This is a genomic window from Kribbella sp. NPDC049227, from assembly GCF_043197265.1.
Lineage (GTDB): Bacteria > Actinomycetota > Actinomycetes > Propionibacteriales > Kribbellaceae > Kribbella.
Map to the genome: position 1 here is coordinate 1,227,943 of NZ_JBICST010000001.1, position 57,671 is coordinate 1,285,613.

The following is a 57,671-nucleotide window of genomic DNA, read 5'->3' on the forward strand; positions in this document are numbered from 1 at the left end:
GTCCGCTGGATCCTCACCAAGGGAAAGTTGCCCACGGCATCGTGGATCGAGGTCATCACCACGGCCCACAAGGTCGGTCTGCCGTCGAGTTCGACGATGATGTACGGCCACGTCGACGCGCCGCACCACTGGATCCAGCACCTGCGCACGATCGCCGCGGTCCAGGATCAGACCGGCGGCTTCACGGAGTTCGTGCTGCTGCCGTTCATCCACCAGAACTCGCCGATCTACCTGGCCGGCGTCGCCCGGCCGGGTCCGACGTACGACGAGAACCGCGCGGTGCACGCGATGGCGCGCATCATGCTGCACGGGCGGATCGACAACATCCAGTGCTCGTGGGTCAAGCTCGGGGTGGACGGGTGCGTCGCGGTGCTGAACGGTGGCGTCAACGACATCGGCGGCACGCTGATGGAGGAGACCATCAGCCGGATGGCCGGCTCCAAGCACGGGTCGCGGAAGTCCATCGCCGAACTGACCGCGATGGCCACGGCCGCCGGCCGCCCGGCGCGGCAGCGTACGACGACATACGGCCAGGTGCCGGAGCGGCCCTCGCTCGAACTGGCCTGAGGATCACCGGGGCGGGGTCGAGGTCCACGGCTGTGGACCTCGACCGCCGGGTGCTCGCGGTCCTTCCCACCTGAATGGACGGACCTGGACTCGATGTCCCCCGACGATGGGTCCCTCACGTCGTGAGTGCGGCGCCGGTCGGACCGTGGGTGTTCTGGGTGCGATCGGGTGCACGGGAATTCTGACTATGCAGTGGCGTTCCCTGGTTGGTGTCTGGTCCCCAGCAGCACCAGACACCAACCAGGGAACGGAAACGCCGGCCATGCCCGATGTCGGTCGCCACCTCACTGGCGACCGGCACCGCCTGCGGCACGGCCGGCGTCCTGCTGTTGCCCCGAGAGGGCAGTCGGCCCGAAGGAGGGCGGGCCGGCGTCTCATTCCGTGACCGGCAGGGGAGGTACAGTCCGGTCGCGGACGGGAGTACGTCGGTACCACCTGGAGCCTGTTGTCAGCGACCCGTCCGTCGCCGACAACTGAACGTTGTCACGTCACCACAACCGCAGACCATCCCCGGGTTCAAACATTTGCATTGCCTTTGAACTGGGCAACCGTCAGTAAACAAACCCTCACTTTCCGTACCGCCGTTGCCTTCCGCAACAACAATCACCCGCGCCGGATCTCCACATACCGAGATCGCCGTACCGGTCCACACCAAATCAACAGCCCCACCAACCACCTGGCCCGCGATCGGCCGACAGAGCACGCACCTACTCGGCGAGTGCACCGACTCATCCGTCACACCCCGAACCCACTGGCGGCTTGTTGCTCCACTGGCGCGCAAACAACCCACCATCCAGCACACAACCCGCCACCCACCGGCAACCTGTACGGCGTCAGCGGCCAGGGCAGCGTGCCACCGCCGGTGCCCACCACATGCGGACGGCCCCAGAGGGATTGCGAGCTCCCGGTGGCAGGCGTGGCGGGGCCCGGACCCACTGGCGGGTTGTTTGTCCACTGGCGCGCAAACAACCCGCTGGCCAGCACACAACCCGCCACCCACCGGCAACCTGTACGGCGTCAGTGGCCAGGGCAGCGTGCCACCGCCGGTGCCCACCACATGCCGACGGCCCCAGAGGGATTGCGAGCTCCCGGTGGCAGGCATGGCGGGGCCCGGACCCACTGGCGGGTTGTTTCTCCACCGGCGCGCAAACAACCCGCCAGCCAGCACACAACCCGTCACCCGGCCCCTTGGCGCGGCACCCCGGTACGAGGTGCCGTGCGGACGCGGGGTGTGGATGGGGCGGGGTTAGTACGGGTAGGTGTCGTCGCGGCGGGTTGGGTCTAGGTCCCAGAGGGAGAAGTCGACGATCTTGTGGGACTCCTCGCCGCCGGCCGGCATCAGGCCGAAGGAGTCGTAGTCCTTCGACCCCATCCCGTCGAGGTAGCACAGCAGCTCGAACGCCGACTGGGCGTCCTCGATGTCGTCGATCACCTCGTCGTTCTGCGCCTCGTCCGCGCGGCTCCGGACGTACTCCACGAACGCGTCCGGATCCGTCACCACGTAGTCGTACCGCGCCTGGTAGCTGAGCCGGACCCCGTCCGCCGGCAGCAGCGGCTCCTCGAGTCCCTCGAGGTCGTCCAGGCCCGCGCCCTCGACCATCTCCCGGTAGTCCGCCGGGTCGTCGAAGTCGTCCGGCCCGAGCGGCAGGTCGTCGAGCTCGTCGGGGTCGTAGGAGTCGATCCCGAGGAAGATGTCGCCCCAGCCCCGCTCGTGCACGGCGTCCGCGAGCGCCCGGGCCTGGACCCGGACGTTCTCGATCGCGCCGGTGGCCCGCAGGTCGTGGAGATCCAGAGCGTCGGCCTGCTCCAGCAGCACCCGGGCGAGTTCGCGGGCGGCCTCGGCGGCCGACGCGGGTTCGATCGGCTCACTCATGCTGCGACGGTACAACCATCGGCACATCCACCGCCGAGCCCGGTACTCCGAACGCGTCGACGAGCTCGACCGCGACCGGCCGAACCGCGGCGCAGAGCTCGTTCACCAGCGCCGTGATCGCCTTCGACCGCCCCGGTGACAACCGCCCGTGCTCGAGGTACCAGGCACGCTCCGACTCGATCGTCGCGAGCGCATGCAGGTCGTAGACGTCCTTCAGCACCTCGCGGAGCTCCTCCGGGGCATCCTCGACCGCCGCATGGAACGCCTCCAGCACGACGCGGTCCACGTGCGCCCGCCCAGCCGCGATGACGTGGTCCTGGCACCGGTTGAACACCTCGAACGGCTCGTCCCCGGCATCGATCCCCGCCTTCAGCCGCCGCGCGACCCCGGACAGCATGTGCTCCTCCCGGAACCGCAGCAGCCCCGAGTGGTACGCGTCGTCCCGCAACCCCGCATCCGGATCGTTCGCGTCACTCCGATTCGGTACGACGTCCCGCAGCCGCTCGATGAGTGGTCGCAGGGCTGCCTTCTCGACCGCGATCTCGACCGCCTGAGCCGCGATGAACCGGGCCGTGCCGAGCGGGTCCAGCTTCCCGAACGACTCCCGGTAGTCCGTCAGCAGACCCTTCGCCACCAGTTGGAGCAGGACAGTGTTGTCCCCCTCGAAGGTGGTGAACACATCGGTGTCCGCCTTCAACGTGGCCAGCCGGTTCTCCGCCAGGTAGCCGGCACCGCCACACGCCTCACGGCACAGCTGGATCGTCTCGGTCGTATGCCATGTCCCGAGCGCCTTCGTCCCGGCCGCCTGCGCCTCCAGCGCTCTCCGGTCGTGCTCGTTGCTGCCGTCACCGAACACCCGCACGAACTCGTCGACCAGCTCGGCTTGTGCGAAGTGCAGTGCGTAGGTCCGCGCGAGCAACGGCAGCAGCCGGCGCTGGTGCATCCGGTAGTCCAGCAGCAACGCCTCCTCAGCACTCCCCGGAGCACCGAACTGCCGCCGCTGAGCGCCGTACCGGATCGCGATGGTCAGGGCGACCTTGCTGGCGTTGATCGCCGCGCCACCGACCGAGACGCGTCCCTGCACCAGCGTGCCGAGCATGGTGAAGAACCGGCGGTCCGGGTTCTCGATCTCGCTCTGGTAGTTGCCATCAGCATCGACCTGGGCGTAGCGGTCCAGCAGCGCCTCCCGCGGCACCCGGACCTGATCGAACACGATCCGCCCGTTGTCGACCCCGTTCAGCCCCAGCTTCGGGCCGCAGTCGGACAGCGTCACCCCGGGCATCGCTGTACCGCTCTCACCCCGGATCGGCACGAGCAGGCAGTGGACGCCCTGGCTCTCGCCGCCGACGACGAGTTGCGCGAACACCGCGGCCATCCGCCCGTGCCGCGCCGCGTTCCCGATGTAGTCCTTCCGCGCGGCCGCGGTCGGCGTGTGCACGACGAACTCCGCGGTCGAGGCGTCGTACGTCGCCGTCGTACCAAGGGCCTGCACGTTCGAACCGTGGCCCGTCTCGGTCATCGCGAAGCAGCCGAGCAGCCGGCCGCTCAGCGCGTCCGCCAGATAGCGCTCGTGGTGGCGCTCGGTGCCCAGGTGCAGAATCGCGCCGGCGAACAGGCCGAACTGCACGCCCGCCTTCACCATCAACGAGAGGTCCCCGAAGGCGAGCGTCTCGAACCCGGCGATGAATCCGCCGAGATCGCCCTCACCGCCGTACTCCTTCGGGAAACCGCGTGCCGGATGGCCCTCGGCCGAGACATCCAGCAACACGTCGAGCACCTTGTCGCGGTACTCGTCCCGCGGCAGCCGCAGCGACATGTCGAGCAGCTCGGCGTTCGCGCTCAGCCCAGCGCGCACGACGTCCCGCGCCGCCTTGTGCGGCCCGTCCAGATAGTCCCGCAGCCCCGTTGTCGTCATGCTCTTAACCTATGCGGATTCGCCCGCACTTTCCGTCACCATCGTGTGACTGTGGACAACTCTCGTCGCAATGCGCATCTGCGGCAGTATGCTGTCGTCCGTGCCGAACTTGCGGATCAGTGAGGCGGCCGCGCTCCTCGGAGTCAGCGACGACACGGTACGGCGCTGGATCGATCAGGGCAGGCTGCAGTCAGTCCAGGAAGGCGGCCGGATGGCCGTCGACGGTGGCGCGCTCGCCGCCTTCGCCCAGAGCTTGGCGGAGTCGCCCGAGCCGGGGGCCACCGCCGCGGCCTCGGCACGCAACCGCATGCGGGGGATCGTCACCCGGGTGGTCAAAGACGGCGTGATGGCCCAGGTCGAGATGCAGGCCGGGCCGTTCCGCGTCGTGTCGCTGATGAGTCGCGAGGCCGCCGACGAGCTCGGACTCGAGCCAGGTGTGGTTGCCGTCGCCTCGATCAAGTCGACCCATGTGGTCGTAGAGATCCCGGAGGCCTGATGTTCCGTCGCACAGTGCTCGCCGCGTTGGCCGCCACCGTCGCGCTCACCCTGGCCGGCTGCGGCGACGACACCCCTGCGGCGTCGTCGTCCTCGGACAGCCCGAGCGCCGCGCCGTCCCTGTCCGGGACTGTCAACGTGTTCGCCGCCGCGTCGCTCACCGAGTCGTTCACCCAGATCGGCAAGGACTTCGAGGCGGCTCATCCGGGGGTGAAGGTCACCTTCAACTTCGCCGGCAGTTCGGCGCTGGCGCAGCAGATCAACCAGGGTGCGCCCGCCGACGTGTTCGCCTCCGCCGCACCGAAGAACATGGACCAGGTGACCGACAAGAACAGCCCGACCACGTTCGTGACGAACACGCTGGAGATCGCTGTGCCGCCCGGCAACCCGGGGAAGATCACCGGTCTGAAGGACTTCGGGGACAAGAGCAAGAAGATCGCGCTGTGCGCGCCCCAGGTGCCGTGTGGCGCAGCTTCGGAAACGGTGTTCAAGGCGGCCGGGATCACTCCGCAGCCGGACAGCCTGGAGCAGGACGTCAAGGCCGCGCTGACCAAGGTCAGCCTCGGCGAGGTGGACGCCGCGCTGGTCTACAAGACCGACGTACAGGCGGCCAAGGGCAAGGTGGAGGGCATCGAGTTCCCCGAAGCCAGTGAGGCGGTCAACAAGTACCCGATCGCCACGCTGACCAAGGCCCCGAACGCTGACGGCGCCAAGGCGTTCGTCGACTACGTCCTGTCCGACAAGGGCAAGGCCGTCCTCACCGCAGCGGGCTTCGCTACACCGTGAGTCGTCGTAGCAGGAGCACGATCGGGCGGCTGCCCCTGGTGCTCCTGCTGCCTGCGCTACTCGGTCTGGCGTTCCTGCTCATCCCGCTGGTCGGTCTGCTGGCCAAGGCGCCGTGGTCGACGCTGCCGAGCCGTCTGTTCAGTGCTGATGTCTGGGACGCACTGAGGTTGTCTTTGCTCTGCGCAACAGCGGCCACTGCGGTGTGCATGGTCCTGGGGATCCCATTGGCGTGGTTGCTGGCCAGAGCACCGATACCCGGCCGCGGCGTCATCAGAGCGTTGGTGACTGTTCCACTGGTCCTGCCGCCGGTGGTGGGAGGTGTTGCGCTGCTCCTAGTGCTCGGACGGCGTGGACTGGTCGGTCAGCACCTGGACGCCTGGTTCGGCATCAGTCTGCCGTTCACCACGGCCGGAGTGATCGTGGCGGAAGCCTTTGTGGCCATGCCGTTCCTGGTCATCTCCGTGGAGGGTGCGCTGCGCGCTGCGGACCCCCGCTACGAGGAGGCCGCCGCGACGCTCGGCGCTGGTCGGTGGCTGACGTTCCGCCGCGTCACACTGCCTTCCATCGCACCAGGTGTCGTGGCGGGCGCCGTACTGTGCTGGGCTCGTGCACTGGGTGAGTTCGGCGCCACCATCACCTTCGCCGGCAACTTTCCCGGTCGTACGACGACGATGCCGCTGGCCGTCTATCTGGCATTGGAGACCGACCCGGAGGTGGCCGTCGTACTGAGTCTGGTGCTGCTGATCGTTTCTGTCGTCGTACTGGCGTCTCTGCGTGAGCGCTGGATCAGTGGGCTGCGATGACGCTGCATGCCGAGATTCGCGTGACCCGCGGCGAGTTCGACCTCTCACTCGACCTCGCCGTCGAACCAGGCGAGGTCGTCGCCCTCCTCGGACCCAACGGCGCCGGCAAGACCACCGCGCTCCGTGCGATCTCTGGGCTGCTGCCTCTGGGCGACGGCCGGATCGCGCTGGACGAGGAGGTGTGGGACGAGCCACCTCGGACCTTCCGTACGCCGGACCGTCGGCCGATCGGCGTGGTCTTCCAGGACTACCTGCTGTTCGACCACCTGAGCTGCCTGGAGAACGTTGCCTTCGGCCTCAGAGCCCGTGGTGTCGACAAACACGCGGCCCGTGCTGAAGCCACCCGGTGGCTCGACACCGTAGGCCTCTCGGCGTACGCCCGAAGCCGACCACGCTCGCTGTCCGGCGGCCAGGCCCAGCGGGTCGCTCTGGTCCGCGCGCTGGCAACCAGCCCCTCGCTGCTGCTGCTTGACGAGCCGCTGGCCGCGTTGGACGCCAGTACGACGCTCCACGTGCGCGCGGAGCTCGGTCAGCACCTGGACCGCTTCCCCGGGCACACGCTGCTCGTCACCCACGACCCCCTCGACGCCATGGTCCTCGCAGACCGCCTGGTGATCGTCGAACACGGCCGCGTGGTCCAGGAAGGCCGTCCCACCGAGATAGCCCACCGCCCTCGCACCGACTACGTAGCCCAACTGGTAGGTCTCAACCTCTACCGAGGTACCGCATCCGGCACCACCGTCGCGCTGTCCGAAGGCGGCACCATCACCCTCGCCGAGCCCGCGAGCGGCCCAGTCCACGTAGCATTCCCGCCCACCGCGGTAGGCCTCTACCTGCAGGCCCCGTCCGGCAGCCCCCGCAATACCTGGCGCGCCACAGTCACAGGCATAGAACAACACGCCCACACAGTCCGAGTCCGCCTTACCGCAAGCCCCACCGGCCCCAACACCCTCCTCGCCGACATCACCCCAGCCGCGGTAGCCGACCTCCACCTCTCCCCCGGCCAACCCCTCCACGCCGCCCTCAAAGCCACTGAGGTCACCACGTATCCGGTGTGACAGCAGTGCGAGATCAGTGCGTCTGAGGCGATATGCAGACAATCGTCTCTTCTCTGTTGATGGCAACGCTGGTCGGCGGCGTCGCGCAACCCGCACCGCTTGAGTGGGCGCCGACTCCGTTGGGGCCGGACAATGCTGTGCTGTACACGGCGGAGCAGGCCGGGGGGACGCTGTGGAGCGTGGGGATCAATCTCGAGCCGGGGAAGGAGGGGACGCTCAAGTTTCATCCGTTGGCGGAACGCTGGGACGGCGTGAGTTGGCAGCAGACCGTGCAGCCGATGGCCGACGGCCGGCTCGACGACGTACTGGCGAGGGCGGCGAACGACGCCTGGGCAGTCGGAGCGACGGAGCAGACCATCACGGAACCGATGCGGCCCGTCCTGCAGCACTGGACCGGCGATGCGTGGAGCCTGGTCGACGCTCCGGCCGGGGCGCCTGGTGAGAACGCTCAGTTCACCACGGTTGCCGCGCAGGGTGACGACCTGCTGATCGGACGGTACGGCGATCAGGCCAGCGTCCTGCGGTATGCCCACGGGCGTTGGCAGGAACTCCCGCGCGAAGGGCTCGAGCACATCGTCTACCTCGACGACCTCAAGGCCGTGTCCGGCAAGGAGATCTGGGCTGCCGGCATCGGAGGCGTCGCCCGGTACGACGGCACCCGGTGGACCAAGGTGGACCTGCCCGTGGACATGCCGGCCGACAGGCAGTTCGAGGTCGCCCAGCTGGTCGTCAAGTCGGCCGACGACATCTGGGCTGTCGGCGAGAAGCCCGACCTGACACTGTGGCGCCGGCCGCTGGCCCTGCACTACGACGGCAAGGCCTGGACCGAGATCTCCGCGCCCTCGGTCACCGGACAGTTCCACGACCTCGACTTCGTCGACGGCAAGGCGGTTGCCATCGGCGGCAACCCCGATACCGGGGCACCCTTGATCGCCGAACTCGGCGGCGACGGGTTCGTCCCGACCACCACCCCGCCGGGAGCCGGCTACCTCCACGGAAGCGTCCAGACCGGCCGATGCATCTGGACAGTGGGCGTCTCGACCGAGACGGTCAACAACTTCGAGAAGCCGTACGCCGCGGTCGGAAAGCACCGGCCGGACGCCGGCCACGGCGCGCTACCGACCTGTTAGATCCCAGCTCCGATCAGTCCAGGTTGTGGTGCACGGCCAGTCGGAGGAGGGCGGCACCGGCGGCCTGTAGGGGCTCGTGGTGGGTGAAGGTGTCGACGGTTTCGGAGGTGAGGGGCTGGGGAGCGATCAGGTGACCCTCGGTGTTGGTGGTGAGGGCATCGGGGAACAGCTGGTCGAAGACGGTGGAGTTCAGCGAGAGGACAGTCAGGAGATCGGTGGCGAAGGTCAGGGGGTCCACTCCCAGGCCAACACACCAGGCGCGGGCGTCGCCGGCCTCCAAGGCACCTGTCAGGTGACGGGCGAAAGGCCAGTCGCCATAGGTGATCGGGGCTGTGCGGCTGCCGTAGTCCTCCGAAGCGCCGGCGAGTTCTTCGGCGAGTTCTCGGGTGAGGTTGTGCCAGAGGGAGAAGTCGTTGCGTTCGTTCCAGGGGGCGGCCGCGCTCGGCTGGAAGATGCCGGAGGGGACTACCTGGTAGAGGCCGCCGGCGTGGCCGACTTTGACGGGGTCTCGCCAGTGGAGATAGAAGGTGGATTCGCTGGAGTCGACGTCGCGGCGGATGGTGAGAGTGCTGATCGCGATGTTGGTCGGGCGGTTCGCTGGGTTCCAGGGGGCGCCGATGGATGCGCGCAGCGGAGTGGGGGCGTTCGGATTGAGGCGTTGGGCGGTGAACTCGTGGGCGGAGGCTTCGCCGGTGTTGATGCTGTCGAAGTAGGAGCCTCGGCCTAGGCGGAGGAAGGGTTTGGAGCCGGTCAGGTCCGCGGTCAGGAGCCGGTAGGTGGGGCGGTCCTCGAAGATGGCTGGTGGGGCCAGGTCGGCGATGGTTTCGGCGTACGAGCCGTAGTGGGTGCCGTCGGGGCGGAGGGGTAGTTGTTGGCGGGCTGCGGGTTCGCGGCCGGTGACGCCGGTGAAGGTCGCGTCGGGATCGAACTCGAGGGCGATGGACATCATTGGGATGGGGGTCGTCGGCAGCCAGGACTCGGGAGCGAGCAGCGGAGTGCCGGCGACGTGACGGGCTCCGGGGAACTCGTCGGCTGCGTCCAGGCCGAGGCGATAGCGGTGCTCGACGAGGTGGCGGCGTACGGCGAACCAGTCCTGGCGACTCGCCTCGAATGTCGGCATGACCTGATTGCAGCAAGGTGCAAGGTCCCTCGACAACAGCGGGGGTCCCCGCCAGGTTGGGGGACTCGACCTACGGGGAGGCCGGAACGTGCTCGAAATCATTGTTGCTTCAGGCATCGTGCTGATGGCTGCTGTGAGATGTTTCGCGGCGGACGACTGGGACCGATGACCGGGGCGTCTGCCGGGAACGACTTGGAGGCCGCCCTCAGGCGGCTGGAGGACCTGGGCGGCTGAACTGCCCGGCGGCGTCAAGCTGGGATGGAACCGCGGTGCCGATGTCACAGCGGAGCCGGCGCCGTGGATCCTCAACGACGCACGGCCTCGGGTGACCCGGGCCGGGGCGGATCAGGATCTCATCGACGTGCTCGACCTGGTCCAGGACATCATGCACGAGTGAGCGCGGCCTGAGTTACGGGCTGTGACGTCACCGGGATGAATTGACATGGTGTAACGGCCGATTTCACGCTCAGAACGCGCAATGCGGTAACGAAGAGTGTTTAGTTACTCACTCGTAGTGTGTGGATTCTTCACATGAGAGTGATGACATCGTGCACTACGCCAGCCCCTGTCCGGGTGTCCAAGATGTGCGGGGCACCACGAGAGGGGGTCGGACAGTCATGCACGAGAGTTACGAGTTCTACTGCCTTGCGGACCGGACGTTCTACGAGACGCCGGCCAATCGTGGTGCCCAGCACCCGGACTTCGCCCTGGCCGGCAGGCCGGTTCCGGACGGGTGGCGGCGTGTGCCCGGGGAGACCTGGATGCACTACGCGCCCGACGAGCTGAAGCTTCCCGCGCAGGGCTGGAAGATCCACGTGTCGGCCCGGCTCGCGGATGTCGAACGGACGCTCGAGGCCGTCTGGGAGTACTGCGTCCCGCGCGGCATCGCGTTCAAGTTCCTCCGCAACGAGCCCGTCCTCGTGATGGTCAACTCGAAGGCCGCTCCGCGCGGATCGAGTGGCAAGCTCGTGACGATCTACCCGGCCGACGAAGCACAGCTCGAGCTCGTCCTCAAGGAGCTCGACGGGATCCTCCAGGGCGTCGAAGGCCCTTATATCCTGAGTGATCTGCGCTACGGCGAGGGTCCGCTCTTCGTCCGGTACGGCGCCTTCGTCAGCAGGTTCTGTCTGTCGCCGACCGGCGAGCGCGTGCTGGCGCTCGAGGACGACCAGGGCCGGCTCGTCCCGGACCATCGCGGCCCGACGTTCGCGGTGCCCTCGTGGGTGACGTTGCCGGACTTCCTGCAGCCGCATCTCGACGCGCGCAACGCCGTCACCACCAACGACCTCGCGTACACGATCGACGGCGTCATCCAGTTCTCCAACGGCGGCGGCGTGTACCTCGGTCACCACAACGAGACCGGTGACCGCGTCGTTCTCAAGGAAGGCCGTCCGTACGCCGGTCTGGACATGGCCGGCCGTGACGCGGTCGCCCGGATCGCCCACGAGAAGGACATCCTCGAGCAGCTCGACGGCCTGGACGTCGTACCGAAGCTGCACGACCACCTCCAGCTCGGTGAGCATCACTTCCTTGTGCAGGAGCACATCGACTCGGTGTCGCTGCAACGAGAGCTGGTACGGCGCTATCCGCTGACGCACCCGGATGCGACCGAGGCGGACAAGGCGGAGTACGCCGAGTGGGCCGCACAGATGGTCGGCAAGGTCGCGGAGGCGGTCGGTCAGCTGCATGAGCGCGGAGTCGTGTTCTGCGACCTGCATCCGGACAACGTCCTGCTCGACGTCAACGGCCGGCTCACGCTGATCGACTTCGAGGTCGCGACTCGCGCCGAGGACAAGGCCCGATCGACGCTCGCCCATCCTGGCTACGCAGCTCCCGGCGATCGCCAGGGGGTCGACGTCGACCGCTACGCGCTGGCCTGTATCGCGCTCGGCGTCTACGCGCCGCAGGCAACGATCCTGCTGAATCTCCATCCCGGCAAGGCATTCCAGCTCGCCGACATGATCACCGAGACGTTCCCGGTGCCCAGGGCAACCGTCGAGGAAGCCGTCCGCACCATTGTCGGACCGAAGGCCACGCACGACCCCGAGATGGTCGACCTGGCCCTCCCCGGCGAAGCCGACTGGCCCGAGGTCCGCGATGCACTGACCCGATCCATCGTCGCGAGCGCGACCCCCGAACGCACCGACCGGTTGTTCCCCGGCGACATCGCGCAGTTCCGCGACGGCGGCGGCATCGACCTCGCCACCGGCGCCGCGGGTGTCCTGTACGCACTCACCACGACCGGCGCCGGCCGCTTCCCGGAGTACGACGACTGGCTGCGCAAGCGGGCCGTGGACACCGAGACCGGTCCCGGCTTGTACGACGGTCTGCACGGTGTCGCACACGTCCTCGACGAGCTCGGGTACCGCCAGGACGCACTGGATCTGGTCGAGCGCACGCTCGCCGACGACTGGAGCTCCCGCGAGCTCGGGTTGCACTCCGGTCTGGCCGGCATCGGGCTCAATCTCCTGCACTTCGACAGCGAGCCGGCCCTTCGGGCGAAGGCGGTCCGGGTGCTCGACCTCGTCGCTGACCGGCTCGGCGACGTCACCGACGTACCCGAGGTCAGCGGCGGTCAGCACGCGCGGGCCGGGTTGATGCACGGATCGTCCGGCCCGGCGCTCTTGTTCCTGGAAGCGTTCGAGCAGCTGGGTGACACCGGGCTGCTCGACCTGGCCGAGATCGCGATCAGGCAGGACCTCCGGCGTACCACCCTGACCCCGGACGGGATGCGGCAGGTGGACCAGGGTTGGCGGACCCTGCCGTACCTCGAAGAAGGTTCGGCCGGCGTCGCCCTCGTCCTCGAGCGGTATCTGCGCCACCGTCCCTCGGAGGAGCTCGCGGCGACGCTCGCCGAGCTCCAGCGGGTGACGCACTGCTCCTACTACGTCCAGCCCGGTCTGTTCATGGGTCGCGCCGGTCTGCTCCTCACAGCCGCCTCACTCGGCGAGGAGCAGGCGACGGTCGACGACCTGGTGTACGGGCTCGGCTGGCACGCGATGCCGTACCAAGGCGGTCTCGCGTACCCCGGCAACCAGTTGCTCCGTCTGTCGATGGACCTGGCGACCGGATCGGCCGGCGTACTGCTGGCCCTGGGAACGGCGCTGCACGACGCGCCGGCGTCCCTCCCGTTCCTCGGACCTCCCCAGTGGTCCGAGTCACCATCTCAACGATCTGCACCGAAGGAGGTGTAAAACATGGCACTTCTCGACCTTCAGGGTCTGGAGACCCCGGGCTACGGCCACGGCGGCCACCACCACGGCGGCTCCACGCTGACCGTGCTGGGCTGCGCTTCGCAGACCCCGAGCAACCTGAGCCTTCTGCTCTGCCACTGATCGGTGGTTCGTAGGCCCTGGGTGGGCGGCATACCTCACCCAGGGCCGAACTGCCTTCGGCCGTGCCGCAGGGCACGGCCCGACCCGATCACCGGTGACCGACTCGCCTCGGTCGCCGGGCGGCTGGTGTTGTGCCGGACGGAAGGAGTGGAGTGTTGGGTACCTCCGTGCAGTCCTATCCATGCGCCGAGCGGACTCCGCTCGTGGAGCAGGTGCACGGCCGTTCCGTAGCGGATCCGTACCGCTGGCTCGAGGACTCCGAGTCCGGCGAGACCCAGCGGTGGCAGGCGGAGCAGGACCAGCTGTGGCTGAATCATGCCGCCACGCTGACGAACCGATTCCGGTTCCGCACCAGGGTGAAGGCCCTCTCGAACGTCGGCACGGTCTCCGTCCCCAGCTGGCGCGGCGACCGCTGCTTCACACTCCGCCGCAATCCTGGCCGACAGCACCCGATCCTGTACGTCGACGAGCGCGTCCTCCTCGATCCGCGGCTGCTCGACGCCAGCGGGGGCACCACTCTGGACGGCTGGCAGCCGTCGCCGGATGGCAGCCTCCTCGCCTTCCAGATCTCACAAGGCGGCACCGAGCAGTCCGTCCTGCACGTCCTCGACGTGACCACCGGTCAGCTCGTGGACGGCCCGATCGACGGTTGCCGGTACTCCCCGATCGCGTGGCTCCCGGACGGCAAGTCCTTCTACTACGTGCGTTTCCGCCAGGTGCGGCATCACCACCTGAATGACCCCGACGACACCACGATCCTCGCGACCGAAGCGTCGTACGGGCTCGAGCTCAGCCATGACGGTCGCTGGCTGACGATCTCCGCCTCCCGCGGGACCGTGAACGACCTCTGGCTCGCCGACCTCGCCACGGACGAATCACCCACCCCCGTGCAGCAGGACATCGACGCTCTCACGGTCATGACGGTGGGACCCGACGGTCGTCTGTACGTCGTCACCACCCGCGACGCACCGACCGGCCGCATCTGCATCGGCGACCCCAGGGACCCGTCGAGCTGGGACGACTTCATCGATCCCGGCGCACCACTGACCGGTCTTGCGATCCTCGATGAGCACATCCTCGTCAGCCACACCGACGAGATCACGATCCACGACCGCACGACAGGTACGCGAATCGGCTCCGTCGAACTCCCAGGGTCCGTAGGCTCCCTGACCACGCGACCGGACGGCGGCACCCAAGCCTGGTTCTCCTACACCGACAGCGTCACCCCGTCGGCCGTCTACTGCTACGACGGCACGACCGGCAGTACGACGCTCTGGTCGCAGGCACCTGGCGTGGTCGCGGACGCCGAGTCGCACCGCCTCACCTACACCTCGCCCGATGGCACCGAGCTCCGGCTCCTGGCGATCGCCAAGCCAGGGATCAAAGGACCGCGACCCACGATCCTCTACGGGTACGGCGGTTTCGGCCAGTCGCTCACCCCGACGTACTCCGCGTTCACGCTCGCCTGGGTCGAGGCCGGCGGTGTCTTCGTGACCGCCACCGTCCGCGGCGGCGGCGAGCGCGGCGAAGCGTCCCACCGGGCCGGGATCCTGGACCAGAAGCAGAAGGTCTTCGACGACTTCATCGCGGCCGCCGAGCACCTGATCGCGACCGGTTGGACCACCGCCGATCAGCTCGCGGCGTGTGGCGAGTCCAACGGCGGCCTGCTCGTCGCCGCAGCGCTCACCCAGCGCCCGGAGCTGTTCGCGGCCGCCGTCTGCTCGGCACCGCTGACAGACATGGCGAGGTACGAGTTGTCGGGTCTCGGCGAGCGCTGGGTGCCGGAGTTCGGGTCCGCGTCGGATCCCGGCCAGTTCAGGACGTTGCTGTCCTACTCGCCGTACCATCGCGTCGCCGAAGGCCAGCAGTACCCGGCCGTTCTCCTGACGGCTTTCGGGAACGACACACGCGTGGATCCCTTGCACGCAAGGAAGATGTGTGCGGCCCTCCAGCACGCGACCGTGGGCGAGCGACCGGTGTTGCTGCGCCTCGAAGCCGATGCGGGCCACGCCACCGGAGGCATCAGCCTGGCCGCCGACATGCTGGCGTTCGTCGCCGGCCACACCGGGCTGGCGTCATGATCACCTTCGCAGAGGTCGCCAAGCACAGCCGCGGCTGGCTGCCGGTGATCGGTCTGAACGCACTGATCGGCAGCGGCGTCACCCTCGCCCTGCCGACGATCCTCGGCCGCTCGGTCGACGCGATCGTGGCGGGAGACGCCTACACCCGTTGGCTGATCGCGGCCGCCGGAGTGATCGGCCTCGGGATCGCTGCCAGCATCGTCGACGCCTTCGTCGGCGCAGCCTGTGTCGCCGAGACGACCGCCTGGTTGCGGCATCGCCTGGTCAGGCAGATCGTGCACGGCGGCCCGGAAGGAACCCGCAGCTTCGAGACCGGCGACCTCGTCAGCCGCGTCTCCGCCAACGCCACCGACGCCGCGCAAGCCGGCCCCGCCACGGTGACCGCGATCGCCGCGATCGCTCCGCCGGTGGGCAGTCTGACCCTGCTCGCAGTGATCGACCCCTGGCTCGCCGCGGCGTTCTTCGGCGGCGTACTGCTCGTCATCCTCGTCCTGTGGACGTTTGCGAAGCGCACCGCCGACGTCAGCCTCGCCTACCAGGAGACCCAGGGCCGGATCGCCGCGCTGCTGTCCGAGTCGCTCACCGGCATCCGCACGATCGCCGCCGCCGGTACGACGGCCCGCGAGGAACGCCGCATCCTCGGTCTCCTGCCCGAGTTGCACAAGCACGGCGTCTTCACCTGGAGCATCCTGGCCCGCTCCGGTGCACAAGCCGCGATCGTGGGTCCGCTCGTACTCGTCGCCGTGCTGGCCGTTGGCGGGCTCCAGCTCGCAGCCGGCCGGATCACTGCGGGCGAGCTGTTCGCCGCGTCCCAGTACGCCGTACTCGGCGCCGGCCTCGGCAACCTGACCGGTGTGATCGGGGAGATCGCCCGTGCCAAGGCCGGTGTGCATCGGGCCGGCGAGGTGCTCGCGATCGAGTCGGTCCCGCACGGCACGCTCGCACTGCCGAAGGGGACCGGCCACCTGACGTTCAACGGCGTCAGCGTGATCGCAGGCGGCATTGTCCTGCTGCACGACGTGAATCTGGACCTTCCCGGCGGTGCGACCGTAGCCGTGGTCGGTCCGAGCGGCGCCGGCAAGTCGGTGCTGGCCGCGGTGGCCGCGAGGTTGCGCGACCCGTCGACCGGCCAGGTGTCGTTGGACGGCGTACCGCTGCAGGCCGTCAGCCGGCACGCTCTGCGCAGCGCGGTCGGTTGCGCCTTCGAACGTCCGCAACTGGTCGGCCGGACGATCGGCGACGCGATCGCGCCCGAGACGGTCAGCCCGGTCCGCACGCTGGCCGCGGCCCGCGCCACCCACGCGCACGACTTCGTCAGCCGGCTGCCCGACGGGTACTTCACGTCGTTGCGCAAGGCACCGATGTCCGGTGGTGAACGGCAACGGCTCGGCCTCGCCCGGGCCTGGTCGGCGGACCGTCTGCTGGTACTCGACGACGCGACCTCCAGCCTGGACACGGCCACCGAGCGGCAGATCAGCCGGACTCTCACCGAGGACCGCCACCACCGGACCCGCCTCATCGTCACCCACCGCCCCGCCACCGCGGCCCGTGCCGACCTCGTCATCTGGCTCGACCACGGACGCGTCCGCGCCATCGGCCCGCACACCGACCTGTGGCAGCACACGTCCTACCGCGAAGTCTTCGGATGAAGCGCGAACTGAGCTACGGCGCCGCGGCGCTGCGGAAGCGAGCGACGACCAGGCTGATCGCGTGGTCGATCCCGGAGATCCTGCCGACCGCGATCTACGGCATCGCCGTCGCCCACGCGACCGACAACTTCCTCGCCGGCCACGTCTGGCAGGGCATCGCCTGGCTCGGCGGACTGGTCGCGACGGCTTGTCTGGGCGCGACCGGCGCCCGTCAGGTGTACGGTCGCCTCGGGGATCTGGTCGAGCCCCTCAGGGACGACCTGGTACGACGTGTTGTCGCCGGCGCACTGCGGACCGGGGACGACAGTGCCGTGGCGCGGTTGAACCGGCAGGTCGAGATCGTTCGGGACACATTCGCCGGGTTGGTCCTGGTGATCCGCAGTTTCGCGGTCACATTATTCGGCGTGCTGACCGGCCTCTTGTCGCTGGCGCCGTTGGTGGCGGCGTTCGTCGTACCGCCGTTCCTGCTCGGATTCGCGTTGTCGTTGGCTGTGCTGGGGATGGCAGCGGATCGGGTTCGGGCGTCGTTGCAGGCGGACGAGGACCTCGCGGCATCGGCAGGAATGGTGTTCGACGGGGTGCGGGATATCACGGCGGCTGGGGCCGAGGAGTTCGCCGGACGCTTGGTGGGCGAACCGATCGAGGCGCACGCCGCGGCCGAGCGTGCACTCGCCAAGGTCGCGGCGCTCCGGACGCTGTGCTTCGCAGTCGGTGGGTGGCTGCCGCTGCTGATCTTGCTCGCGACCGGGCCATGGCTGGTCGGACGTGGCGTGAGCACGGGGACGTTGCTCGGCGGCCTGACCTACGTGCTGATCGGGTTGCAGCCGGCGCTCAACACAGTGATGGGCGCGCTGGGCGACAGCGGTCTGCGGTACGTCATCACCCTCGGCCGGATCCTGGACACCTCCCCTGCGGCCGGGCAGCCCTGTCGCGCAGACAGTCCCACCGGTTTCGACGTCCGCCTGCGTGGGCTGAGCTTCGCCTACGGCCCGAACGCCGAGCCTGTGCTCGACAAGCTCGAACTGACCATTCCCGAAGGTGAGCATCTGGCGGTCGTCGGGCCGAGCGGGATCGGGAAGTCCACGCTGGCCGGGCTGGTGTGCGGGATGTTGACGCCCACGAGCGGGCAGGTGCTCCTGGGCGGCGTACAACCAGCCAGGGTGACGCCGGCCGCGCGGGTGCTGATCCCGCAGGAGGCCTACGTCTTCACGGGGACCGTGATGGACAACCTGACTTATCTATTGCCGAACGCAACAACACCGCAGGTGGCGGACGCTGTCGATGCGATCGGTGCGGCGGCGTTGATCGAGCGGATCGGTGGACTGACCGCCGACGTCAGACCGGGTGAGCTGTCCGCGGGTGAACGGCAGTTGATTGCGCTGGTCCGCGCGTACCTGTCCCCCGCGCCGCTCGTCGTACTCGACGAGGCGACCTGCTTCCTGGATCCGGAAGCCGAGCGCGTCGCCGAGGAGGCGTTCGCCAAACGCGAGGGCACGCTCATCGTCATCGCGCACCGCATCAGCTCGGCACTCCGCGCCCGCCGCATCCTGGTCCTCGACGGCAACCAGGCAACCCTGGGCACACACGTCAGCCTGATGCGCAAGTCCCGCATGTACCGCGACCTTCACGGCAGCTGGGCACCGACGACCCAGAACCGGAGTCAGATCCAGCCGGCGTCCTGAGCCTTGCGGATCGCCTCGATCCGGCTGCGCGAGCCGGTCTTCGCCAGGATGCGGGACAAGTAGTTCCGCACAGTGCCGGCGCTCAGACTGAGGGTCCTGGCAATTTCCTGCGCTGTCGCGCCCGTGGTGACCTGCCGCAGTACCTCGCACTCGCGATCGGTCAACGGGTTGTCGCCGGCCTTCAACGCCGCGACCGCGAGCCGCACGTCGACGACCGGCAGCCCCTTCGCGACGTCCCGGACCGCCTGCACCAACTGGTCGGGGGTGACGTCCGTCGCGATCAGCCCGATCCGCGGCGCCTGCTTCACCAACGCGATGCTGGTCGCGGCGATGGCCTCGTGCTCGATCAGCACCAGCACACCGCGGCCGGTCAGCTTCCGGCACAGCTCCTCGATCCGGATCCGCCCGGGCAGCTGAGGGTCGAGCAGTACGACGTGCGGCCGTCGCCCAGCCACCTGTAGGACGTCCTCGGAGCGATCCAGCTCGGCCACCACGTCCAGATCGTTCTCCCTTGCCAGCACCGCGGCCAGTGCACCACGCACCAACGTGCCGCGATGGCCGAGAGCCACTCGGATCACCGCTTGCCCCCATACCTTCGTCGCCTCATCCGCCGGTCCACCACCGCGGCGGCGAAATCCAGCTGCCGGACGGCGGGGGCCCGTGCTTCGATCAACGAGTGAACCCGCCGGATGACACGCACGAGTCCCGCCGCTGCCCGGGCTGCGGCGCCGATCTCCCGCGCTCGGACTGGCCGGGCGAGGCGAAGTACAACGCATCCCCCGAGTGCCTGGAGGTCTCCGGTCAGTTGCTCGGCTTCGAGATCGAGCACCAGGCCAGGCTCGGGCACCTGCACCAACTGCGGATCGACGCGTACGGCGGCCAGCACGTCCTCCCGGGGACGCCGCCGATCGGGCCGGTGTTCGCGCTCAACGGGCTGTACATGTACCTCGAGCGAGGTTCGGGCAACCTCGACGTACGCACGGCCCACGGCATCATGGCCAACTCGTACGACGACTGGCCGGTGCTCACCCCACCCGCGACGGTCGGCCGGCTCACGGCGTACGACGTCCTGACCGCGGGCGGGGTCGAGGAAGTGGAGGCGACGCTCATCATGTGGGCCGGACAAGTGTGGGATTCCTGGTCGGACGACGTCCAGGATGTGGTCCGGAAGCTGACCGTCGACCTGGTGCCGGAACGCTACTTCCGACGCTAGAAACCGATCGGTTCTAGGCCTCGGATACCCCCGTCCAGCGACCCTCAAACCTCGGCGTGTCGAGCCGGAAACCGTTCTGTTGTTGGACTTTCACTACCTCAAAGGCCAGAAAAACCGGGGCAGATTCCCCGGATGCCCTTGCGCTCCGCGCCGAGGTCGCACAGGATGACAGGCGTTGCGTCGTTACCGTGGCGTGATCATTCGGTCGCTGTCCTGTGACCTGCCCCCGAATGCCCCCTTCCCTGCACGGGGGGCCTGGTGAGTTCCACCATGCCCAAGCTCACGAGGAGCGCTTTTCCGATGTCCAAAGCACGACATGCGCGCCCCCGGCGAAGTACCCGCCGGGTGGCACGGACCCTCACGATCGCCGGTCTCGGGGCCGGCATCACCGCCGCCGGCGCCGGCGCGGCGTTCGCGACCGACTACACGGTCAAGCCCGGCGACACCCTCTCCGAGATCGCCCAGGCCAACGGTGCCGACTGGCATCAACTGGCCAGGATCAACGACCTGAAGGACCCCGATCTGATCCTGATCGGGCAGACCCTGACGCTGGACGGCGTGAAGAAGGCCGCCGCTCCGAAGCGGGTGACGACCAAGAAGGTCGAGACCAGGAAGGTCCGCAAGACCGAGCGCAAGGTGAGGAGCAGCCGGTCCGAGGACCGCCCAGCGGCCAGCGGCCGCGCGAACCTGAGCGGAGCCTGGGCGAAGGTCGCCAACTGCGAATCCAGTGGGAACCCGCGGGCCGTCAACCCGGCTGGGTACTACGGGCTGTTCCAGTTCGACCGGCAGACGTGGCGCAGTGTCGGCGGCTCCGGCAACCCGGCCAAGGCGTCGGCGGCCGAGCAGCTGATGCGTGCGAAGAAGCTGTACGCCCAGCGCGGCGCGTCCCCGTGGCCGGTCTGCGGCCGCTACCTCCGTTGACCTGACCCCACACGCTCGTTCCATTCGGCCGGGCGGCGGTAGACCGTCCTCCACCGCCTGGCCGGGACCTCCGCGTCCCTGGCGTCTGGCGCTCCCCACCCATCGTGGCGGGTTAGTGCGCAACTCATCCGTGATCGCGACGGGTGGGGAGCACCAGACGTCAGTTGATCACGTCCGGGTGATGACCAGCATCTCGTTGGCACCGACCTGGAACTCGTACGGCACCTTGCGGGTCTCCCAGGTGATGCCGTCCAGCTCGTTCAGGATCTCCGGCAGGAACGGCACCGGCTCGCCGGCGCCCTGCAGCACGAGCGGGAAGATGCGCACCTCGGCGTTGCTCACCCGGGTCAGTTCACGCAGCGCCGCCAGGTGCCAGTCGCGGTCGTACTTGTCGGCCCAGGTGAACAGCAGGTGCGAGCACAGCACCAGCTCGAACCGCCGGTCGCCGAACGGAAGCTCCGGCAACCCGGCCGCGATGTAGCGCTCGGGCGCCACCGACACGTCCTGCAGGAACCGGTCGGCCGCCTCGATCCTGTACTGGTCCTTCCGCTCCGGCGATCCGTACCAGTGCCAGACGAAGCTCCCCTGGTGCTCATCCACGATCCCCGCGGTCGCGGGCAGGCTGCGCCGAACGGTGTCGACGAGCTCCGACGGCTCCAGCTCGTACGCCGGATCGGCCGCGATCGCGTCGACGCCCCGAGCGGCGGCCTCCGCGGTGAAGCTCGCACCGCCCGCACAGCAGTCGAGCACGGAATCAGGGAGTTCTCTGAGGTCGAACATCGCTTCGTACTCGGCGTACGAGCGCGAGGTCACCAGCACGGGTCTACCTTTCGACGGTTGTCTTCCGGTGCAGGCGGCGATCCAGGAAGGATGCTCCGGCCGCCAGAGCCAGGAAGAGTACCGCGACCAGCAGACAGTTCAGCAGCACCCGCGCGTACCCATGCTCGCCGACGTCCACGAACGGATACGGGTAGAAGCCGACGAACTCACCGCGGACCAGTGTGAAGACCAGCCACAGCAGCGGGTACACGATCGACCACCCCACGATCCGCTGATCCACCACGCCGCGCGGGCCGAACAGCAGCCATCCGAGAACGCCGAGGATCGGCGTAGCGGTGTGCAGCAGGAAGTTCGCGACCTCCGCCCAGCCGGTCAGCTCGCCGAGCCCGGCCAGCACCAGGTGGTAGACGATGCCGGTCACCGCGATGCACAGCACACCATTCAGCCGCAACGTCTTGAACAAGGTCCCCTGCGGCCGGTCCGGCTGCAGAGCCAGGACCAGAACCGTTGCCCCGAGCAGCAGGTTCGACTGGATCGTGAAGTACGCGAACACGTTGAACACCCGCTCCGGGTTGTCCCGGAAGAACCCCTCGGTCCCGTTCGCCGTCACGAACAGCTGCACCACGATGCCGGCCGCCACGGCGAACGCGGTGACCCCGGCCCAGACCCGCCCGGTCGTCGTCATGCCCGCAATGTACGACGGCCGGACGGCGGAGCCGGGGACCTCAGACGGACTGCTTCTCGCGCGGCGCCTGCTCCTGGCCGTTGGACGCGTCGGCGCCCTGGAAGCTGTAGCTGAACGAGACGATGGCGTCGATCACGAGCACGATCGTCCACGTCCACGCCGGGGCGAGTGCGGCGTCGTACCCCTGCCCGGAGAGTAGGCCGAGGGCGATCATGATGCCGACGCCGACGACGTACGCGAGCAGGTGGTGGTACCAGCCGGCGCGCTCGCGGCGGGCCCGCTCGGGTCCGAGCTTCGGCGGCTTGACCGGCCGCGGAGCGCCACCCAGGTAGTGCGCGGCCCACTTGTCCGCCCACCTGAGCGTCTGGTGGCCGAAGCCGACGCTGACGCCGATGAAGATCGCGGCCAGGGAGTGCTTGAACGACGGCTCGCCGCCGCGATGGATGTCGACCACGCTGGCGACCAGCAGGACCACGTCGACCAGCGGCACCGCCGCCAGCAGGACCAGGCCGACCTTCGGCAACCGGAGCAGGTAGCGCGTCGCGAGGCCGGCGGCGAGCAGGACCCAGAACCCGATCTCACACGCGGCGATCACAGCGAGCAGCACAGTGGTTCACCCTCCCGAAACGTTTTATTAGTACGACTGTGTTGGGAACGACTCTAACACGGCTGTGCTAAAAAGAACCATGCCGAAGATCGTCGACCACGACGTCCGCCGCGAGGAGATCGCTCAGGCGCTGTGGCGGGTGGTCCGCCGCGACGGCGTCCGCGCCGCCTCGGTCCGGACCGTCGCCGCCGAGGCCGGCTGGTCGCCCGGCGCCGTCCGCTATTACTTCCCCGACCAGGAGGGTCTGCTCAGCTTCGCGATGGACCTGGTGGCGCGCCGGGTCGGCCAGCGGATCAGCGCACTGGAGGTCAAGGGAAGCGCCCTGACGATCGCGCTGCGTTATCTGGAGGAGGCTCTCCCCCTCGACGCCGAGCGGCAGGCCGAGTTCGACGTCTGGCTGGCGTTCATGGCCCAGGCCCAGGCCGAGTCCGGGGCCGGCGCCCTGCACGGACACGTCGACGCGGTGCACGACGGCTTGCGCCAACTCTGCGAGTCGCTGCTCCGATCCCTGTCCGAGGCGGGCGGCCTCCGGGACGGTCTGGATCTGCGCCGTGAGGCCGAACTTCTGCACGCCCTGATCGACGGTCTGGCCCTGCACTCGGCCATCCAGCCCGGCCGGACCACACCGGCCCGGATCCGGCAGCTCCTCCGGCACCACCTCGAGACGCTGCTTGCCTGAAACCCCTTGCACACGAAGCTTTTCTGTCCGATCACAGACAAGATTCCGCGAGACCGGACTAAAACCTTGCGCCGCGTGGCACGATCACCGCATGGAGTCCGAGGGGGTGATCGTCGTCAGTGGGATCATGGCGGCCGGGAAGTCGACGGTTTCCCAATTACTGGCCGAGAGATTCCAGTACGGCGTCCATCTCCGGGGTGACGTTTTCCGCCGGATGATCGTCAGCGGGCAGGCCTCGATGGCCGACGACATGGCCGAGGCTCAGCGCCAGCTCCAGCTCCGGTACCGGCTCGCCTGCCAGGCCGCCGACGGGTACGCGCAGGCCGGTTTCACCGTGGTCCTGCAGGACGTGGTGATCGGTGAACTGCTGCGCGAGTTCCTGGACGGGATCCAGACCCGGCCGCGCTATCTCGTCGTCCTGACACCGCGGCCCGAGGTGATCTCCAGCCGTCTCGGCGGTGCCTATCACCTGGTCGACGAGCTCGACTACGAGCTGCACGCGTTCACTCCGCGGCGCGGGTTGTGGCTCGACAACTCCGATCTGTCCGCCGGCGAGACCGTCGACGCGATCCTCGGCCGCCTGGACGAGGCGCGCTTCGAGTGATGACCGGACAGGCTACCCGGGGGTAGTTTGGCTGGATGGCGACCACAGTACGGCGGACCTCCTGCAACCTGTGTGAAGCGATCTGCGGCGTGCTCGTGACGGTCGACGACGGCCGGGTCACCGACATCCGCGGCGACGAATCCGACCCGCTCTCCCGCGGCCACATCTGCCCGAAGGCCGTCGCGCTCCGCGATCTCCAGGAGGACCCCGACCGGCTGACCACGCCAGTACGACGTACGGCCGACGGCTGGCAGGAGATCGGGTGGGACGCGGCGTACGAGCTGGTCGTCGAGAAGCTGACCGAGATCCAGCGTGAGCACGGCCGGAACTCGGTCGGTGTCTACCTCGGCAATCCGAACGTGCACAGCCTGGGTGCGCTGACTCACCTGCCGACGATGATCCGGCAGCTCCGGACCCGCAACCGGTTCAGTGCCACGTCGATCGATCAGCTTCCGCACATGCTCGCGTCGTACCTGCTGTATGGACACCAGCTGATGGTCGCGGTGCCGGACATCGATCGGACGTCGTACCTGCTGATGCTCGGAGCCAATCCGCTCGCGTCGAACGGCAGCATGATGACCGCGCCGGGCTTCGGCCGTCGACTGAAGGACCTGCGTAAGCGCGGCGGCAGGGTCGTGGTGATCGACCCGCGCCGGACCGAGACGGCCGCGGTCGCCGACGAGCACCACTTCGTCCGGCCGGGGACCGACGCGGCGTTCCTGCTCGCGCTCATTCACCAGGTCATCGCCGACGGTCACGCGCGGCCGGCGTCGTACGTCGACGGGTTCGTGGCGGTCAAGGCAGCGGTCGCGCCGTGGACCCCGGAGCGGGCAGCCGCCGTCACCGGGATCGACGCGGACGTGATCCGGCGGATCGCGAGCGAGTTCGCGACCGCGGACCGGGCCGCCTGCTACGGGCGGGTCGGGGTGTCGACGCAACAGTTCGGCGCGATCTGCCAGTGGGCGATCCAGGTGCTCAACATCATCACCGGCAACCTCGACCGGCCGGGCGGGACGATGTTCCCGCGGCCGGCGGTGAACGCGCTACTCGGTCTGGGCCGTGGTCACCTGGGGCTGTGGAAGAGCCGGGTCCGCGGGCTGCCCGAGTTCGGCGGCGAGCTGCCGGTGTCGACGATGGCCGAGGAGATGCTGACGCCGGGCGACGGCAGGATCCGGGCGATGGTGACGGTCGCCGGCAACCCGGTGCTGTCCACTCCGAACGGCCGGCGCCTGGACGAGGCCCTCGACACGCTCGACTTCATGGTCGCGGTCGACCCCTACATCAACGAGACCACCCGGCACGCGGACGTGATCCTGCCGCCCGCGCCGCCGCTGGAGCGCGACCACTACGACGTGATCTTCCACCAACTCGCGGTCCGCAACACGGCCCGCTGGAACGACGCCGTACTGCCCAAGCCGCCCGAGGCCCGCCACGACTGGGAGATCTTCCGCGACCTCGGCCTGGCCTTGGTACGCCGTACGCCGTGGAGCCGGCGGAAGGTCGAGGTGATGGCGCGGCTGCGGATGTCGCCGCGACGGATCGTCGACCTCGGACTGCGGATCGGGCCGTACCGGCTGTCGCTGCGCAAGCTGCGGAAGTCGCCAGGCGGGGTCGACCTCGGACCGCTCCAGCCGGCGCTGCCCGGAGCACTCCGGGGCAAGAGCAAGCGGATCGACCTGGCCCAGTCGATGATCCTTGACGACCTGCCGCGCCTGGAGTCGCTGGTCGCGCTCGACGACGGCGGGCTGCTGCTGATCGGACGGCGGCATCTGCGCAACAACAACTCGTGGATGCACAACTCGGCCCGGTTGGTGAAGGGCCGGCCGCGGCACCAGCTGCTGATGAACCCGGCCGATCTGGCCGAGCGCGATCTGAAGGACGGCCAGCTGGTCACGGTGGCGTCGGCGGCCGGATCGGTCTCCGTGGAAGTTGCTTCGAGCAACGACATCATGCCGGGTGTGGTCAGCTTGCCGCACGGCTTCGGGCACGGCCGGCCGGGTGTCCGGCTCACGGTGGCGAGTCAGGTCGCGGGAGCGAGCGCGAACGACGTCACGGACGCGGGGCTGACCGACACCGTGGCCGGCACCGCCGCGGTCAACGGCGTACCGGTGACGGTGACGGCCGGCTAGACCGGCGGTGGGCCGGAGCTGTCGCGGACGATCAGCAAGGGTGTGGAGTACAGGTGCGCCTGTGGGCAGGCGCCGTTGAGCAGGTCGAGCAGCCGGTTGGTCACCTCGGCGCCGTACCCGATGATGTTGTGGCTCATCGCCGTCAACCGCGGATGCGTGATCCGGCACAGGGTCGAGTCGTCCCAGGCGACCAGGGTGACGTCCTCCGGTGAGCGCGACCCCAGGCCGTGCACGACGGCCAGACCGGCCACCGCCATCAGGTCGTTGTCGTAGATGATCGCGGTCGGCCGGTCCGCGGCGGCGAGCAGGTCGCGCGTCGCCGCGGCACCCTCGTCGGCGGAGAAGTCGGTGTGCACGACCCGGACGTCGAGGCCGAGCCGCCGGCCCGCCGTCGCGTACGCACGGTCGCGGATCCAGACATCGCCGTACTCCGGTGGTCCGGCGACGCGGGCGACCACGCGGTGACCGAGCGACGCGACATGGTCGAGCGCCGCGTTCATCGCCGCCGTACCGTCGGTCCAGACACACGGCATGCCGTCGGCCAGCTCCGGATCGGCGACCAGCACGGCCGGCAGCCCCAGCTTGCGGAGCAACGGGATGCGCGGATCGGCGACCCGCAGGTCGACCACGATCACGCCGTCGACCCGGCGTTCCGCGGCCCACTTCCGGTACGTCGCCAGCTCTTCGTCCAGGTCCGCCACCACCTGCAGGGCGAGCGCGTACGACTTCTGTGCGAGTACGGACTCCACGCCACCCACGAAGCCCATGTAGAACGGTTCCTCGGTCAGGGTCTTCGCGGTCCTCGCGAGCACGAGCCCGAACGTCTCGCTCCGCGCCGCGGACAGCTGGCGGGCGGCCCGGTTGGGCACCCACTCCAGCTCTTCCGCGACCTTCAGGACCCGCGCCCGGGTGGCCTCGGAGACGCCCGGCTGGTTGTTCAGCGCATACGACACCGCGCCTTGGGAGACGCCCGCGCGGCGGGCGATCTCCTTGATCGTGACTCGGGGCACAACGGCCTCCTCGAAGGGCGGCCGGACCGCTGACGGTCGGTCCGGAATCCTTCAGTGTGCGCCGCTTTCCACACCGTGTCATCACTCAGGCGCAGAGGGTGACTGTTTGATCAAATCCTCACCACCCACCCGACACCCGCCCCCTCCCCCACCTCAGTCACGCGAGCGGATAACCCCTGGTCTTGCGGGTTATCCGCTCGTATACGACCGGATAACCCGTAACGCGCGGGGATATCCGCTCGAGTGCCGGCGGGTGGGGGCGCGGGGACGGCGGGAGGGAGGGAGCGGGGGCTGTGCCGGAGGCTGGGGCGGGGGTGGGCGGGGGTGGGTTGGTGACCGCCCAGTGGTTGGGCGGAGGGTGGTGTGGGCGGGGCCGGGTGGGATACCGTTGCCGTCGTTACTTAACCGGTTCGGCAATCAAGTCGGCGAGGATCCCAGGGCAGCGGGTGAGCCGCCGGCGACGAGGAGAAACCATGGTCGCAGTGGACAACCTGTCCCTCCAGTTGTACACGGTCCGGGGCAAGCTCGAGGAGGACTTCGACGCCACCCTGGCCCACATCGCGCAGATCGGCTACACCAAGGTCGAGCCCTTCGGTGTGACGAACTTCGCGGACCGCCTGGCCGAGGCGCTGCCCAAGTACGGACTGACGGCACCCACCACGCACGCCGGCCTGCTCCGCGACGAGAGCGGCCCGATCTATGCCGCGGCGAAGCGGCTCGGCATCACCACCGTGATCGACCCGCACACCGACCCGGCCCGCTGGCAGGCGGCCGACGACATCAAGGCCATCGCCGAGGGCCTGAACAAGGCCGCGGTCGAGGCCGCCGACCACGGCATCACGGTCGGCTACCACAACCACCAGTTCGAGCTCGAGTCGAAGATCGACGGCGTGCACGGGCTGGAGATCCTCGCGGACAACCTGTCCGACGAGGTGATCCTCGAGGTGGACACCTACTGGGCCGCCGTCGGTGGCGCCGATGTCACGGCACTGCTGGCCAAGCTCGGCGACCGGGTGAAGGCGATCCACGTCAAGGACGGCGACGGCACGCTGAACAACAAGGCCCAGGTGGCGGTCGGCGACGGCAGCATCGCGGTCCGGGAGATCCTGGCCGCCGCGCCGAACGCGCTGCGGGTGGTCGAGCTCGACGACTTCACCGGCGAGATCTTCGACGCGGTGGAAGGCAGCTACAAGTTCCTCACGGGAGAGGGCGCGCCTGCATGAAGGAGCGAAGCGAGTTCATCATCAAACACAGTGTGTCTCGTGCCTCATCGGCGCCCGGAGCGAAGCGAGGACGACGATGACTTCTGTCGGAGTTGGTGTGATCGGCGCCGGAGTGATCTCCGACGCCTATATCAAGAGCATGCAGAGCTTCCCCGACCTGAAGGTGCACGCCATCGGCGACCTTCGGCCGGAGGCGGCGAAGGAGAAGGCCGAGCAGTACGGCATCGAGACCCACGGCGGTCCCGAGGCGGTGCTGAACCACCCGGACGTCGAGATCGTGGTCAACCTGACCATCCCGATCGCGCACGTCGAGGTGGCGCTGGCAGCGGTTGCCGCGGGCAAGCACGTGTGGAGCGAGAAGCCGTTCTCGCTGGACCAGGACAGCGGCCTGAAGCTGCTGGCGACGGCGCAGGACGCGGGCGTGCGGCTGGGCTGTGCACCCGACACCATCCTGGGTCCGGGCCTGCAGGAGTCTCGCCGCATCATCGAGCGTGGTGACATCGGGCAGCCGCTGACCGCGCTGACCCTGATGCAGTCGCCCGGCCCGGAGTCCTGGCACCCGAATCCGGCGTTCCTCTTCCAGGAGGGCGCGGGCCCGCTGTGGGACATCGGCCCGTACTACCTGACGACGCTGGTGCAGCTGTTCGGTCCGGTCGCGGCGGTCGCCGGGCTCGGCTCGAAGTCGCGGGAGAAGCGCACGATCGGCTCCGGTCCGCTGGCCGGCACCGACTTCGACGTGACCGTGCCGACGCACGTCAGCACGATCGCGCGGTTCGAGTCGGGGCAGTCGTCGCAGAGCATCTTCAGCTTCGACTCGCCGCTGTCGCGGGGCGGGTTCGTCGAGATCACCGGCGCTGACGCGACTCTCGCCGTACCGGACCCGAACGGGTTCGACGGTGCGATCAAGATCCGCCGCCGGGGCAGTGACGACTGGGAGACCATCGCGGAGACCAAGGCGGTGGCGCAGCGGGGCACCGGCGTCCTCGAGATGGCGCGGGCGATCCGGGCCGACCGGCCGCACCGCGCGACCGGGGCGCTGGCGTTCCACATCGTCGACGTGATGGCCTCCATCACCGAGTCGATCGACACCGGTGCGTTCGTCGACGTGAACAGTACGGTCGAGGTCGCGGCGATCCTGCCGGACGACTGGGACGTCACCGCGGCGACCCTGTGAGTCCGGCACTGTGACCACGATCCTTCTCGATCCCCGGCGGACCGTCGTGTTCGCCGGGGACTCGGTCACCGACTGCGGCCGCCGTACCGACCCGGACGGGCTCGGCGGCGGCTATGTGCGCAACCTGTACGACGACCTCGGCCCACGCCGGCCGCGGATCGTCAACGTCGGCATCAGCGGCAACCGGGCCGCCGACCTGGTCGGCCGCTGGTCCGCCGATGTGCTGGCCCACGATCCCTCGCTGGTGTCGATCATGATCGGCATCAACGACACCTGGCGGCGGTACGACAAGAACGACCCGACGACGGCCGAGTCGTTCGAGACGTCGTACCGGGCGTTGCTGGATCCGCTCACCTGCCCGGTCGTGCTGGTCGAGCCGTTCCTGATGCCGGTGAAGGACGGGCAGGAGGACTGGCGGGAGGACCTCGACCCCAAGCTCGACGTCGTCCGCAAGCTCGCCGTCGAGTACGGCGCCATCCTGGTGCCGGCCGACGTGGAGCTGAACCGCCAGGCCAGGACCGTCGGCGCGGCGACCCTGGCGCACGACGGCGTGCACCCGTCCACCGCCGGGCATCGCGCCATCGCCGACCTGTGGCGCAAGACCGTCCTCGAAGACTGAGACCACCGCTCCCCATTCCCTGGGGAGCGGTTTTTCAACGGAACTAAACCGGTTCACTTTGGAGAGCTGCTGTGACATCGCTCAAGACAGTCCCGCTGACCACTGAAGGCGGCGTCGCCTGGACCGTGCGCGCGGCCGCCGGGCCGGTGCCCGAGGGGATCCGCACGCCGGTCGCCGCCACCGTCCCGGGCGAGGTGCACACCGACCTCCTGGCCGCCGGACTCATCCCGGATCCGTTCGACGGCGACAACGAGGGCGAGCTGGCCTGGATCGGCCGGACCGACTGGAGCTACCGGACCACCTTCGACTGGGCGGCCGACGGCCACGCGGTCCAGGAGTTGGTGGCCGACGGGCTGGACACCGCGGCGACCGTGACGCTGAACGGGACCGAGCTGGGCAGGACCTGCAACCAGCACCGGGGCTACCGGTTCGATGTCACCGGACTGCTGGTGGCCGAGGGCAACGAGCTGGTCATCGACTTCGCCGGGCCGGTGCGGACGGCCGAGGAGCTGGCCGAATCGCTCGGACTGTGGCCGCACACCAACCACCATCCGTACAACGCGATCCGCAAGATGGCCAGCAACTTCGGCTGGGACTGGGGACCGGATGTCGCGACGGCCGGCATCTGGCGACCGATCCGGCTGGAGTCGTGGTCGGACGTCCGGATCGACTCGGTCCGCCCGTTGGCCGGGCTCGACGGCGACCGCGGCGTACTGACCACGCACGTCGCGCTGGCCTGGGCGGACGGCGCGACCGAAGGCGCGACCGTCACCGTCGAGGTCGGCGGGACGACCGTCTCGGAGAAGGTTGCCGCTGGCACCGGAACCGTGGAGCTCAGCTCGATCGTCGAATCGGTCGCCGCGTGGTGGCCGCGGGGCTACGGCCAGCAGCCGCTGTACGACGTGGCGGTGGCACTGGACGACCGGGACGGCTGGCACGGTCGGGTCGGCTTCCGGACCATCACGTTGAACGTTGCCCCGGACAAGGATGGTGGGCCGTTCATCCTGTCCGTGAACGACAAGCCGATCTTTGTGCGTGGCGCCAACTGGATCCCCGACGACGCGTTCGTCACCCGGCTGACCAGGGCGACGTACGAAACCAGCCTGCAGGACGCGGTGGACGCGGGCATGAACCTGCTGCGGGTCTGGGGCGGCGGGATCTACGAGAGCGAAGACTTCTACGACATCTGTGACGAGCAGGGCCTCCTGGTCTGGCAGGACTTCCTGTTCGCGTGCGCGGCATACTCCGAGGACGAGCCGATGCGCAGCGAGGTGGAGGCCGAGGCGCGGCAGGCGGTGACCCGGCTCAGCCGGCACGCCAGCCTCGCGGTGTGGAACGGCAACAACGAGAACATCTGGGGGTACGTCGAGTGGGGCTGGCGGGCGCCGCTCGCCGGGCGCGCGTGGGGTGAGGGGTACTACTTCGACCTGCTGCCCGGGATCGTCGCCGAGCTCGATCCGCGAACGCCATACTCGCAGGGCAGCCCGTACTCGTACGACCACTTCATCCACCCGAACGACGAGCGCAACGGGACCATGCACATCTGGGATGTGTGGAACCAGGTGGACTACACGACGTACCGCAAGTACAAGCCGCGGTTCGTGTCGGAGTTCGGCTTCCAGGGGCCGCCGGCCTGGTCGACACTGGTCTCGGTGGTGCACGACGAGCCGATGGATCCGTACGGCCGGCAGATGCTCGTGCACCAGAAGGCGTTCGAGGGCAACCTCAAGCTGGAGCGGGGGCTCGGTGAACACCTGCCGAAGTGGAAAGACATCGACGACTGGCACTGGACGACGCAGCTCAACCAGGCACGGGCGATCATCTTCGGTATCGAGCACTTCCGCAGCCTGTTCCCGCTGAACACCGGCGCCATCGTGTGGCAGCTGAACGACAACTGGCCGGTCGTCTCGTGGGCAGCGGTCGACGGGCACGGCATCCGCAAGCCGCTGTGGTTCGCCTTGAAGCGCGTGTACGCCGAACGCCTGCTGACCGTCCAGCCGCGGGACAACGAACTGGTCGTTGCCGCACACAACGACTCCGACGTTGCGTGGAGCACTGAGGTCACGGTCACCCGGAGGTCGACCGGCCTCGGCAGCGAGGTGCTGGCGCGGGAGACATTCGTGCTCGAGGTCGAGCCGCGGTCGGCGACGCTCAGCTCGCTGCCCGCATCGGTCGGCGTACCGGGTGATGCTGCCGGTGAGTACCTCGAGGTGCGCGGCGGCGACGGGTCGACGGCGTACTGGTACTTCGTCGAGGACACCGCGCTGCGGCTGTCCGGGGACGCGTACGCGGCCTCGGTCACCCCGACCGAGGACGGGTACGACGTGACCGTCACGGCTGCCGCGCTGGCGAAGGACCTGGCCTTGTTCCCGGACCGGCTGGACCCGGCCGCGCGGGTGGACTCGTGCCTGGTCACGCTGTCCGCGGGCGAGAGCCACACCTTCCACGTGACGGGTGCGGCTGCGCCGGCACAGGTGGGCGTACCGGTGCTGCGGTCCGCGAACGATCTGGTGAGCTGACACCTTGACCAAGGCGGGGCGGAACCATCACTCGGGGTGACATCCCTGGTTCCGCCCCGACCGGGGAGTGATGGGCCTGCGCGGTGTGAGCTTGTGGGCGTGCGACAGTTGATGTCGCCATGACCATCACAGACTCGCGATCACGCGGCCGGAGCCTGCGCAAGGATGCCCTGGGCCTCAGCTCGTCCACCGCGATCGGCATCGCTTCGACCGCTCCGGCGTACTCGCTGGCTGTCTCGGTCGGCCTGCTCGCGGGGTACGTCGGTGCCGCGGCACCCGTGGTCCTCGCGGTGAGCGCGATCCCGGTGTTCCTGGTCGTGCTGTGCTTCCGCGAGCTCAACCGGACCGAACCGGACTGCGGTACGACGTTCCCCTGGACGGAGAAGGCGTTCGGCATCGGCGTCGGGCGAATGGTCGGCTGGACCACCGTGATGGCGTGCCTGCTGGTGATGAGCAACCTCGCGCAGGTCGCTGCCGTCTACACCTACCTGCTGTTCGGTCTGGACGGCGCCGCCGACTCCCGCCTCGCCAAGGCCGGGCTGGGCGTCGTGTTCATCCTGCTGATGGCGGTGCTCGCGTACCGCGGCATCCGGATCGCCGCGACCACCCAGTTCATCTTGCTGACGATCGAAGTACTCGCGCTGCTCTGGTTCGCCGTCAACGCGTTCATCGAGGCCGGCACGGTGAGCATCCCGGCGTTCTCGGAGACCGGCGACGGGTCCTGGGTCGCCGCGGTCCTGGTCGCGATCTTCGTCTACTGGGGCTGGGACTCCTCGTTCAGCACCAACGAGGAGACCCGCGACCCCGGCCGCACTCCCGCGATCGCCGCCCTCGTCGCGAACGGCTTCCTGGTCGTCCTGTACGTCGTGGTCGCGTGGGCCGCGATCGCGTACGCCGGGTCCGCCGCGCTCGGGGACATCGCGGACGACGACTTCTTCGCCGTACTGTCCAACGAGCTGCTCGGGACCGCCGGCGGGAAGCTCTTGGTCGCCGCGGTCCTGGTGTCGGCGCTGGCGTCGACGCAGACGACGATCCTGCCGACCGCACGGACGATGCTGTCGATGGCCCGGCGGGACGCGTTCCCGGGCCAGTTCGCCCGGATCTCCTCCCGCTACCAGACGCCGACCGTGTCGACCTGGGTGTTCGCGGGAACCAGCGTGGTCGTGTATGCGTCCCTCGTATTGACGTCGGACGACGTACTGGCCGATTCCGTCGCTGCTGTGTCCCTGCTGGTGTCGCTGTACTACCTGGCGACAGCGGCCGCGGTACCGGTGTACTTCGCCGGGCAGTGGAGCGGGCGCATACTGCAACGGGTGGTCGTGCCGGTAGTGGCGGCCGCGTCGTTCGTGGGGGTGCTGGTGCTGTCGGTGATCGACGTGGGCGCCGGTCCCCTGATCGTCGTCGCGGTGGTGCTGGTGATCGGGGCGGCGATCATGTTCTCGATGAAGCCACCGGCCGAGGGGGAAGGCAGGCAGTGACACAACGCCAGACCAGGAGGCGGATGCGCAGCGCGGGCGTCACGCTCGGGCTCACCGCGCTGGTGGCCGCGTCGCTGACCGGATGCTCCAACAACAACCAGCCCGACTACGCCGCGATCTGCGTCGATCCGCAGACCCAGACCCGGTCCGACGACGAGAACTGCAAGGACGACCGCGAGTACCACGGCTCCGGCGCCGGATTCTTCTGGTTCTACATGGCCACCCGCGGCGGCGGCCTGGTGCCGCCGATCGGCGGCCGCTACAACGCCGCCCAGGGCACCTACACGATCCCGCGGACGGGATCACCGACGATCAAGCGGGGCGGCGTCGACAAGAAGGGCGGCGACATCGGCACCATCACCCGCGGCGGGTTCGGCAAGTCCGGCAAGGGGAGCTCTGGCGGCTGATGTGGCGGCACCTGATCAAGCCCCGGCCCGACTGGCAGGACACGGTGATCGAGCAGGGACTGGTCTTCCCGATGACCGACATGCCCGACGGCAGCCAGCGCCCGTACTGGAACGAGAGCGCCTGGTACGAGGTGACGATGGACGAGGTGCTGCACCTCGAGCGCGTCACCGAGGAGCTGTACGAGATGTGCAAGCACGCGGCGTCGGTGATGGCGTCGGGTGATCGGTTCTCGGATGCCCAGCTCGGTCTTGCCTCGGGCACGCTCCCGCTGGTGCGGGAGTCGCTGAAGCGCGACGACCTGTCGGCGTACGCACGGTTCGATCTGGCCTGGAGCGGGGTCGAACCGAAGATGCTGGAGATCAACGGGGACACCCCGACCGGACTGCTGGAGTCGGCGGTGATCCAGTGGAACTGGCTGGAGGACGTCTTCCCGGACGCGGACCAGTGGAACTCGGTGCACGACCGGCTGGTGAAGTGGTGGGGCGAGCAGCTGGCGGCCGGGCGATTCCCCGGCCGGGAGGCGCACTTCTTCAACTCCGGCGCGGAGACCACCGGCGAGGAGGCGATGACGGTCGCGTACCTGCGCGACACCGCCGCGATGGCCGGACTGGCGACGTACGGACATGAGATCGAGGACGTCGGCTGGGACGAGGCACGGCGCGCGTTCGTCGACTGGGGCGGCCGGCCGATCCGGACCGCGTTCAAGCTGTACCCGTGGGAGGACATGCTCGACGACCAGTTCGGACGGTACATCCTGGCCGGGCTGGAAACCGAGCCGGTGCGCTGGATCGAGCCGATCTGGAAGACGATGCTGTCCACCAAGGCGATCCTGCCGGTGCTGTGGGAGCTGTACCCGGACCACCCGAACCTGCTCCCGGCGTACTTCGGTGATCCGGGCGATCTGCTCGAGTGGGTGGCGAAACCGCTGCACGGCCGCGAGGGCAGCAACATCGTCATCCACACCATCGCCGACACCGAGGACCACGTCCACGACGGTCCGTACGACACCTCGACGATGGTCTACCAGGAGTGGCACCCGCTCCCGTCGTACGAGGGCAACCGGGCGGTGATCGGGAGCTGGATCGTCGACGGGGTCGCGGCCGGGATGATGGTGCGCGAGTCGGACGGGCCGATCACGGACTACTTCGCCCGGTTCGTCCCGCACGCGATCGGGACCAGCCCGCGACCGGACGACGAGACCGTCCAGCGCTGGCTGGCCGAATAACCCACTCGGGTCAGTCCAGGTTGACCGCGACGTACTTGATCTCCAGGTATTCGTCGATGCCGACGGTGCCGCCCTCGCGGCCGAGGCCGGACTGTTTCACCCCGCCGAACGGTGCCGCGGGGTTGGAGACGATGCCCTGGTTGAGGCCGATCATGCCGGTCTCGAGCTTCTCGGAGACGCGGAGCGCACGGGTGAGGTCGTTGGTGAACAGGTAGGAGACCAGCCCGTACTCCGTGTCGTTCGCCATCCGGACCGCCTCGTCCTCGGTGTCGAACGGGGTCAGTGGCGCGACCGGGCCGAAGATCTCCTCCTTCTGCAGCCGGGCGCTGTACGGTACGTCGGCCAGCACCGTCGGCTGGTAGAAGTATCCGTTGCCTTCAGCAACCGATCCGCCGGTGAGCGTCCGAGCGCCTTGAGCGACCGCGTCGTCGACCAGGTCCTTCACCTTGTCCCGCTGGGTCGCGTCGATCAGCGGGCCGACGTCGACGCCGTCCTCGGTGCCGCGGCCGACTTTCAGCGCGTCCATCCGCTGGGTCAGTCGAGTGGCGAACTCGTCCATCACCGGCGCCTGGACGTAGATCCGGTTGGCCGCCGTACAGGCCTCGCCGCCGTTGCGCATCTTGGCCAGCATCGCGCCGTCGACCGCCTTGTCCAGGTCGGCGTCGGCGAACACCAGCAGCGGCGCGTTGCCGCCGAGCTCCATGCTGGTCCGCAGCACCTGGCCGGCCGCCTGCTCGATCAGCTTCCGGCCGACCTGGGTCGAGCCGGTGAAGGACAGCTTGCGGGCGCGGCCGTCGCGGATCAGCGGCTCCATCACGCCACCGGCGTCGTGGGTGGTGATCACGTTGAGTACGCCGGCCGGCAGCCCGGCCTCGGTCATCAGTTCGGCCAGCTTCAGCATCGACAGCGGTGTCTGGCTGGCGGGCTTGATCACCATCGTGCAACCGGCCGCGACGGCAGGGCCGATCTTGCGTGCGCCCATCGCGGCCGGGAAGTTCCACGGAGTGACCAGCAGGCACGGCCCGACCGGTTGCCGCATCACCAGGAACCGGCCCTTGCCGTTCGGCGCGATCTGGTAGCCGCCCTCGATCCGGACCGCCTCCTCCGCGAACCAGCGGAAGAACTCGGCCGCGTACGCGATCTCGCCCTTCGACTCGGCAACCGGCTTGCCCATCTCGAGCGTCATCAGCAGCGCCAGCTCGTCGGCCCGCTCGGTCATCAGCTCATACGTACGCCGCAGGATCTCGCCGCGGTCGCGAGGCGGAGTGGCGGCCCACTCGGCCTGCGCGGCCACCGCGGCGTCCAGGGCCGCCAGTCCGTCCGCCGGACTCGCGTCGGCGACGTCGCAGATCGTCGTACCGGTGGCCGGGTCCTCGACCGCGAGGGACTTGCCGCCCTCGGCCGTCTGCCACTTGCCTCCGATGAACAGCTCGGTCGGACACGCCTCGACGACTTCCCGCTCCCGTGACATGAATCTGCCTTTCGCTAGGACGTATCTGATGGTCCCACGCCGTCGCGAGCAGGTGCTCGGTGCGGTGCATCGGCGTGCTGGAGTGGAGGCCTCGATGTGGTTTCATCGTGGCCTTTGCTCCAGTGCGGCGAGGTGCCGTGCCGAGTGCCGCGCAGTAGGCGTGGGGCCATCAGATACGTCCTGGGTCGGCAGGATCCAGACTAGGCGGTGGCGATGAGGGGTGGGGCGTGCCTGGGGACGGTCCGGATGGACTTGGTCAGGCCGGCGGCGATGGTCCGGAGGATGGCCGACCGGACCAGGCCGTCGAAAGCCAGCGGGACCAGCATGATCTCGTCGGCGCCGGTCTCGGCCGCGAGCGTCCCGAGCGCGGACACCACGGTCGCTCGCGAGCCGACGATGTGACCGGGGTCGTCCAGCAGCCGCTCGGCGCGGCCGCGTTCCCGTCCGGTCAGCGGTGGATCCAGCAGAGCCATCAGCTCGGCCGGAGTCGCCCGTGGCGATGCCGTCGCCAGCCGGGTCTTCACCCGGACGTAGTCGGCGAACCGGACGATGGCCGACTCCTCCGAGTCGGCGGCCACGACACCAACGGTCACAGCCATGTACGGCTTCACCGTCGGCCCACTCGACTCGAAGTGATCCCGGTACGCCGCCACCGCCGCAGGAGTCGGCGCGGCAGCGGAGTGATGCGCCAGGAACACCGGCAGCCCCCGTACCGCGGCCGTCGCGGCGGCACCCGGGTGGTCGGCCAGCACGAACACAGGAGGCGGCAGACCGGCCAGCGACAGCCGTACGTCGCCCACAGGTGCGCGGCCGGGCAGTCCGTCGCGCAGGAACCCGCAGAGCTCGTCCAGCCGCTGCGGGAAGGCATCACGGGCACTGCCGCCGAGTGCGGCCGCCGTACTGGGCACCAGGCCGTACTGCTGGCCGACGCCGAGATCGATGCGACTCGGGTACGCCGCTGCCAGTGCGGCGAACTGTTCGGCCACGACCAGCGGCTGATGGTTCGTGAGCAGGACCCCGCCGGCGCCGAGCCGGATCCGGTCCGTCCGTGCGGCCAGGACTGCCGCGAGTACCGCCGGTGCCGCGCTGCCGACGCCTCGGACGCCGTGCTGCTCCCCCACCCAGAACCGGCGATACCCGAGGTCATCGGCAGCCTGTGCCACCTCCGCGGTCTCCCGGAGTGCGGCCGCAGCCGACTGACCGGGCAGCTGCGGTACGACGTCCAGCACCGAATGGGCTGAGACGGGCAGTCCGGGAGTGACAGGGGCAAGCACGTGTTCACCGTGGCAGGGCCGGCCCGATCGCACATGGGTGCGCGACCCCCATGTTCGGACCGCGCGGCACCCATCTGTCCGTGCCCGCCGGCGATCCCGAAATTGGGTAGACGGAGGTCTTGCCGGACCCCAGGACGTGGGGGCATCGTTCCGGGCGTTCCTTCCAGATTTCGCGGACAGAGGAGGCCGAAGACGAGTGCAGACACCTAGCTGGGAGCCGTAGCGCTCCCTACCTGAGCCGGCTGTCCTTCCACCAGAGGCCGACCGGCCGGGCGCTGCTGCCGCGGGGTGGTCAACCCCCAGTCGTCACCCCGCGGCAGGTGCTGCCCCACGCCCGGACCACCAGCTCCCAGGAAATATGGGGGCCGGATACCCATGCCCCGAGCGGGTGGGCAATGGCAGCCTGTCCGCGTGCTCAACTCAGCGACCGCCGGGCCTGCCCGGACCGACCAGCGCACAGCCTGGTGGTCCGCGGGGATGCGCCCGCACGAGCTGGCCCAGACCGCACCGGCCTGGGCCGAGTACGTGGAGCGCAGTACCTCCACCCAGACCGCGCCTGCCGCCGGTCGAGGCCCCGCAGGGACCGGCGCCGCAGCCAGCCACACGTCAGGTGGGGCAGGCGGGGCGTCGGGTGGGCCTGACACCGACTGGCGGCAGGCGCTTATGCGCTGCCTGGAGCCACTACTCTCCGCGGCCCGCCGCGATCTCGCGGTGGCCGGCCACACCGGCGTACTGGCCGAGCAGTTCCTGCAGCGGCTCGGGTTGCGACTGGTCAAGCTGGCGTCGCGGACGCTGGTGCTGGAGCTCGCTCGGGCCCGGGACCGCGGTGAGCTGGCCGGTGACACCCCGGCCGAACGTTTTCTGGACTTCACCCACCGGCTCGTTGGAGGGAGCGAGCTGGCGGACTTCCTGGCCGCATACCCGGTGCTGGCCAGGGTCCTGGGCGAGTCGTGCCGGCAAGGCGTCGAGGGACACCTCGAACTGCTGGCACGGCTCGCCGAGGACCGTGAGTCGCTCGTCACCGGACTGCTGGACGGCCGTGATCCCGGCGCGCTGACCGCCATCGACCCCGGTGGCGATCCCCACCGCGGCGGCCGGTCCACCGCAACCCTCACCTTCGCCGACGGACGGCGGGTGGTCTACAAGCCCCGGCCGCTCGACCTGCACCGGCACTTCAACGAGTTCGTCGCCTGGCTGAACGGCAAGACCGGTCTGGGCATCCGCACGGTCGATCTGCTGGCCCGCCGCGGCTACGGCTGGCTGGAGTACGTCGTACCCGAGCCCTGTCAGGACCTGGCCGAGGTACGCCGCTTCTACCAGCGGCAAGGCGCTCTGCTGGCACTGCTGTACGTGCTGGACGGCACCGACATGCACTACGAGAACCTGATCGCCGTCGGCGACCAACCGGTGCTCGTGGACGTCGAGACCCTGTTTCATCCGAGCCACCTACCGGCCGGCACACTCAGCCAGGACCCGGCGTACCGGACGCTGCTCAGCTCGGTCTACCGCACAGCGCTGCTACCGCTTCTGGTCGCCGGCGAGCACGGCGTCGCGGACATGTCCGGCCTCGGCGGCGACGCGGACGCGACTGCGCCTTCCAGCGTCGTCGACTGGGCGGACGCCGGACTGGACTCCATGCACCTCATCAGGCGTCCCGGCAAGACGCCCGGCGCTGCCAACCGGCCACATCTCGACGGCGCCGTGATGGAGCCACGGGATCACGAGATCGCCGTCCTGACAGGGTTCCGGGCTGCGTACGAGGCGATCGCCTGGCACCGCGACGAGCTGATCGGTCCGGACGGTCTGGTACGCCGTTGCGCGCAGGACCGGATCCGGTTCGTGCCGCGGAACACCAGTCTCTACACGGGTTTGCTGGACGAGGCGACGCACCCCGACGCGTTGCGGAACGCCGCAGGTCGCAGTCAGTTGCTGGATCTGCTGTGGGACGCCGACGAGTCACTGCGCGACGTGGTGCCGTACGAACTGGCTGACATGTGGGCGGGCGACGTACCGCTCTTCACAGCACGGCCGGACAGCCGCGACCTGTGGGCGTCCGACGGCACGCGCATCCCCGACATCCTTGCCACCGAAGGGCTCGCCGCGGTCGAGGCGAAGATCGCCGGGCTCAACGACATCGACGAGCACCGGCAGAAGTGGCTGATCTCAGCGTCCCTCGCCACCCGGCCGGAGCCGATCGTGCACGCCAGTACCGCCGGCCGGCGCGGCGTCGGCGCCACCGAGGCGGATCCCGGCTGCCTGCTGGCGGCTGCCACCGACATCGCCGACGAGATCGTGGCGCAGGTGATCAGCGAACGCGGCGGTGCCGCCAACTGGCTCGGCCTCGAACTGCTCGACGACCATCACTGGGCCATCCGCCCAATGGGCGCAGGGCTTTCCAACGGCTACACCGGTACGGCGCTGTTCCTCGCACAGGTCGGTGTGCTGACCGGAGCCAGCAAGTACTGCGAACTGGCGCGTGACGCGATCCGCCCGATCCCCATGGTGCTGGAGAGTCTGTCCGCGGACCTGGAGACGGCTCAGCTCGTCGGACCGGGGCTGCACGGCCTCGGCGGGATCAGCTACGGCCTCCACCGGCTCAGCACGTTGCTCGACGACTCCGAGCTCACCAGTTGGTTGCACGCGGCCCTGGAACTGACCGAACGACTCAAGCCCGAGCCGACCGAGTTCCCGACGTACGCCGAGGGTGCGGCGGGTGGACTCGCCGCCATGCAAGCGATTGAAGGCATCCCGGCCGCGGCCGACCTGGCCAAGCGGTACGCCGACGAACTGGTCGCCGCTGTGGATCAAGGGCTGCGTGGCGGCCTGGCCGCTCCGGACCATGGGTTCACCCGCGGCTACCAGGGCATCGCCTGGACTCTCGGGCAGTACGGCGTACCTGGCGACAGGTACACGGATGCCGCGCGTACGGCGGCCGACCTGGACCGGCGGACCCGGTCCGGCGGCCATGGATGGTGCTCCGGTGACGCCGGGACCGCGTTGGCCCGGCTGGCGGCCGGAGTACCCGCGGACCTCGACGCCTACCTGAGGACCGCAACTGAACGTCCGGTGCTCGCAGACCTCAGTCTGTGTCACGGCGAGCTCGGCGCGGTGGAGCCACTGGTGTGGCTCGCCGAACGCGAACACCCAGCTGTTGAGGCGGTCCGGCGACGCCGGGCCGGGCTGGTGCTCGCAGCAGTACAGCAGTACGGCCCACAGTGCGGGACACCCCGTGCCGTTCCGTCACCAGGCTTGCTGACCGGCCTGGCGGGCATCGGCTACGGCTTGCTCCGGCTGGCGTTCTCCGAACGCGTCCCGTCCGTCCTGCTGCTCGAACCATCCACCGGGTCGAAGCGCCCATCACAGCGCGGACGCCCCACAGCGACAGGGGAAACAGCATGACCGCCCAGCACCACGAAGACGACATCCGCGACGCCCAGCTCGAGCGCCCGGACTCCACCGACCCACTCGGCCCGATCACTCTGCCGAAGCGCGTCCACGTCGGTGCCCGCGCGATGGCACTGGTGGGCACCGTAGGGATGAGCGCGTTCGCCATCGCGGCGGTCGCCAACGCCGGGGCGTTCAGCACCTGGCCCACGATCGAAGCCTGAGCCTGCCAGCAAGCGCTTGATCGGCGGAGTCGCCCGGTCACCCGAGGGTGCCCGGCCGGCCCCGCCGATCCGCTGCGGTGGCAGCGATACGTCGTTAGAGTTGGCAAGCATGCAGACCCGTGCGCCCGGAGTGGTCGGCAGAGACAGGGAGATCGATCAGCTCCACCGCCTGCTGGCTGCAGCCCGTGGCGGTCACGGAGGTGCGGTCTTCCTCGTCGGTGAGCCCGGTATCGGCAAGAGCCGGCTGGCCGGAGTCGCCACCACGCGGGCGCTGGACGATGCGATGGCAACCTTGCGCGGACGCGTCGGAGCGATCGGCACGATGGTTGCGTTCCGCCCGTTCACGGAGGCGTTGCTGTCGCTGATCCGTCGCGGCGAGATGCCTGCGGCGGATGGACTCGGGCCGTACCGCCAGGTGCTCGGCCGTCTGGTGCCGGACTGGGACGACGGGACGGGCCATGACACTGCGACCTCCACTGTCGTTCTCGGTGAGGCGGTCCTGCGGTTGCTGGCCTTGGTCGGCAAGGACCGCGGCTGTCTGCTGGTGCTGGAGGATCTGCACGGTTCCGATCCGGAGACTCTCGCTGTGATCGAGTATCTGCTCGACAACCTGGAGGACCAGCCGATCGCTCTGGTCGCCACACTTCGTTCGGAGACCTGCGCGGCCTTCGAGCTCGCCCAACTGTCCGCACAGCGTGGAGCGGCCGGCCTGATCGAACTGCAGCCCTTGGACCGTGCCGAGGTGGGTGAGCTCGCGGCCGGGTGCCTCGAGGTCCCAGTGGACGGCGTGCCCGATGCACTGGTCGACAGCCTGTGGCGGGACAGTGCCGGAGTCCCTTTTATCGTTGAGGAATTGCTGCAGGAGGCGAGCCGGACCGGACAGCTGCTGTCAAAGGAGGACGGCAGCGTCCAGGTGGTCGATGGCCTGCAGACCACCGTCCCGGCGGCCGTTGTACGCAGCATCAGTAGCCGGACGGACCAGCTCGGACCGCAGTCGCGTGACCTGCTGGTGCTTGCCGCGGTCATCGGCCATCGCTTCCCGCTGAGCGTCGTGCGCAAGGCGACTGGGACCGACGAGCGATTGCTGCTGGCCACGCTGCGCGCCGGTCTTGCGGCGCAACTGGTCGGGCCGGACGAGCCCGTTCCGGACTGGTACGCCTTCCGGCATCCATTGACCGCGGATGCGTTGCTGGCCGGGCTGACACCGACGGAGCGCTCTCAACTTGCACGACGGTGTGCCGATGCGATCGAGGAACTGCATCCCGGTCTGCCGGGTGAGTGGTGTCCGATGGTCGCGGAACTGGCTGAGACCGGTGGCGACAACGGGCGAGCCGGGCGGCTCTTCGCGATGGCCGGGCGGCGATCGTTCGACGAGGGGTCGATGGCCTCGGCCGTCAACCTGCTGGAACGCGCGAACGCCTTACTGGCCGGCGATCCCGACACCATCTACCGCGCCGAGGTACTGGGGTCGTTGCTGATCGCACTCAGTGAGACCGGCCAGTTCGAGAGCAGCGCCGAGCACGCGGCGACCATCGAGGAGATGGCCGACCGCAACCTCGACAGCAGCAGGGTCGCCGCCCTGCATGTCCAGTTGGCCAATCTCGAACACATGGCAGGCCGCTGGTCCGCGGCACTGACCCAGGTCGCGACCGCGCGATCGTTACTCGGCATCGACGCGGGCGACGCCGACCTCGCACCGGTCGATGCGATCGCCGCACACCTCGAGCTCGCCCGGCCCAGTCCCGGCCGGCTGAAGGCTGCCACCGAGCTCGCCACTCGCGCTGCCGAAGCGGCGGAACGCGCCAAGCTGCCCGCGGTGGCGTGCGATGCGCTGCAACTGCTCGGCATCCTGTCCCGTGAGCACGACCTGGACCGGTCGATCGACTTCTTCCACCGGGCCCGGCTGGTGGCCGAAGAGCACAACATGACCTTCCAGCGGGTGTGCTCGCACATCTTCCAGGCCGGCACGATCTGCCTGGCCAACGGCAGCATCGCCGAGCTCGAACGGGCCCGGCAGCAGGCGCTGCGGATCGGCGCGATCCCGCTCGCCTACGAGGTGGACGGCATCCTCGGCCAGCAGGCGATCCTGCGGTCGGAGTACGCCAAGGCCGCGGTCATCATCGACGAGTGCCTGGAGGTGACCCGGCGGCTGCGGCTCGGCCGCTCGGCGACGTACTTCCTGTCCACCAAGGCGATCCTCGAGGCGCATCAGGGCCGTCGTACGGCGATGGAGGCGACGCTGGCCGAGGTCGCGAACTGGGGTGGCGAACGGGCGTCGTACGAGCTGCCGTACTCCTACGGACTGGCGCGGACGTTCTGCGCGCTGCTGGAGGAGAACCGCGAGCTGGCCGACTCCGAGATGGCGCAGGCCCTCGCGTACGACGCGCAGAACCCGACGACCCTGCACACCTCGGGGAAGTACGGTCTGGGCCTGCTGCTCGGCGTACTGTCCGGCCGCAACGGCTGGGCGCACTTCGAGGCGATCACCGCCGCGGCTGCCAGTGGGATGCGGTGGAACAAGCAGTTCGTCCAACTGGCGCACGCCGTACTGCTCGGCCGGGACGGCCGGGTGGACGCGGCCAACGCCAAGGTGCTGGAGGCGCTGGAGACCGCGTCGCTCTACCCGATGGCGCGCTATCTGGGTCTTCGGCTGGTGGCCGAGCCGGCCCATGCGGACGGCTGGGGCGAGCCGGTCGCGTGGCTGCGGCAGGCCGAGGACTACTTCCACAACGCGGAGGTGCCGGCGGTGGCCAGTGCCTGCCGTAGTCTGCTGCGTCAGCTCGGGGCAACCGTCTCGCAGCGGCGGAGTGGGACCGAGCAGGTGCCCGCACACCTGCGTCAGCTCGGGGTCACCACCCGCGAGTACGAGGTCTGCCGGCTGCTGGTCGACCGGATCGGGAACAAGTCGATCGCCTCCCGGCTGCACATCTCGCCACGGACGGTGGAGAAGCACGTGGCGAGCCTGATGACCAAGACCCAGCAACCGGATCGGGAGGCACTGAGCAGTTTCGCCCGGACCGTTGTGCAGGACTGAACAGCGGACCGGACACCCCGCAGGTCGCGGGTCCGATTCCGGCACTGATGCGTGTGCTGGAGGATCGGGACCCCCAGTGGGTGATAGTTGTCGACTCACGCAGTCGGCGACCGCCAGCCGCTTGCGGACACGGGAATCACGGTAATTTATGAACGCTCGCTTTCTATATAGGATGGGCGGGTGGCAGGCAAGGGGTCGGACATGGGCAAGGGAACGGTCGGCGGCGGCGGTACGACGATGCTGCGGCGGATCAACGTCGCGGCGGTCCTGGACGCGGTACGGCGCTCCGCACCGGCACCGCTGCGGGTCGCGGAGCTGGTCGAACGGACCGGCCTGGCCAGACCGACCGTCGCACAGGCGGTCGACGAACTCCTGGACGCCGGCTGGCTGCAGCAGCACGGCCCCGACTCGGCGGACCGCTCGCTCGGCCGCCCGGCGATCCGCGTGTCGCTGCGCGGCCGCGCGGCGCCGGTGCTCGGCCTCGACGTCGGTCCGCACCGGGTGACCGTCGGCGTCTCCGACCTGGCCGGCCGCAAGCTCTCCCTGGTACGGCGCTCCGGACCCGGATGGACCGCCCAGGAGCTGCTCGGGGTCATCAGCGAGGTGATCACCGAGGCTCTCGCGGAGGCCGAAGTACCGGCCGAGGACGTGGCTGCTGCCGTCGCCGCCAGCCCCGGCATCGTGGACGAGCACACCGGCCGAGTCCAGCTGGTCCCGAGTGTGCCGGGCTGGTCTGCGATCGACCTGATCAAGCACGTCCGCGGTCTGCTGGACTGCCCGGTGATGCTCGACAACGACGCCAACCTGGCCGCCCTCGCCATCGCCGCCGCGCGTGGCGGCACCGGCACACTGCTGGCAGTGCAGTGGGGCGAGCGACTCGGCGCCGGCATCGTCATCGACGGACGGCTGCATCGCGGCACCGGAGCGGCCGGCGAGATCGGCTTCATCGCCACCGCGCCGGACGACGTGATCAACCCGGAGGACAGCCGGGGCCCGTTGGAGCGTGCGGTCGGCTCGGAGGCGATCGCAGCTCTCGGCCGGCAGGCCGCACTGGACAACCCGAAGTCCCGGCTGGCCGAGCTGGGTGGAGAGCAGCTCGACACGGCCGACGTGTTCGCGGCCGCGGCCGAGCGCGACCCGGTGGCTCAAGCCGTCGTGCAGCAGGTCGCCCGCGACTTCGCCCGCGCGCTGGCGCCGTCCATCCTCGTGCTCGACCCGACCGCCGTCGTCATCGGCGGCGGCGTCGCCCGTGCGGGCGCCGTACTGCTCGACGCCATCTCCGACCAGTTGCGCCTACTCACCCTGAACCACCCGAAGCTGGAGCTGTCCGCCCTGGCCGAGGACGCAGTAGTCACCGGCGCCATGCGCATGGCCCTGGACGAGGTCTGGCAACGCAAGCTCCCCACCCCAACCCTCACCACAACGACCTAGGTCGCCCGCCGTCGGACGGCCGCGGCGATTGCGTCCGGGCGGTCCAGGTGGACGAGGTGGGCGGAGTCCGGAAGGACCTCGACCGAGCCACCGAGCGCGTCCGCCAGCCGTTGCTGACCCGCCACCCACCGGTTGGCGGTGAAGCGCGAACTGCCACCGGTGGCGACCAGCAGCACGGTCGGCGCGATCGCATCAACCGGCGGGGCGACCAGGCGTGCGACCTCGGTCGCCAGCTCCCAGCTCCCAGCCAGCTCGTCCCAGAACAGCAGCCACGACGACGCATCGCCGTACCGGGACCTTTCAGTTGCCTTGGACAACAGATCCCGCTTCGTCGCGCTGCCGATCCGCACGATCAGCCGCCGCAGCCCAGGTCCCCGCAGTTGCGGTACGCCGATCCGCCCGAGCAACCGCAGGAACCCACGCACCGCCCGATCACCCCGCGTCCCCGGATACAGCCACCGCACCCCGGTCTCCGAGGTGAGACTGGTATCGACGAGCACGAGACTGACCACCTCGACCGGCCGGGTCAGCGCCCACCGCAAGGCGGCCAGTCCGCCGATCGAATGACCGACCAATCCGATCTCCGCATCCACCGGTACGCCGGCCGCCGTACGCAACTCGTCGACAGCGGAGGTGACCGGCGTACGCCAAGGATCGATCACGCGCAGCTCGGTGCCCGGCAACAACTCGACAACCCGCGCGAACTCCTCCGGAGTCTCGGCCAGGCCGGGCAGCACGATCCAGGTGACGGTCATCGAGAGCAAGCGTGCCTCACGCCGGGCAGTACTGTCCCCAGGAATATGCACACCAGCAGGATCGACACCCGCTGCAGGATGCCCGGCGGATGCAGATCGTTGCCGGTGAGCACCTCGACCGAGGTCTCGATCCCGAGCCACGCCTGGGTCACGACGACGGCGGCCGCCAGGACCGCGACGAGCCGCTCCCGGACCCCGGCCGCTCTTCGCAGGACGAGCAGAGCAAAGGTGCCCATGGCAATGCTTCCGAGCCCGGCCAGCGTCGACGTGAACTCGTGCAGTACCAGCCCCGACCCGGCGGCTCGACAGTCGTCGCCGGCCGAAGGCGCGCAGTTCATCGGCGACAGCGAGTCGAACAACGTGCCGGCGCCGAAGACCGCGGAACTGATCAGCAGCCCCGCTACATCGCGATGGATCCGTGCCGCGCGCCGCCCGAGGACCGCGGCGGTCAGCACAAGCACACCGGCACCAAGGTCCATCGCGCGCGCGTACGGACTGGTTGCCTGATCCCGCGCACCAAGTTCACTCAGGAATGACTGGTGTACGTCGAGTGGATAGCCGGCCACCGCCTCGAGCAACAGGCTGCAGTACAGCACGCCGGCAGCGACCATCACGTTGCGCATCAAGCGATACGGGACGGTCACCATGTCCGACAGCGTCGCACCCGGACCAACGGATTGACTGTCGTCTCAGCTATACCCTTGAGGTAGACCTAGCACGACCGAAGTCGCGGCGAAGTAATGGCATGATCGCTGCGTGCGGTCGGAACAAGCCGAGGTGATTCCCGCGTGGCAGCATCGCGCTGCCGTGTGGGTCGGACGTGTTGTGGTGGCCGCCGCCGTCTGGTCGTTCATCGCGATCCCGTTGCACTTGTTCGCCCCGGCGTACGTGAAGCGGGTCGACCAGGCGTTCGACTTCTTCGGCATCCCGGCCGGACACACCTTCTTCCCGGCGGTCTACCTGGCCGTCGTCGGCAGCGCGCTCCTGCGCGGCAAACGCGCCGCGTTGCTCTGGGTGCTGTGGGTCTTCGAAGCCCTCTGGTTACTGGCACAGACCGCAGCCGTCGCGTTCACCAGCGTCCGGCTGGCCAATCCGAACGACGCCGAGCTGCTCTCCGACTTCGGCCCTGCCACGGTCAAGGACCTCGAGCTCGGCATCGTTCAGGTGGTCGTGGTGATCGCGATCATCGTGCTGCTGTGGACGATCCGGGGCGCGTTCCCGGCCCGGCTCGCGCCCGGCACCCGGCGGCTCGCGATCGGAGCGCTGGTCACCGGCATGCTGATCTCGATCGCGGTCAGCATCACGCTGACGCAGATCTTCCCCAGGACCCTGACCGGTCAACGGGAGAAGATCGGCTGGGCGATCGTCGCGGCCTTCGGCCAGTCCCGCAACCGGATGGGTGGGCACGAGGGCCACGGCTGGATCGGCCTGACGGTCGGCGCGATCTCGGCCGCGACGCTGGTGATCGCGTTCGCCATCTTCCTGCGCTCGGTCCGCCGGGTCCGCTACCTCACTCAGCCCGAGGAGCTCGACGTACGCCGCCTGCTGCTGGAGCACGGTGAGCGCGACTCGCTCGGGTACTTCGCCACCCGGCGCGACAAGGCGGTCGTCTTCTCCCCCGACAAGCAGGCGGCGATCGCGTACCGCGTGGTCAACGGGGTCAGCCTGGCCAGCGGCGACCCACTCGGCGATCCGGTCGCCTGGCCCGGCGCGATCCAGCGCTGGCTCGCGGAAGCCCGCACGTACGGCTGGTCGCCCGCGGTCCTGTCGGTGAGCGAGGAGGGCGCGCACGCCTACGTCGACGCCGGCCTGCGCGCGCTGTCGATGGGTGACGAGGCGATCATCGACGTCGCGGACTTCACACTGGAAGGCCGGACCATGCGGCCGGTCCGGCAGGCGGTCACGCGGGTCCAGCGGGCCGGCTATCACGCGGAAGTCGTCCGGCACGGAGACCTGTCGCCCGAGGCCCTGGCGCAGTACGTCGGCCTGGCCGAGCAGTGGCGTGGCGCGCAGACCGAGCGCGGGTTCTCGATGGCGCTCGGGCGACTGGGTGACCCGTCCGACGCGCGCTGTGTGATGGTCATCGCGCGCGACTCCGACGGCGAGGTCCGCGGGCTTCTGTCGTTCGTGCCGTGGGGTGTGCGAGGCGTTTCGCTGGACCTGATGCGGCGCGACCCAGAGTCCGTGAACGGGTTGATGGAGTTCATGGTCACATCGCTGGTGGACGCGTCCGGCGACCTTGGACTGCACCGGATCTCGCTGAACTTCGCGATGTTCCGGGAGATCTTCAGCGATGCCGAGCGGGTCGGGGCCGGGCCGGTACTGCGGCTGACCAACGCGCTCCTCACCGCCGCCTCACGCTTCTGGCAACTGGAGAGTCTCTACCAGTCCAACGAGAAGTACCTGCCGCGCTGGTCCCCACGGCTGATCTGCTACTCCCGCGGGGCGTCGCTCGCGCAGGTGCTGCTGGCGGCGGGGACCGCAGAGGGCTTCCTGCCCGCGCCGAGGCCGTGGACGCGGGTCGACACCGTGGCGACCGCCGAGCGACACGCGATCATGGCCGCGGACGGCGGCGCGTTCGCTACCGCCGTACATGAGCAGGAGGAGGAGCTGCTGCGGCCGGCGCTGCCCGATCGCAAGCTCACCGAGCAGGAGCTGATCCGCCGGACCAAGCTCGCCGAGCTGATTGCTGCGGGCATCGATCCCTACCCGGTCAGCGTGCCGCGGACGGAGACGCTGGAGCGGGTGCGCGCACTGCACCCGAACCTGCCGGCCGACCACCGCACCGGCGACACGGTGTCGATCACCGGGCGAGTCATGCGGCTGCGGGACCACGGTGGTCTGTCGTTCGCCCAGCTGCAGGACGGCCTGGCGCAGCTTCAGGTGATGCTGACGACCGAAGACTGCGGCGAGACGGCGCTCGAGCAGTGGCGGCGATTTGTCGACATCGGCGACCACGTCAGCGTCACCGGCGAGGTGGTCACCAGCCGGCGCGGCGAGCTGTCGATCGCGGTGACCAGCTGGCTGATGGCGGCGAAGTGCCTGCACCCGCTGCCGGACAAGCGGAAGGGTTTCACCGATCCGGAGGCACGGGTCCGGCAGCGGCATCTCGACCTGATCATGAACCCCGACTCGCTCCGGATGATGCAGCAGCGCAGCGCAGCGGTCCGGGCCTTGCGCAACGGTTTCGAGGCGCGCGGGTTCATCGAGGTGGAGACGCCGATGCTGCAGGCGGTCCACGGCGGCGCCAACGCGCGGCCGTTCGCGACCCACATCAACGCCTACGACACCGAACTGTTTCTCCGGATCGCGCCGGAGCTGTTCCTGAAGCGGCTGAGTGTCGGCGGGATGGGCAAGGTCTTCGAACTGAACCGGAACTTCCGCAACGAGGGCGCCGACGCGACCCACAACCCGGAGTTCACCTCGGTCGAGGCGTACCAGCCGTACGCCGACTACAACGTGATGCGGGAGCTGACCCGCGAGCTGCTGATCGAGGCGGCGACCGCGGTGTTCGGCAAGCCGGTGGTGCAGCGGCCGGACGGCGAGATCGACATCTCCGGTGAGTGGCCCGTCGTCACCGTGCACGACGCCGTCGGCCGGGCCGTGGGTACGACGATCGACGCGGACACCTCGGTCGAGCGACTCCGCGAGCTGTGCGCGAAGCACGGCGTACACACGACCTTCGAACTGACCGCGGGCGAGCTCGTCCTCGAGCTGTACGACGAGTTGGTGGAGCCGGCCACGACCGTGCCGACGTTCTACACCGACTTCCCGTTGGAGACGTCACCGCTGACCCGGAGCCACCGGTCCGAACCGCGGCTGGCCGAACGCTGGGACCTGGTGGCCTTCGGCGCGGAGATCGGTACGGCGTACTCCGAGCTCGTCGACCCGGTCGAGCAGCGCCGCCGGCTGACCGAGCAGTCCCTCAAGGCCGCGGCCGGCGACCCCGAGGCGATGTCCCTGGACGAGGACTTCCTCAGCACCCTCGAGTACGCGATGCCCCCGACCGGCGGCCTCGGTATCGGTGTGGATCGCGTGATGATGATGCTCACCGGCCAGAACATCCGCGCCACCCTCGCCTTCCCGTTCGTTAGATCCGCTCCCAGAAGCTAGAGCTGGACTCGCACGGACTTGGCCGGTGCGCATACCCTGTGCGGCACAAGGGTTGTGGGGCGACCTGGGGGGACGTGCATGAAGCGGTTCTGCGTGCTCTGGGCCGGTGTTGCGGTGCTGGGGCTGGTGGCTGGCTGTGGTGGTCCGGCCGAGGACGATGCCTCGGGTGCGCCCTCGACGCCGGCGGGTGCGTCGTCCTCGGCGCCGGTTTCGTCGACCCCGACCGGGCCCCTCGGGACAGCGGCGTACCAGACGGAACTGACGAAGCTCGAACAGGGCCTGGCGAAGGATCTGCGGAGCCTCACCCGAGTGCGCACCGCCGAGGCGCTGGCTCAGACCATGACAAGCCTGGCGGAGTCGCTGAACACCGCCTCCTCACGACTTGCCGACTCCACGGTGACCAGCCGCCTGACCGCCGTGCATGCACTGCTGCAGGACAGCCTGGGCATCGCCGCGGTCTCACTGGCCGACTCGGACCAGGCCGAGCTGAACGCGCGCTGCGGCGGAGTCGCGTACACCTCGCAGAAGGTCCAGCGGACGCTGCGCGCCGACCTGAAGACCGCGATCGCGGCCCTGACGAAGCTCAAGCTGAAGTTCGGCGCCACGCTGCCCGATCCCGGCCCGGCGCCCGACAGCGAACGACCGGACAACGGCGAGATCCTGGTCCGCGAGGGGGACTCCGGCACGGGCCGGATCAAGGTCACCAACGGAACGGCGAACGACGTCGCGATCTCGGTCGTCAACGACGGCGACCCACCCAGCGAGCCGCACGTGATGATGTTCGTCCAGGCGAACAAGGCCGCCACGATCACCCGGATCGGCGGCAGGTACCGGATCTACTACAAGAGCGGTACGGACTGGAACTCCGAGCGTCGTCAGTTCAGCGCCGGCTGCTCGTTCCAGAAGTTCGACCGCTCCTTCGGCCGGAACGAGTCCTGGCAGGTGAACCTCGAACCGACCGTCGACGGCAACGCGTCGACGACCGAGGTCGAAGCCTACTGAGGCGTGCCGAGGTTATGTGACATCGACCATGTCACGATGACAAGATCTCGTCCCGCGGTCAGGATGAGGTGATGAGCGCCATCGCAACCGTGGCCGTGGCCGGCGTCCCGGGAGTGGAGATCGCCTACCACCGCAAGGGAGCCGGCGAGCCGCTGCTGCTCCTGCACGGCATCGGTCACCACCGGCAGGCCTTCGACCCGGTGCTTGACCGGCTGGCCGAACACCGCGACGTGATCGCCCTCGACCTCCCCGGCTTCGGCGAGTCACCCGACGTACCGGCCGGCATCCCGAACGAGCTCGACACCTTCGCCTACGCGATCGAGGCCTTCTGTACGGCGCTCGACATCGACCGGCCGCACGTCGCGGGGAACTCGATGGGCGGCCTGGTCGCGCTCCGCATGGGTCAACTCGGTCTCGCTCGGTCCGTCACCGCGCTCTCCCCGGCCGGCTTCTGGACGCCCCGTGAACGCACCTGGGCCATCGGCCTGCTGACCAACCTCCGCCGGGTCGCCCGGCGTACCCCTGAAGCGACCGTACGGCGGCTGTCCCACACGGCCGCCGGCCGACGGGTGATGACCGGCGCGATCTACCACCGCCCGGCCCTGCGCGATCCGGACGCCGTGGTCGCCGAGACCCGCGCCCTCCGCGACGCACCCGCCTTCGATCGTGTCGCCGCGCATGCCCGCAGTGGCATCACGTTCGACGGCGACGTACCGGACATCCCGGTCACCATCGCGTGGGGCACGCACGACCGCGTTCTCATCCCGACCCAGGCGGCGCGAGCACACCTGCAACTCCCGCGCGCCCGCATGATTCCGCTGCTCGACTGCGGTCACGTCCCGATGAACGACGCACCCGCACTGGTGGCGGACACCATCCTGCAAACCCCGGTGGGCTGAGCTCCTACAGCCCGAGTGTGTCCAGGAGTCCGCCGAGCAGACCGCCGAGAGTGAGCGGCGGGTTCGGATCCGGATCCTGCGGTCCCGGGTCGTCCGGAGTCGTCGGCGGGTTCGACGGCGTCGTGGGCGGTGGTGTGGTCGGGCGGCCCGGAGGATCGGTCGTCGGGTCAGGCGGCGGCGCGGTGGTGTGCGTCGGCGGCCGCTTGGTACCGACCGGGGTGGTCGGATCGTACTGATCGACGACCTGTTGCGGCGGCTTGACCACCGGCGTCGGGCAAGGTGTCTTCACTCCGCTGTTGACGACGGAGGTGCCCGTGCCGGTCGTCTCGTCCGGGGTGGTTGCTGGCGGCAACGGCGTGCTCACGGGCGTGGAACCGGGGGTCGGTGTACTGCGGCCCGGGATCGTCGGGATGTTCTTGGTCGGCTGACTGGGCTGGAGCCCGGCGACCGGGTTGGCCGGGTTCGGTCCGCCGCCGGGCAGCGGCAGGAACGACGCACCCAGCCGCGGGCCGCCGAGGAGAGCGACCAGGACCAGGACGAGGTAGAGCAGCAGCAGCGCGCCGGCGACGCCGGCGACCTGTCGCAGCCGCTGCGGGTTCTGCCAGGGCGGGCGGCGGGCGGCCACGGCAGCGATCGGTCTCACAAGTCCCGGAGAGTATCTGGTGCACCAGCGCTTCAAACAGCCCTTGGAAGAAATTCCACGCTAGATCGCAACCTTCCGGCAGCCGAGTTACCACTACGCGCGCGTAGGATTCCGCTCCGTCATGGGACCGGTGAGTTCAGTTATCACCGGAGCGTCTGCAGGCCGACGACCGACAGCAGGCGCAACTTCTCGGCGGCCTCGCTGTTCGGCGCGGCGGTGTAGACCACGATGCGCAGGTCACTGCCCGGCACTGTGAGTACGTCGCAGTCGATGACGATGGAACCGAGATCGGGGTGATTGATGGTCTTCTGCTCGGTCTGATGGAACCCGACGACCGGTTGATCCCACAGCTGGGCGAACGCGTCGTAGCCGGCCCGCAGTTCATGGATCAGCCCCTTGAGTTCCGGGTCGTGCGGGTAGCGAGCGATCGAAGCCCGCAGGTCCGTCACCATCGCGGCCCGGAAGGTCCGCTGCTGCTCGGGCGTCTGTACGACGCGATCTCCCGGAGCCGCGTAGTGGCGCCAGATGATGTTCCGCCACCGGCCACGCCACTCGGACGGATCACCGATCAAGGCCGCGAAGAGCGGATTCCAGGTGATCACCGTCCAGGCGGCGTCGCACACGCACAGCGGCGCACCTTCCAACTGGTCCACGATCCGCTGCACACCGGGCGGGATGTACGCCGAGATTCTCCCCGGCGACGGTTCCACCTGGCCGGCCAACGCGAAGAGATGGTTGCGCTCAGCATCGGACAGCCGAAGTGCCCGGGCCAGCGCGGTCAGCACCTGGACCGACGGCGAGTCCGATCGACCCTGCTCGAGGCGGACGACGTAGTCCACCGACATTCCGGCCAGGTGCGCCAGCTCCTCCCGGCGCAGTCCCGGCGCTCGCCGCTTGCCGCCCGCCGGAAGGCCGACCGCGTCCGGCGTCACCCGATCCCGCCACGCGTGCAGTGTCCGGCCCAGCTCGCTCATGCACCCAGTATTCCGCGCACCACACCAGCCAGCCTGGTACTGCCGTTCCCTAGGACATCGCGGGTACTACCTGGCCGAAACCCCTGGCACGAGGCTGGGTGCATGACCACGACACTCATCACCGGGGCCAACAAGAGCCTCGGATTCGAAACCGCCCGCCGGCTGATCGCCGCCGGGCACACCGTCTACGTCGGCGCCCGCGATCCCCAGCGAGGCAAGGAGGCCGCGGCCACTCTCGGCGCGCGATACGTGCCGCTCGACGTCACCAGCGACGAGTCCGTCGACAACGCGGCGATTCAGATCGAGGCCGAGGCGGGCGGGCTCGACGTACTGATCAACAATGCCGGCATTCTCGGCCAGGTGCGCACCGCCCGGGACTTGAGGGCTGATGACCTGCGACAGACGTACGACGTCAACGTGTTCGGACCGGTCCGCATGCTGCACCGTTTCCTGCCGCTGCTCGAGCGCAGCACCAACCCGGTCGTCGTGAATGTGTCCAGCGGGCTCGGCTCGATCGCCACGGCCACGGATCCACAGGCACACTCCGCCGCGGTCCCGGTCTGGGTCCCCGCACCGGGCTACGGCTCCTCGAAGGCCGCTCTCAACATGCTCACCGTCCAGTACGCGCGGCAACTGCCGGAACTGCGGATCAACACGGTCGACCCCGGCTACACCGCGACCGATTTCAACGGGCACAGCGGCGACCAGACGGTCGAGCAGGGAGCGGAGATCATCGTCCGGCTGGCCCAGATCGGCCCGGACGGACCGACCGGTGAGTATCTGAGCCTGACCGGGACCGTGCCGTGGTGATCAGCATTCGATGACGTTGACGGCCAGGCCGCCGCGGGACGTCTCCTTGTACTTGATCTTCATGTCGGCGCCGGTCTCGCGCATCGTCTTGATCACCTTGTCGAGGGTGACCACGTGCACCCCGTCGCCGTGCATCCCCATCCGGGCCGCGTTGATCGCCTTCACCGACGCCATCGCATTCCGCTCGATGCACGGGATCTGCACCAGGCCGCCGACCGGGTCGCAGGTCAGGCCGAGGTTGTGCTCCATCGCGATCTCGGCCGCGTTCTCGACCTGCTGCGGCGTACCGCCGAGGACCTCGCACAGCCCGGCCGCCGCCATCGAGCAGGCCGAGCCGACCTCGCCCTGGCAGCCGACCTCGGCGCCGGAGATCGACGCGTTCTCCTTGTACAGCACGCCGATCGCGCCGGCGGTGAGCAGGAACCGGACCGCGCCGTCGTCGGTCGCCCCCGGCACGAACCGGCGGTAGTAGTGCAGTACGGCCGGGATGATGCCCGCGGCGCCGTTCGTCGGCGCGGTGACGATCCGCCCGCCGGACGCGTTCTGCTCGTTCACCGCGAGGGCGAACAGGTTGACCCAGTCCATCACCTTGAGCGGATCCACCGACCACGGGTCGCGGCTCAGTTTCTGGTGCAGCGCGTGCGCCCGCCGCGGCACCTTCAGGCCGCCGGGCAGGATGCCCTCGGTCTCACAGCCCTCGCGGACGCAGTCCTGCATCACCTGCCAGATGTGCAGCAGGCCGTCGTGGATCTCGGTCTCGGTCCGCCAGGCCAGCTCGTTGGCGAGCATCACCTCGCTGATCGGCAACTGCGACTCGCGGCACCGCTCGAGCAGCTCGGCGCCGGTCGTGAACGGGTACTTCAGCGGGGTCGTGTCCGGCACGATCCGGTCCCCGGCCGCCGCGTTCTCGTCGACCACGAACCCGCCGCCGACCGAGTAGTACGTACGCTCCCGCAGTACGCCGCCGTCCGCGGACCGGGCCACGAACGTCATCCCGTTCGGGTGGTACGGCAGCACCTTGCGCCGGTGCATCACCAGGTGTGCGTTCTCGTCGAACGTGATCTCGTGGGTGCCGGCCAGCAGCAACCGGCCGCGCTCGCGGATCGTCTCGACGCGTGCGTCGACCGAGTGGGTGACAACGGTCTCGGGGTCCTCGGCCTCGAGACCGAGCAGGACCGCCTTGTTGCTGCCGTGGCCGTGGCCGGTCACGCCCAGCGAACCGAACAGCTGGGCCTCGACGGTCGCGGTGGCAGCCAGCAGGCCGGCATCGGCCAGGCCGAGTGCGAAGGTGCGGGCGGCTCGCATCGGTCCCACGGTGTGGGAGCTCGACGGGCCGATCCCGATACTGAACAGGTCGAAGACGCTGATCGCCATCGTGTGGAGGTTCCTTCCGGTCGCCGTTGACCGTTTGGTGTCCTCCCCGCTCTGTCAGACGTCCGGGGACGTCTTCCAGAGGTGCCTCGCCCGTGCGGTGAAGGTGCCTGAGAGATTCTTGGGGAGAGTTGCTCCTACGGCGCCCGGGTCGTGCCCGGGTCTCTCCCGCACGGGTTCATGCGGCTGTTGAGTTAGCTGACGCCCTGGACGGTACGGCGGTGTCCCGGCCGTCGTCAATCCGGCCGGTGCGCACCGCCCAGATCTCGAAGAACCAGGTGAACAGCGGCGGAACACTGGCCGCCAGCGCGAGCAGCGTGACCGGCCAGGACCAGCGCAACGGGCCACGCACCAGCAGCACGGTGAGCACGTACACGATGAAGATGCCGCCGTGGATCGGGCCGAAGATCTTCACCCCGAGCTCGTTGTCGGACAGCACGTATTTGAACAGCATTCCGATCAGCAGACCGGTCCAGGAGATCGCCTCGGCGATCGCCACCGTGCGGAACCAGGTCGCG

At 69.1% G+C, this 57,671-nt stretch carries 47 protein-coding genes and 1 riboswitch (2 of these 48 only partly in view); of the genes, 31 read left to right on the forward strand and 16 right to left on the reverse strand.

Going from position 1 to position 57,671, the window contains the following annotated elements; all coding sequences use genetic code 11:
- A protein-coding gene (locus ACGFH6_RS06175; protein WP_393380918.1) for a bifunctional FO biosynthesis protein CofGH crosses the window boundary here: on the forward strand, positions 1–567 show its final stretch. 1,944 nt of this gene lie to the left of the window's left edge; 567 of the gene's 2,511 nt are visible here — the last part of the coding sequence; its start codon lies off the left edge, out of view; it ends in the stop codon at positions 565–567.
- Between the two features lie 1,246 nt (positions 568–1,813).
- Here the strand turns inward: ACGFH6_RS06175 and ACGFH6_RS06180 are convergent.
- Together ACGFH6_RS06180 and ACGFH6_RS06185 are read right to left on the reverse strand one after the other, a co-directional pair.
- Positions 1,814–2,440: a hypothetical protein gene (locus ACGFH6_RS06180; protein WP_131359921.1), complete on the reverse strand. Its 627-nt coding sequence runs from the start codon at positions 2,438–2,440 to the stop codon at positions 1,814–1,816.
- Entirely contained in the window at positions 2,433–4,355 is a 1,923-nt protein-coding gene (locus ACGFH6_RS06185) for an acyl-CoA dehydrogenase (RefSeq protein WP_393380920.1), read from the reverse strand. Before ACGFH6_RS06185 ends, ACGFH6_RS06180 begins: the two co-directional genes overlap by 8 nt.
- 100 nt (positions 4,356–4,455) lie before the next feature.
- Here ACGFH6_RS06185 and ACGFH6_RS06190 point away from each other — a divergent pair, with 100 nt between their 5' ends.
- From ACGFH6_RS06190 to ACGFH6_RS06210, 5 genes are read left to right on the forward strand one after another with little or no spacing between them, the layout of a single operon-like run.
- Positions 4,456–4,851, forward strand: coding sequence for a molybdopterin-binding protein (locus ACGFH6_RS06190; RefSeq protein WP_393380922.1), 396 nt, complete (start codon positions 4,456–4,458; stop codon positions 4,849–4,851).
- Positions 4,851–5,636: a molybdate ABC transporter substrate-binding protein gene (gene modA, locus ACGFH6_RS06195; protein ID WP_393380923.1), complete on the forward strand. Its 786-nt coding sequence runs from the start codon at positions 4,851–4,853 to the stop codon at positions 5,634–5,636. The genes ACGFH6_RS06190 and modA overlap by 1 nt, the downstream gene beginning before the upstream one ends.
- Positions 5,633–6,439, forward strand: a complete 807-nt coding sequence (gene modB / locus ACGFH6_RS06200; protein ID WP_393380924.1) for a molybdate ABC transporter permease subunit — start codon at positions 5,633–5,635, stop codon at positions 6,437–6,439. Before modA ends, modB begins: the two co-directional genes overlap by 4 nt.
- Positions 6,436–7,497, forward strand: a complete 1,062-nt coding sequence (locus ACGFH6_RS06205; protein WP_393380927.1) for an ABC transporter ATP-binding protein — start codon at positions 6,436–6,438, stop codon at positions 7,495–7,497. The genes modB and ACGFH6_RS06205 overlap by 4 nt, the downstream gene beginning before the upstream one ends.
- Before the next feature lie 59 nt (positions 7,498–7,556).
- Positions 7,557–8,627: a hypothetical protein gene (locus ACGFH6_RS06210; protein ID WP_393380930.1), complete on the forward strand. Its 1,071-nt coding sequence runs from the start codon at positions 7,557–7,559 to the stop codon at positions 8,625–8,627.
- A 13-nt stretch (positions 8,628–8,640) separates the two neighbouring features.
- On the opposite strand, the gene ACGFH6_RS06215 is transcribed toward ACGFH6_RS06210, so the two are convergent.
- Positions 8,641–9,747: a hypothetical protein gene (locus ACGFH6_RS06215; protein ID WP_393380931.1), complete on the reverse strand. Its 1,107-nt coding sequence runs from the start codon at positions 9,745–9,747 to the stop codon at positions 8,641–8,643.
- Positions 9,748–10,364: 617 nt separating this feature from the next.
- Between ACGFH6_RS06215 and lanKC the strand changes: the two genes are divergently transcribed.
- The 5 genes from lanKC to ACGFH6_RS06240 all read left to right on the forward strand — a co-directional run bounded on the left by lanKC (position 10,365) and on the right by ACGFH6_RS06240 (position 18,494).
- Positions 10,365–12,941: a class III lanthionine synthetase LanKC gene (lanKC, locus tag ACGFH6_RS06220; protein ID WP_393380934.1), complete on the forward strand. Its 2,577-nt coding sequence runs from the start codon at positions 10,365–10,367 to the stop codon at positions 12,939–12,941.
- A gap of 3 nt (positions 12,942–12,944) precedes the next feature.
- Positions 12,945–13,082, forward strand: a complete 138-nt coding sequence (locus ACGFH6_RS06225; protein ID WP_130387812.1) for a SapB/AmfS family lanthipeptide — start codon at positions 12,945–12,947, stop codon at positions 13,080–13,082.
- A gap of 155 nt (positions 13,083–13,237) precedes the next feature.
- Positions 13,238–15,163 (forward strand): prolyl oligopeptidase family protein, encoded by a 1,926-nt coding sequence (locus tag ACGFH6_RS06230; RefSeq protein ID WP_393380936.1) that lies wholly within the window; start codon positions 13,238–13,240, stop codon positions 15,161–15,163.
- Positions 15,160–16,812, forward strand: coding sequence for an ABC transporter ATP-binding protein (locus ACGFH6_RS06235; protein ID WP_393380938.1), 1,653 nt, complete (start codon positions 15,160–15,162; stop codon positions 16,810–16,812). The genes ACGFH6_RS06230 and ACGFH6_RS06235 overlap by 4 nt, the downstream gene beginning before the upstream one ends.
- Positions 16,809–18,494, forward strand: a complete 1,686-nt coding sequence (locus ACGFH6_RS06240) for an ATP-binding cassette domain-containing protein (protein WP_393380941.1) — start codon at positions 16,809–16,811, stop codon at positions 18,492–18,494. The genes ACGFH6_RS06235 and ACGFH6_RS06240 overlap by 4 nt, the downstream gene beginning before the upstream one ends.
- On the opposite strand, the gene ACGFH6_RS06245 is transcribed toward ACGFH6_RS06240, so the two are convergent.
- Complete coding sequence (locus ACGFH6_RS06245; protein ID WP_393380944.1) at positions 18,473–19,072, reverse strand: response regulator transcription factor; 600 nt, start codon at positions 19,070–19,072, stop codon at positions 18,473–18,475. The genes ACGFH6_RS06240 and ACGFH6_RS06245 overlap by 22 nt on opposite strands.
- Positions 19,073–19,170: 98 nt before the next feature.
- Between ACGFH6_RS06245 and ACGFH6_RS06250 the strand changes: the two genes are divergently transcribed.
- Together ACGFH6_RS06250 and ACGFH6_RS06255 are read left to right on the forward strand one after the other, a co-directional pair.
- Positions 19,171–19,707: a DUF5946 family protein gene (locus ACGFH6_RS06250; protein ID WP_393380946.1), complete on the forward strand. Its 537-nt coding sequence runs from the start codon at positions 19,171–19,173 to the stop codon at positions 19,705–19,707.
- A 345-nt stretch (positions 19,708–20,052) separates the two neighbouring features.
- A complete protein-coding gene (locus ACGFH6_RS06255) occupies positions 20,053–20,628 on the forward strand; it encodes a transglycosylase family protein (RefSeq protein ID WP_393380948.1) in 576 nt (191 codons plus the stop codon).
- 168 nt (positions 20,629–20,796) lie between these two features.
- Here ACGFH6_RS06255 and ACGFH6_RS06260 read toward each other — a convergent pair whose 3' ends face one another.
- From ACGFH6_RS06260 to ACGFH6_RS06270, 3 genes are read right to left on the reverse strand one after another with little or no spacing between them, the layout of a single operon-like run.
- The gene (locus ACGFH6_RS06260) at positions 20,797–21,447 is read right to left on the reverse strand and encodes a hypothetical protein (protein WP_393380951.1); all 651 of its coding nucleotides are present in this window, start codon (positions 21,445–21,447) and stop codon (positions 20,797–20,799) included.
- Between the two features lie 4 nt (positions 21,448–21,451).
- Positions 21,452–22,093 (reverse strand): Pr6Pr family membrane protein, encoded by a 642-nt coding sequence (locus ACGFH6_RS06265; RefSeq protein ID WP_393380953.1) that lies wholly within the window; start codon positions 22,091–22,093, stop codon positions 21,452–21,454.
- A gap of 40 nt (positions 22,094–22,133) precedes the next feature.
- Complete coding sequence (locus ACGFH6_RS06270) at positions 22,134–22,700, reverse strand: 2TM domain-containing protein (protein ID WP_393380955.1); 567 nt, start codon at positions 22,698–22,700, stop codon at positions 22,134–22,136.
- A 79-nt stretch (positions 22,701–22,779) separates the two neighbouring features.
- On the opposite strand from ACGFH6_RS06270, the gene ACGFH6_RS06275 reads away from it, so the two are divergent.
- The 3 genes from ACGFH6_RS06275 to ACGFH6_RS06285 all read left to right on the forward strand — a co-directional run bounded on the left by ACGFH6_RS06275 (position 22,780) and on the right by ACGFH6_RS06285 (position 26,112).
- A complete protein-coding gene (locus tag ACGFH6_RS06275; RefSeq protein WP_393380956.1) occupies positions 22,780–23,379 on the forward strand; it encodes a TetR/AcrR family transcriptional regulator in 600 nt (199 codons plus the stop codon).
- A 91-nt stretch (positions 23,380–23,470) separates the two neighbouring features.
- A complete protein-coding gene (locus tag ACGFH6_RS06280; RefSeq protein WP_131359886.1) occupies positions 23,471–23,983 on the forward strand; it encodes an AAA family ATPase in 513 nt (170 codons plus the stop codon).
- A gap of 35 nt (positions 23,984–24,018) precedes the next feature.
- Positions 24,019–26,112 (forward strand): molybdopterin-dependent oxidoreductase, encoded by a 2,094-nt coding sequence (locus ACGFH6_RS06285; protein ID WP_393380958.1) that lies wholly within the window; start codon positions 24,019–24,021, stop codon positions 26,110–26,112.
- On the opposite strand, the gene ACGFH6_RS06290 is transcribed toward ACGFH6_RS06285, so the two are convergent.
- The gene (locus ACGFH6_RS06290; RefSeq protein WP_393380961.1) at positions 26,109–27,122 is read right to left on the reverse strand and encodes a LacI family DNA-binding transcriptional regulator; all 1,014 of its coding nucleotides are present in this window, start codon (positions 27,120–27,122) and stop codon (positions 26,109–26,111) included. The genes ACGFH6_RS06285 and ACGFH6_RS06290 overlap by 4 nt on opposite strands.
- Positions 27,123–27,595: 473 nt before the next feature.
- Here ACGFH6_RS06290 and ACGFH6_RS06295 point away from each other — a divergent pair, with 473 nt between their 5' ends.
- The 7 genes from ACGFH6_RS06295 (at position 27,596) to ACGFH6_RS06325 (ending at position 35,768) form a co-directional block, all read left to right on the forward strand.
- Positions 27,596–28,345 (forward strand): sugar phosphate isomerase/epimerase family protein, encoded by a 750-nt coding sequence (locus ACGFH6_RS06295; RefSeq protein WP_393380964.1) that lies wholly within the window; start codon positions 27,596–27,598, stop codon positions 28,343–28,345.
- A gap of 76 nt (positions 28,346–28,421) precedes the next feature.
- The gene (locus ACGFH6_RS06300) at positions 28,422–29,519 is read left to right on the forward strand and encodes a Gfo/Idh/MocA family protein (protein ID WP_393380966.1); all 1,098 of its coding nucleotides are present in this window, start codon (positions 28,422–28,424) and stop codon (positions 29,517–29,519) included.
- A gap of 10 nt (positions 29,520–29,529) precedes the next feature.
- A complete protein-coding gene (locus tag ACGFH6_RS06305) occupies positions 29,530–30,138 on the forward strand; it encodes an SGNH/GDSL hydrolase family protein (RefSeq protein ID WP_393380969.1) in 609 nt (202 codons plus the stop codon).
- A gap of 71 nt (positions 30,139–30,209) precedes the next feature.
- On the forward strand, positions 30,210–32,657 hold the full coding sequence (locus ACGFH6_RS06310) for a glycoside hydrolase family 2 protein (protein WP_393380972.1): 2,448 nt from the start codon (positions 30,210–30,212) through the stop codon (positions 32,655–32,657).
- 119 nt (positions 32,658–32,776) lie between these two features.
- On the forward strand, positions 32,777–34,135 hold the full coding sequence (locus ACGFH6_RS06315) for an APC family permease (RefSeq protein WP_393380975.1): 1,359 nt from the start codon (positions 32,777–32,779) through the stop codon (positions 34,133–34,135).
- Positions 34,136–34,158: 23 nt separating this feature from the next.
- Positions 34,159–34,542, forward strand: a complete 384-nt coding sequence (locus ACGFH6_RS06320) for a hypothetical protein (protein WP_393380977.1) — start codon at positions 34,159–34,161, stop codon at positions 34,540–34,542.
- The gene (locus ACGFH6_RS06325) at positions 34,542–35,768 is read left to right on the forward strand and encodes a glutathionylspermidine synthase family protein (RefSeq protein ID WP_393380979.1); all 1,227 of its coding nucleotides are present in this window, start codon (positions 34,542–34,544) and stop codon (positions 35,766–35,768) included. The genes ACGFH6_RS06320 and ACGFH6_RS06325 overlap by 1 nt, the downstream gene beginning before the upstream one ends.
- Before the next feature lie 10 nt (positions 35,769–35,778).
- Here the strand turns inward: ACGFH6_RS06325 and ACGFH6_RS06330 are convergent, their stop codons facing one another.
- Both ACGFH6_RS06330 and ACGFH6_RS06335 read right to left on the reverse strand, forming a co-directional pair.
- Positions 35,779–37,239: an NAD-dependent succinate-semialdehyde dehydrogenase gene (locus tag ACGFH6_RS06330; RefSeq protein ID WP_393380982.1), complete on the reverse strand. Its 1,461-nt coding sequence runs from the start codon at positions 37,237–37,239 to the stop codon at positions 35,779–35,781.
- 200 nt (positions 37,240–37,439) lie between these two features.
- On the reverse strand, positions 37,440–38,513 hold the full coding sequence (locus ACGFH6_RS06335; protein ID WP_393380984.1) for an MsnO8 family LLM class oxidoreductase: 1,074 nt from the start codon (positions 38,511–38,513) through the stop codon (positions 37,440–37,442).
- Positions 38,514–38,924: 411 nt separating this feature from the next.
- Between ACGFH6_RS06335 and ACGFH6_RS06340 the strand changes: the two genes are divergently transcribed.
- From ACGFH6_RS06340 to ACGFH6_RS06355, 4 genes are all read left to right on the forward strand, one after another.
- Complete coding sequence (locus tag ACGFH6_RS06340) at positions 38,925–41,912, forward strand: type 2 lanthipeptide synthetase LanM family protein (RefSeq protein WP_393380986.1); 2,988 nt, start codon at positions 38,925–38,927, stop codon at positions 41,910–41,912.
- Positions 41,909–42,121: a hypothetical protein gene (locus ACGFH6_RS06345; protein WP_393380988.1), complete on the forward strand. Its 213-nt coding sequence runs from the start codon at positions 41,909–41,911 to the stop codon at positions 42,119–42,121. Before ACGFH6_RS06340 ends, ACGFH6_RS06345 begins: the two co-directional genes overlap by 4 nt.
- A gap of 109 nt (positions 42,122–42,230) precedes the next feature.
- Positions 42,231–45,155 carry an ATP-binding protein gene (locus ACGFH6_RS06350; protein ID WP_393380990.1) on the forward strand — a complete coding sequence of 975 codons (2,925 nt, stop codon included), beginning with the start codon at positions 42,231–42,233 and terminating at the stop codon, positions 45,153–45,155.
- A 180-nt stretch (positions 45,156–45,335) separates the two neighbouring features.
- On the forward strand, positions 45,336–46,586 hold the full coding sequence (locus ACGFH6_RS06355; protein ID WP_393380991.1) for an ROK family protein: 1,251 nt from the start codon (positions 45,336–45,338) through the stop codon (positions 46,584–46,586).
- Here the strand turns inward: ACGFH6_RS06355 and ACGFH6_RS06360 are convergent.
- Positions 46,583–47,341 carry an alpha/beta fold hydrolase gene (locus ACGFH6_RS06360; RefSeq protein ID WP_393380993.1) on the reverse strand — a complete coding sequence of 253 codons (759 nt, stop codon included), beginning with the start codon at positions 47,339–47,341 and terminating at the stop codon, positions 46,583–46,585. The two genes, ACGFH6_RS06355 and ACGFH6_RS06360, sit on opposite strands and share 4 nt — an antisense overlap.
- The gene (locus ACGFH6_RS06365) at positions 47,338–47,988 is read right to left on the reverse strand and encodes a DUF998 domain-containing protein (protein WP_393380994.1); all 651 of its coding nucleotides are present in this window, start codon (positions 47,986–47,988) and stop codon (positions 47,338–47,340) included. Before ACGFH6_RS06365 ends, ACGFH6_RS06360 begins: the two co-directional genes overlap by 4 nt.
- 109 nt (positions 47,989–48,097) lie before the next feature.
- Between ACGFH6_RS06365 and lysX the strand changes: the two genes are divergently transcribed.
- From lysX to ACGFH6_RS06380, 3 genes are all read left to right on the forward strand, one after another.
- On the forward strand, positions 48,098–51,454 hold the full coding sequence (gene lysX, locus ACGFH6_RS06370) for a bifunctional lysylphosphatidylglycerol synthetase/lysine--tRNA ligase LysX (RefSeq protein ID WP_393380996.1): 3,357 nt from the start codon (positions 48,098–48,100) through the stop codon (positions 51,452–51,454).
- 78 nt (positions 51,455–51,532) lie between these two features.
- Entirely contained in the window at positions 51,533–52,456 is a 924-nt protein-coding gene (locus ACGFH6_RS06375; RefSeq protein WP_393380997.1) for a hypothetical protein, read from the forward strand.
- 71 nt (positions 52,457–52,527) lie between these two features.
- Positions 52,528–53,355, forward strand: a complete 828-nt coding sequence (locus ACGFH6_RS06380; protein ID WP_393380999.1) for an alpha/beta fold hydrolase — start codon at positions 52,528–52,530, stop codon at positions 53,353–53,355.
- A 4-nt stretch (positions 53,356–53,359) separates the two neighbouring features.
- Here ACGFH6_RS06380 and ACGFH6_RS06385 read toward each other — a convergent pair whose 3' ends face one another.
- Together ACGFH6_RS06385 and ACGFH6_RS06390 are read right to left on the reverse strand one after the other, a co-directional pair.
- The gene (locus ACGFH6_RS06385; protein ID WP_393381001.1) at positions 53,360–53,998 is read right to left on the reverse strand and encodes a hypothetical protein; all 639 of its coding nucleotides are present in this window, start codon (positions 53,996–53,998) and stop codon (positions 53,360–53,362) included.
- A gap of 143 nt (positions 53,999–54,141) precedes the next feature.
- Complete coding sequence (locus ACGFH6_RS06390) at positions 54,142–54,972, reverse strand: helix-turn-helix transcriptional regulator (protein ID WP_393381003.1); 831 nt, start codon at positions 54,970–54,972, stop codon at positions 54,142–54,144.
- A 102-nt stretch (positions 54,973–55,074) separates the two neighbouring features.
- On the opposite strand from ACGFH6_RS06390, the gene ACGFH6_RS06395 reads away from it, so the two are divergent.
- Positions 55,075–55,782: an SDR family oxidoreductase gene (locus ACGFH6_RS06395; RefSeq protein WP_393381005.1), complete on the forward strand. Its 708-nt coding sequence runs from the start codon at positions 55,075–55,077 to the stop codon at positions 55,780–55,782.
- Here the strand turns inward: ACGFH6_RS06395 and ACGFH6_RS06400 are convergent, their stop codons facing one another.
- Both ACGFH6_RS06400 and ACGFH6_RS06405 read right to left on the reverse strand, forming a co-directional pair.
- Entirely contained in the window at positions 55,783–57,156 is a 1,374-nt protein-coding gene (locus tag ACGFH6_RS06400; protein ID WP_393381006.1) for an L-serine ammonia-lyase, read from the reverse strand.
- An 85-nt stretch (positions 57,157–57,241) separates the two neighbouring features.
- Positions 57,242–57,334, reverse strand: a riboswitch (glycine riboswitch).
- On the reverse strand, positions 57,332–57,671 hold the 3' portion of the coding sequence (locus ACGFH6_RS06405) for a DUF3817 domain-containing protein (protein WP_393381008.1). 44 nt of this gene lie beyond the right edge of the window; 340 of the gene's 384 nt are visible here — the last part of the coding sequence; the start codon falls outside the window, past its right edge — the gene reads right to left on this strand; its stop codon occupies positions 57,332–57,334. Its footprint overlaps the riboswitch before it by 3 nt.

Bases quoted from the DNA above. Each gene is read 5' to 3' on its own strand.
- ACGFH6_RS06360 (WP_393380993.1), bottom strand. From the start codon at position 47,341: ATGACCGTCACCTGGATCGTGCTGCCCGGCCTGGCCGAGACTCCGGAG.
- ACGFH6_RS06345 (WP_393380988.1), top strand. From the start codon at position 41,909: ATGACCGCCCAGCACCACGAAGACGACATCCGCGACGCCCAGCTCGAG.
- ACGFH6_RS06375 (WP_393380997.1), top strand. From the start codon at position 51,533: ATGAAGCGGTTCTGCGTGCTCTGGGCCGGTGTTGCGGTGCTGGGGCTG.
- ACGFH6_RS06275 (WP_393380956.1), top strand. From the start codon at position 22,780: ATGCCGAAGATCGTCGACCACGACGTCCGCCGCGAGGAGATCGCTCAG.
- ACGFH6_RS06315 (WP_393380975.1), top strand. From the start codon at position 32,777: ATGACCATCACAGACTCGCGATCACGCGGCCGGAGCCTGCGCAAGGAT.
- ACGFH6_RS06380 (WP_393380999.1), top strand. From the start codon at position 52,528: ATGAGCGCCATCGCAACCGTGGCCGTGGCCGGCGTCCCGGGAGTGGAG.
- ACGFH6_RS06205 (WP_393380927.1), top strand. From the start codon at position 6,436: ATGACGCTGCATGCCGAGATTCGCGTGACCCGCGGCGAGTTCGACCTC.
- ACGFH6_RS06330 (WP_393380982.1), bottom strand. From the start codon at position 37,239: ATGTCACGGGAGCGGGAAGTCGTCGAGGCGTGTCCGACCGAGCTGTTC.
- ACGFH6_RS06365 (WP_393380994.1), bottom strand. From the start codon at position 47,988: ATGGTGACCGTCCCGTATCGCTTGATGCGCAACGTGATGGTCGCTGCC.
- ACGFH6_RS06285 (WP_393380958.1), top strand. From the start codon at position 24,019: ATGGCGACCACAGTACGGCGGACCTCCTGCAACCTGTGTGAAGCGATC.
- ACGFH6_RS06325 (WP_393380979.1), top strand. From the start codon at position 34,542: ATGTGGCGGCACCTGATCAAGCCCCGGCCCGACTGGCAGGACACGGTG.
- ACGFH6_RS06235 (WP_393380938.1), top strand. From the start codon at position 15,160: ATGATCACCTTCGCAGAGGTCGCCAAGCACAGCCGCGGCTGGCTGCCG.
- ACGFH6_RS06265 (WP_393380953.1), bottom strand. From the start codon at position 22,093: ATGACGACGACCGGGCGGGTCTGGGCCGGGGTCACCGCGTTCGCCGTG.
- ACGFH6_RS06300 (WP_393380966.1), top strand. From the start codon at position 28,422: ATGACTTCTGTCGGAGTTGGTGTGATCGGCGCCGGAGTGATCTCCGAC.
- ACGFH6_RS06210 (WP_393380930.1), top strand. From the start codon at position 7,557: ATGGCAACGCTGGTCGGCGGCGTCGCGCAACCCGCACCGCTTGAGTGG.
- ACGFH6_RS06390 (WP_393381003.1), bottom strand. From the start codon at position 54,972: ATGAGCGAGCTGGGCCGGACACTGCACGCGTGGCGGGATCGGGTGACG.
- ACGFH6_RS06215 (WP_393380931.1), bottom strand. From the start codon at position 9,747: ATGCCGACATTCGAGGCGAGTCGCCAGGACTGGTTCGCCGTACGCCGC.
- modA (WP_393380923.1), top strand. From the start codon at position 4,851: ATGTTCCGTCGCACAGTGCTCGCCGCGTTGGCCGCCACCGTCGCGCTC.
- ACGFH6_RS06320 (WP_393380977.1), top strand. From the start codon at position 34,159: ATGCGCAGCGCGGGCGTCACGCTCGGGCTCACCGCGCTGGTGGCCGCG.
- ACGFH6_RS06395 (WP_393381005.1), top strand. From the start codon at position 55,075: ATGACCACGACACTCATCACCGGGGCCAACAAGAGCCTCGGATTCGAA.
- ACGFH6_RS06240 (WP_393380941.1), top strand. From the start codon at position 16,809: ATGAAGCGCGAACTGAGCTACGGCGCCGCGGCGCTGCGGAAGCGAGCG.
- ACGFH6_RS06280 (WP_131359886.1), top strand. From the start codon at position 23,471: ATGGAGTCCGAGGGGGTGATCGTCGTCAGTGGGATCATGGCGGCCGGG.
- ACGFH6_RS06295 (WP_393380964.1), top strand. From the start codon at position 27,596: ATGGTCGCAGTGGACAACCTGTCCCTCCAGTTGTACACGGTCCGGGGC.
- ACGFH6_RS06225 (WP_130387812.1), top strand. From the start codon at position 12,945: ATGGCACTTCTCGACCTTCAGGGTCTGGAGACCCCGGGCTACGGCCAC.
- ACGFH6_RS06180 (WP_131359921.1), bottom strand. From the start codon at position 2,440: ATGAGTGAGCCGATCGAACCCGCGTCGGCCGCCGAGGCCGCCCGCGAA.
- ACGFH6_RS06185 (WP_393380920.1), bottom strand. From the start codon at position 4,355: ATGACGACAACGGGGCTGCGGGACTATCTGGACGGGCCGCACAAGGCG.
- ACGFH6_RS06400 (WP_393381006.1), bottom strand. From the start codon at position 57,156: ATGGCGATCAGCGTCTTCGACCTGTTCAGTATCGGGATCGGCCCGTCG.
- lanKC (WP_393380934.1), top strand. From the start codon at position 10,365: ATGCACGAGAGTTACGAGTTCTACTGCCTTGCGGACCGGACGTTCTAC.
- ACGFH6_RS06350 (WP_393380990.1), top strand. From the start codon at position 42,231: ATGCAGACCCGTGCGCCCGGAGTGGTCGGCAGAGACAGGGAGATCGAT.